The organism is Paenibacillus rhizoplanae (assembly GCF_042684125.1).
Classification (GTDB): Bacteria; Bacillota; Bacilli; order Paenibacillales; family Paenibacillaceae; genus Paenibacillus_AQ; species Paenibacillus_AQ rhizoplanae.
Window position 1 is genome coordinate 57672 of sequence record NZ_JBHUKY010000016.1, and the last position, 57671, is coordinate 115342.

Genomic DNA, 57671 nt, shown 5'->3' on the forward strand with positions numbered 1-57671 from the left:
CGCTCGGCGGAAGCACCGAAATGCATAACCAGAAATCCGATTTCTTCATCGGGGATCTGGTGCTCCAGCTGCATATCCTCTACCGCTGCACGGACGATGTTGAACAGATATTCATAATCCCTGCGGATGGGGCCAAGCAGCGGATTGCGGATGCGGGTGCCTTCACGAATCCGCTTCAGCGCCGGATCAATATGCTCCAGCAGCCCCTCGCGCAGAGTGCGGTCACTCTGGAAGGGAAGCCCTGTCCGCTTGACCACACTCTCCGTCAGCTTGTAGACAATCTCCATTAATTCAATATCGCCATAGGCATAGCCTGAGGAGGAGAAGGAATCCTGGACCCGGTCGAATAATCCTGCAATATACAGTATCTCTACCCGGGGTATCTTCAGCTCAAGCACCTCTGCGAGCTGCTGTACAAATCGCTCGGCTCCGGCAATATTCCGGTGGTCGGACACCCTGGAATAGCCTGCTTCCGCTCCGCTGTCGATGCTCCGGCTAAGCTCAATCCGCCGGGTAGTGACAGCAAGGGCCAGGAGCATCTCCATATAGACAATTTCGGGCAGCTCCGAGGTCCATTTCCATTCCATATCCCACAGAGTATTCTCTACTTCCATGAGTTTAGCTTGCCCGACTGTAGTCAACAGCACGCGAAAAGCCGGATTACTCTCCGTCAGAGAGCCATGTCCGACCAGATCGGACAGATCCAGATGCTCTGCGGCTAACCGGCCAATCGCCCGGCGCTTGTCGAGCTCGCTGCCAGTGATTTCTACGCCGTAGCCTCTTCTGCGGACCAGCTCCAGCCCGAACTTGCGGACCCATTGCTCCAGTTCATCCAGATCGTAGCTGATGGAGGCAACTGTAACCTTGAGAGAATGCGCAAGTGTGAACAGCTTCACCGGCTCCTCTGCCTCCAGCAGAATGCAGAGCTCGAATACCTTGCGGTCTTCGCCGGAATAATCCGCCGGCTTCTCTTCCCGCAGGAACAGGCGCAGCTCCGCAAGACCGGCCTCCGGGCCGCTCAACTGGATGCCTTTGCCTGATTTTTTGATCAGATCAAGACCAAAGCTCTCAAGCGCGGACTCTATATCCTCCATCTCCCGGTGTACGGTTCTTACGCTTACCCCGGTAGCCTCGGCAATTTTCACAGCGGTAATCTCACCGTTGGCTTCGAGCAAAAGCCACAGGATCTGGCGCTGTCTGGCGGTAATTTTCGTCATTTCCGCTAACCCTCCGCCTTGCATCAAGTGGAAACGGCTTTGCCGTCCTTTTATAAGGACGGTATTCGTTTCAGCGAGAAATATAAGGATAAGTTATCGTGTGCAACATATAAATTCTTATATTTCAAGCAAAAACGGATATGCCGTCCTATAAGGAACGGCATCCGTTTCAGCGAGAACTATACTTAGATTTTACACTTGTGCCACTTACTTCAAACGTTCTACAAGCTCATCATATTTCGGGCTCTTCAGGAAGTTGTCGATCGAGATATGCTCTGCCCTTGGATTGCTGGCAATCGCACGGTCTGTAAGAGTCTTCTGGGTGACCACGATATCCGCGTCTGCCGGAATTTCACTGACCGCAGAGTTCGTAACAGTGATGTTCACCCCTGCATTTTGCAGCTTCTTTCTCAGGACCGAAGCGCCCATTGCACTGGAGCCCATCCCTGCATCACAAGCGAAGACGATTTTGTTCACATTAGCTTTGCTGCGGATATTGGAAGCTACAGTTGCAGTAGCAGCGGTCTGAGCTGCTGTACCGGCCGACTTCATGTCCTTCATCTTAGCCGCTGCGTCTTCCAGATCGATCTCTTCATCATCATTCTTCTTGGAAGATCTCAAGAGTACTGCCGCGATCAGGAAGGACACGATTGTAGCAACGACTACACCGGCAATCATCGGAAGATATCCGCCCTTAGGTGTCATTGCGAAGTAAGCAAGAATACTTCCTGGAGAAGGAGAAGCTGTAAGTCCTGCACCCAGCATCTGGAAGGTGAATGTCCCGGACATCCCGCCGCCGATGACCGCCAGAATCAGACGCGGATTCATCAGGATGTAAGGGAAGTAGATCTCATGAATTCCGCCCAGGAAGTGAATGATGATGGCGCCTGGTGCGGAAGATTTCGCAGAGCCTTTACCGGCCAGCCAGTAAGCAAGCAGGATACCCAGACCGGGACCCGGATTCGATTCAAGCATGAACAGGATGGATTTGCCGATTCTTTGTGATTCTTCAAGCGCGATCGGACCCAGTACACCGTGGTTGATCGCATTGTTCAGGAACAATACTTTGGCCGGCTCAATGATGATGTTAATGAGCGGCAGCAGGTTATGGTTAACCAGAAACTCAACGCCATTTGACAAAATATTGGTCAAGCCCTGAACCAGAGGTCCAACCCCTTTAAGCGCCCCAAGGGTCAAGACCCCGCCGATAATACCAAGAGAGAAGTTATTAACGAGCATTTCAAAGCCGGCTCTGATTTTGCCATCCACCGCTTTGTCGAACTGCTTCAGAACCCAAGCTGCCAGCGGACCGACGATCATAGCACCGAGGAACATTGGAATGGTTGAGCCGACGATAACCCCCATGGTCACCAGAGCGCCAATGACAGCGCCGCGTTTGCCGTGAACCATCTGTCCACCGGTGTAACCGATCAGCAGCGGAAGCAGGTAAGTAATGATTGGGCCTACCAGAGCTGCGAGGCTTTCATTGGGATACCAGCCGGTTGGAATGAATAATGCTGTAATTAATCCCCAGGCGATAAAAGCGCCGATATTCGGCATAACCATACCGCTGAGCATACGACCAAATTGTTGAACCTTCACCCTTGCACCGCCGGATGAAGTTTGTGTAGTTGCCGTTGTGGCCATTTAAGATGCCCCCTTATTATAATGAACGGGAACCTTCCGCACTGCATTCTGAAAGGTATTCCCCTTTGAACACATCGTAAATCAAAGCGCTTTCTTTGTCACCAAATTGAAAACACGGTTTCGGCATGAACGTTGTTGACAACATTTAAGAGCTCTTGCCAAGGGGCTTAAGTCCGGTATTCCCACTGCTCCTGGCGGACTATATTAATCTTCATAGAATGCACCATTTTTCATAAAATATCATGAGTTCCCTAAGCGTGCGCAGCAAAAAAGCCGTCTCCACTGGGGAGACAGCCTCGCAGCCTTACACTATATCAGGGTCACATCCATATCAAATCATGTCCAGCGGAACCTTCCACGACGGCTGGGGAAAAGCATCGTCGAGCTGCCACAGCTCGTCGTCTGTAAGTACAAGCTTGGCAGCAGCGGCATTCTCGTACACATGCTCGCGGGTAGCGGCCTTGGGAATAGCGATGATATCCCCGTCACGGATGGTCCAGGCCAGCAGAACCTGCAGCGGAGTGACCTCATGATTCCGGGCAATCTGCTGCACGGCTTCATTCTCGGTCAGCCCTTTTCTCAGCGCCCCTGCCTGCGCCAGCGGAGAATAGGCCATGACAGGAATCTTATGTCCTCTCAGCCAAGGCAGCAGCTCAAGCTCAATTCCTCTCGAGCCCAGATGATAGAGCACTTGATTCACTGCGCAGTGATTGCCGCCGGGGATACGCAGCAGCTCCTGCATATCTGCCGTATCCAGATTGGATACGCCCCAGCGGGCGATTTTGCCGGAAGCAACCAGCGCCTCCATCCCCTCCACAGTCTCTTCCAGAGGAATGTTGCCGCGCCAATGCAGCAGGTACAGGTCCAGATGGTCCGTGCCGAGACGCTTCAGACTGGCTTCGCAGCTGCTTATAAGCTTAGTCCCACCCGCATTATGCGGATACACCTTGGAGACTAGGAATACGCTGTCGCGGATGCCCCGCAGCGCTTCACCAACTAACTCCTCGGAGCGGCCGTCTCCATACATCTCAGCTGTATCAATCAGATTCATGCCCAGCTCCACACCTTGGCGAAGTACAGCAATCTCTTCTGCCCGCTTCGCCGGCTGGTCACCAATCCGCCACGTTCCCTGCCCCAATCTCGGCAATATTGCTCCGTCCGGCAGACGGATGGGTTCAGTTACAGGTTTGCTCATATGTGATAAGTCTCCTTATAAGAATAATGTTCTCACTTACTATACTTACCATATTAACGCCTGTGAAACATCCGATAAGTGTCCAACTGTGTAAAGTTTCAGCAGCATCAGCCGATTAGCTTAAGGCCCGCTACAGCTCCCAGAATCACTACAATGCAGGCAATCCGCTTCACATCCCGTGCTTCGCCGTAGAACAACATGCCCATAATCGCTGCCCCGGACGCTCCAATCCCTGTCCAGATCGCATAAGCAATCCCCATCGGCAGACTCTCCATCGCCAGAGACAGCAGCAGGAAGCTTGCCCCGAAGCCTAGAATCAAAAGACAGAAGGACTGCCAGTTGCGGTTCTTGTACAGCTTGCCAATCATGGCGACCCCGAACATTTCACATATTCCGGCGGCAATCAGCATCACCCATGCCATATCAGTTCAGCCCCTTTGTCTGTTCAGATTCAGCCTGAGCCGGAGTAACGAGCTTCAAGCCGACGACTCCTGCCAGCAGCAGGCCAATCAGCAGCAGCTTCAACGGCCGCAGCGGTTCACCGAATAGAACTCCTCCCGCCAGAACGGTACCCGCGGTTCCAAGTCCGACAAATACAGCATAGACCGTCCCGACCGGCAGCCTGCCGCTGGCCCAGATGAGGGCGTAGAAGCTGATCAGGATAGCCGCTACCGTAACCGCCCATTCCCATGGAGCGGAGGCATGCTTCAGCCCGATGACCCATACCACTTCAAAGCAAGCAGCGCCTGCAATCATGATCCAGCTCTTAGTGCTCTTCTTCATTTCTCCTGCCTCCTGTTTCATAAAATAAGCCCGGAAGGTTATCGTCATTATTGACGATACCTCCCGGGCTTTTGTCCCTCCGTGTATACACGGATTGGCTTCATCCGTGTGTTCTCCCTCGGACCAGGCCAGCGGTGTGTACCTGCTGCGGAACCCTAGAGAACTATTAACTGCTTATGAACTTACATCGTATGTTAGCAAATTACGCTACGGAATGCAACCCCTGCATCTCTTACTCCTGTCCGGCCAGCCTGTTCAGCTCCTGCAGATCCGCTTCCAGATCCGCCTCGGTATACTTGCCCTGGCCGAAGCCGATCATGGCGCGCAGCGGCATGAACTTCATCATGGCCAGCAGCATCTCCGGATTGTCGCCGAGTGCATCCTCCAGCCCGAACACACTGCTGAAGCTCTTCGCCTTCTCCTCCGTCAGCGGATTGGCAAGCAGGTCACCGACGGTGGTGTTACGGTGGAACCAGCCAGGCAGCTTCACGGTGGATTCTACCTCAAGCTCCGTGCTCAGTCGGATATCGCGTGAGGAAGATCCGACAGAGATTTTGAACATCCCGCTCTCTACATGCCAGTCAGCCAGCTTCACATTGTAGTAGGCAAAGGAACGCTTATCCAAGGTGAAGGTTACGATGCGTTCTTCCCCCGGCTGCAGCTCAATCTTGCCGAAGCCCTTCAGCTCCTGCAGCGGACGGATCACGCTGCTCTCCACATCGCTGACATAGAGCTGTACGACTTCCTTGCCCGCTCTGCTGCCGGTATTCTTGACAGTGACCGATACCTGAACGGTATCTGTGTCCTGAATGCGGGTCTGATCCAGCAGCAGACGGCTGTATTCGAACTGTGTGTAGCTGAGGCCGAAGCCGAAGGGGAACAGCGGCTCTATTTCTTTTTTGTCATAATAACGGTAGCCTACGAACAAGCCTTCCTTGTACTCCACCGTATCGCCTTCGCCGGGGAAGTTCAGGAATGACGGATTGTCGCTCAGCTTCATAGGGAAGGTCTCCGCCAGCTTGCCGCTCGGGCTCACTTCGCCGAAGAGCAGGTCCGCAACCGCACCGCCAAAAGCCTGACCGCCCAGGTAGCCTTCAAGCACCGCCTTCGTCTGATGCAGCCAAGGCATCTCGACCGGCGCGCCGTTGCTCAGCACTACAATAATTTCGCTCTGAACCTCGGCCACCGCTTCGATCAGCGCCTTATGGCTCGCAGGCAGCAGCAGATGGCTGCGGTCATAGCCCTCCGATTCGTAGCGGTCAGGCAGACCAAGGAACAGCACAGCTGCATCCGCCTTAGCTGCTGTATCACAGGCTTCGCGCAGCAGATCAGCATTGATGTCATCGCTCTCCAGCTCATAGCCCTGTGCGTACAGGAAGCTGGCCGCATCCCCGGCAACGGCCTGCAATTCAACGAAGGCATCATCCATCCGGGATGGATTCACATGCGAGCTGCCCCCGCCCTGATAGCGCGGCTGCTTGGCGAATTCGCCGATCACGGCAATCCGCCCGCTCTTAGCGAGAGGCAGAATTCCGCCTTCGTTCTTCAGCAGCACCATACTCTCCCGGGCCACTTCGCGTGCAAGCTGATGATGCTTCTCCGGGTCGAAGACCGCTTGCGGGTTGCGGTTTTCTACACTTTTGAAGATAAAGGCCAGTATCCGCTCTACAGCGAGATCCAGCGTCTCCATAGCCAATTCGCCGCTCTTCACAGCCGCTACAATCTTGGCGTCTCCAATTCCAGCGCTTGACGGCATTTCCAGCTCCAGCCCTGCTGCCAGTGCCTTTACCCGCTCATTGACAGCTCCCCAGTCGGACACGACGAAGCCTTCGAAGCCCCATTCCTCGCGCAGCACCTTGGTCAGCAGCTCATAGCTCTCGGAAGCATACTCTCCGTTCAACTGATTATACGAGCACATTACACTCCACGGCTGGCTCTGCTTCACGGTGCCTTCGAAGCTGGCTAGATAAATCTCGCGGAGCGTCCGCTCATCAATAACCGCATCCACTGACATGCGGCGGTGTTCCTGGTTATTGGCGGCAAAATGCTTCAGCGACGTCCCCACTCCCTGGCTCTGCACACCCTTCACATGATTCGCAGCCATCTCTGAGGCCAGGAACGGGTCCTCCGAGAAATATTCAAAGTTCCGCCCATTCAGGGGAGAGCGCTTGATATTATTGCCCGGTCCGAGCAGAACGGCGACATTCTCCACCTGGCATTCCGTTCCCAACGCCTCGCCCACCCGGAAGATCAGATCACGGTCCCACGAGGAGGCCAGTCCGGCCGCTGACGGAAAACAGGTTGCCGGTACGCTGTTATTCAATCCAAGATGGTCTGCGTCACCCTGCTGCTTGCGGAGACCGTGGGGACCGTCTGTTACCATCACTGAGGGGATACCCAGACGCTCAATGCCTTTGGTATTCCAAAAATCCAGCCCGGAGCAGAGTCCGGCCTTCTCTTCCAGTGTCATTTGTGAAATGAGGTTTTGAAGCTCTGTTACGTCCTTTGCCATTATATAGCCTCCTATGAATACGGTTTCTTAGTTTCATTCTATACGACCCGCACGCTCAATTATGGTACTTTCATTCGATCTTTGGTATTCTAAGTAGATAAAAGAGGGGTGGCCTATGGCGAAGGGAATCGGGAATGACGAAGGTATACAATACATCTGCAAGCTGATCTACGAAGCTTACCGGGTCCCGGTCTTGTGGCTGGATGAAGCGGCTGCACCCCGTCTAGCCCTGAGACCGGCTGCACTAAACCGCCCTTCCGTTCAGGGAACGGGCGGCCTGCCGCTTGAGGTGATGGAGCTTGTCCAGGGACGCAGCGGGGCGGCGGGCGGCGGAGCGAGGGTGAACGGGGCGGATACTTCGGCGGGAGACACACTGGATGTGCCCTATCTGCATATGACCAGCTTCCTGGAGAATTTCATTATTCTCCAGCTTCCCGGCGCTGCCGGTGCCATCGTCATCGGCCCGGCGCTGAACGCACCTGTTACCGGTGATAACGCAACCAGCCTGCTGCGTGACCACAACATCCCGCCCGGGCAGCAGGCAAGCTGGCTGGAGTATTTCGGCAACCTGCCTATGATCAGCCGGAAGCGCTGGTATCATGCGGCGCTGCTGCTCTACACCCTTGTCACCGGGCAGGCGTTATCGGTAACGGTGCTGCTGCTGGCGGCGGGTAAGCTGGCGGAACCTTTACCGCGCGCGGACGATAGCCCGGATCTGGATCTGTCCTACCGCCGCGAGCATACGTGGCTGCACCACGACCCGATGCAGGAACGCGAAATGTTCCGCTATATTACGAATGGGGACAAGGCAGGGCTGCTGCAGACCCATGCTTCTTTTGGCGAGGAGAGCTACGGAAGATTGTCCCGCAAAAGCCAGCTGCGCAGCAAAAAAAATCTGGCCGTCTCCTCCATCACCCTGGCCACCCGCGCGGCGATTGAAGGCGGTCTGTTCTGGGAGATGGCCTATACCCTCAGTGACTTCCATATCCAGCATATTGAGGAGCTTCGCGATATTCCGGCGGTGGACAGCGCCATGCTGGCCGCGCTATGCGACTTCGCCGATCAGGTGGAGGGCAGCCGTAGCGCAAGACATTCCCGCATCTCCGACCGGTGCCGGAATTTTATTTACAATCATCTGTATGAGGAGCTTCCACTCGGTAGGCTGGCTGAATACGCCGGAATGAGTGCCAGTTACCTGTCCCAGCTGTTCAAAAAAGAAACCGGCACCGCCATCAGCGACTACATCCAGCAGCAGCGGGTCGAAGAAGCCAAGCGTCTGATCCAGCTGCCCGGTATCACGCTGTCGGATATCGCTACCCGTCTGCATTTTAACGACCAGAGCTATTTTACCAAGGTATTCAAGAAGTATACCGGCCTCACCCCGAAACAATTCAAGCAGCATTCCAAGTAGTTCCCAGAATTATGGTATGATTCTGCTATGAGGGCAATCCTACATTTGGTTAAAGGAGAGGTTCTGCATGATGGGAAGCTTACTATTCGCAGGAGCAGTTATCTTCGTTGCGGTGAAGTTGATTAATCGCAGTAATCGTAATGCGCGGTATAAAAATTACAGCAATAGAACCCGCTCTCACTCGGGAGATCATTATTTCATCACAGGTACCGGAGCCGATGCGGGCAGCTACAACGAAAACAGCCCGCACAAAATCCATCCGGGCACGGACGGGCACAGCGGCGCCAGCCATCATCAGGGTCATCACCACGGGAATCATTCACATGATCATCATCACGGCAGCCACGGAGGCTGGGACAGCGGAGGTCACAGCAGCCATGGAGGCGGCGATTTCGGAGGCGGTGGGGATTCTGGAGGCGGCGATTCCGGCGGTGGCGGCGGCGATTGATACAATTGACACTAGAGCCCCCAGGCTGCTGTAGTTCAGCAGCCTGGGGGCTCATCTCATGTAGTGATAATTTGTACCTCATTCGCTCGTCCCGCCGGTGCATCCCGGGTTAGGCTGTTACTGGGACGGGCTGATGAACTCCTGCTGTTCGGCACGGACTCTCCGGGCCGGGGAGAGTACAGACTGAAGGCTAAGGGCCAGCAGAAACGCCATGAAGAACAGCATAGTGGAGATGCCGAAGATCAGTCTGGCGCCACTGTACACATACAACCATCCGAAGAATAGATAAGACAGCATATTGGTCGCCAGCGGACCGCCTTCAAACACGGAACCGACGCGTCCGAGCAGGTTCTCAGGAACATAGGTCATTAACAGAGTCGACAGCGTAATGCTCAGCAGGGATATGCCAATCCCGATAATGACACGGCTGAGCAGCATGGACCAAGAGCCGAAGGAGAGCGTGAGCAGCAACAGCCCCAGAGTCATGACCGCTGCTCCCCAAATGTTGATTCGCACATAATTTTTGAATTTCGCCCCAAGCAGGTTCAGACCGAGCGCCCCCGCGAACAAACCGATGCCCCCGGCGGTGCTTGCCCAGGCTAAGTAATTCTGGTCTAAATGCAGCTCTTTCACCACGAAATATATATTTAACAGATTAATCGCCCCTGTGCACGCCCCCATTACCGCCAACATGATAAATAAGCGTTTGGTGAGCGCAGAAGCGAAGATATACCGGAAGCCTTCCAGGACATCCACCCAAAAGGAGGTTGCCGGACCGGAATCGGAGGATGCTGCCAGGGGGGCCGGGCTCACCTTAAGACTCAGAATGAACAGGCTGCCAGCGATGAAACAAAAGCCGTCCACAATTAAAGATGTTGACGCCCCCCACCACTCATAGACAAAGGCTCCGATTGCAGGCCCGGCAAGACTGATCAGCGTATCTACCGTCTTTACAGAGGAACTGGCGGTACCGTAATCCTCGTTGTCCACGGCTGTGACCGTTAATTTACTGATGGCAGGCTGAAAAAATTGCTGAACCGTACACGTGAAGGCCAGCATGACCAGCAAAAGCGGCACCTGCTCCATCCAGATCAATCCGGCCAGTACAAAAGACATCGCAGCCCGGATCACCAGTGTCGCCTGCAGCACCTTCTTTGGTTTCCTGCGGTCAACCCATGTTCCGGCAAGAGGAGCCATGATAAAGACCGGGAGCATCTGGGCAAACAAAAGAGCCGTCCGGTAAAAGACAGCTTGATCCGCTTCCGCAAATACCCAGAACAGGATGGCCCAGTTCCTGATCTCATCTCCTACAGAGGATAAGGTCTGCGTGCACCATAACCGGCGGAACACTCCGTTCTTCAGCATACTCCACAAGGAAAGGCCCCCTCTCTTTCGGTATTGTCACCCTAGGAAGTCAGCAATTCATGCGTATGGAAATGGTCGTACACCCGGCTGATCCATTCCTGCCGCTCCTGTTCGCTGGCAGCAAAAGGATTCTCTAACGCCAGGTTGTGTACAACCGTCCGGAAGTCGCTCCCGTCCTCCATCTGTTGAATAATAGCAATGCTTAAAGGGTCCATGCTCATCACCCGGACGTAGCGCCTGCGCCCTTCAAGAGCCGGTGCGCTCTCCAGCACCAGCAGAATCCAATCTTCATGCCCTTCCGCAAGCTCAAGCTCTACAGGAAGGGGACTGTGCAGCTTCAGCGCAGGGATCGAATAGTGCGGCTGCATCACTTTGACAGGCTTCATAGCAGTTGTGTCCTGCGGTGCTGTATCCTGCTGCATCAGTTCCATCACCGCACGCTCATAAGACAGGAAGTCCTTAAGGACCCGCCCGGTTTCCGGCACAAGACCCTGCACCAGCTCATCAAGAATGAGGGCCAGCTCCGCTCCCGGCGGCATTGCCTCATGCATATCCAGCCTGGCAGAGACATAATCGATTGTACGGGTGTATGGAACAGCCGCCAGATGATTGAGATAATACAAGGTGCGGAAGAACGAACGGGCCAGCGGGTAGTAGAGCTTTCTGATCCTGTGCAGAGTATGTGTATCCACAGACCGCAAGGAGTAATAGTTGCTGAAAATTTGCGGGTAGCTGGCAATCCAGTTCTTTTCAATGCCGGATAGCTGGAAATCACTGTTCATATCGTTCGTGCTCCAGAACTGCTCGTCCAGCACAAGGCTGCCCTTCGCTGCGTCAAACAATTGGGTTCCGGGAAAAAGGGACAGTTGATGCAGCTGCACATCCGCTATTCCTATGGAGAGCAGCCGGACAATCATATCCAGCGTCTGATTAAGGTCTTCGGTTGTCTCTTCGGGAAATCCGGTAATAAATGAAGCCGTACATGACAGACCCAGCCGATGAAGCTCGCGGAGCAGCTCATAAGCCTGGTTCAGATCGAGCTTTTTGCCAATGACCTGCTGGATGGGCTGGCTGCCGCTCTCAATCCCGAAGAAGACGCCATTACATCCAGCCTGCATCATCACCTCAAACAGTTCTATATTGACGTGGTCCGTCCGGGAGGAGCAGCTCCAGGTGAAGGGCTCGCTGCAATCCAGCAGCTCCCGGCAGAATTGTCTGACAAACTTCTGATTAACCGTGAAATTATCATGCGTTAAGCTGAAATGGGTGATTCCCCAACGATCCCTGACGTATCTCATCTCGGCGATGATCCGTGCAGGACTTTTAGTTCTGTATTTTCGTGAAAAGAAGGTCGAGGTGCTGCAAAAGCTGCAATTAAAGGGACAGCCGCGTCCCGCCTCAACCGGAAAAAACCGGCTCTCCGGAGTGCTAAAATAAGCTTCAATATCCTCGATTAGATGAAAGGCAGGGAAGGGCGTATCATCGAGATTCCTCAGAATCGGCCGCGGCGGATTGGTGCGGATTGTCCCCTCTTCACGGAAGCAGATTCCTTCTACCTCTGAGAGCGGATGGCCCGACTCCAGGGCCACAACCAGCTCCGGCAGCGTCAGTTCGCCTTCTCCGGCAACGATATAGTCTATCGCTGGGAAATGGGTTAAGGTTTCAGCCGCTACGAAGCTCGCATGGGGTCCGCCAAGAATAATGATTCTGTCCGGGTCCAGCCGTTTGCATTCCTCCGCAATTCTCAGTGCGATCGAATAATTGCCGCACATCGCGGTGAATCCGAGAACTCTGGATGGCTTGCCGATGATTAATCGGGCAATACCGGCAAGGGCTGCTGCATCGAAATGGCTGGTGCCTGAATAGAGTAATGCCAGATCGGTGAGACACACCCCGTACCCCGCTTCAAGAAGTGCAGCGCCGAGCACAAGCAGGTTAAGCGGGGGATCAACTGTATCCACAGCTGCATTATAGGGCGGACATATCAATTGGATCATTTCCCAATCACCTCACGTAAGAGAAGATTTAACTTAAGGCGGTGAATGAATCATTCAGCAGCTCCAGATGGCTGTCAAGGTCACGCTTCACATTTCCGCAGTAGGCGCCTAAGATCGAACCGGTGGTTCGGCCGGCTTGAACCGGACAATTCCCGGAGCATAGAAAAGCGATATTGCATCCTTTACACTCCGGCTGATTCAAGACATGACGTTCCTTCCAGAGCGCCAGCTTCTGTTCATCCAGCTCAAGCTGCGGGTAATACGTTCCGAGACTCCATTTTTGATCCCCTATAATACTGGTGCAAGGGTAGACCTGGTGGTCCGGCGAGAAGGTGAATGTTTTTCCTCCGGCCGCCTCGCAAAAGTAACAGTTAGGGAAATAGCTATCTTTAGCGAGACCTGTTCCCAGCACGTTCTCAAATGGCAGGGAGAGTCTGGTTAGATCACTGTTTAACGCGGCATTCAGCCTTTGTAGTTTATCGTTTGGCACATGCGCTTTGATGAATTCCGTGAGCTGATAACTGGGCAGCAGGCCCGGGGCGGAATTCCCTGCATAGTTCTCAACGGGAGACAGTGAAACCGAGAAGTTAGGGTAAGCATTCCATTGCCGTTCCTGGAAGAAATCCAGGAGTTCATTCAGATGCTCTATATTCTCACCATCCAGATTGACACGAATAGCGATGTCGAAATCATGCTCCAGGAAGGAGTCAATCTGAGCGGTTATTTTCATAAAGGTTCCCTCATTGGCCCGGGTGATCCGCCGCCGGTCATGAACCGCCTGGGGGCCGTCTATGGTTAACTGGATTCTGAGCATGTCCTTGTAAGGCTCTAGCAATTCCTGATAGTGTGACAGGAACACCCCATTTGATATGACCGTTCCTGTGACTCCCCTTGCTTTGGCCTGCTCAAGAATAAGCCCGACGATGGAGCGGTTCAGAGGCAGGAGCGGTTCTCCGCCAAAAATAACAAAATGATGCCGGGTGGACTGCTGCTGCTGCATGATTTGATCCATGGCCAGGAAGGCAGCCTGCACCTGATCTTCAGTCATCCGTTCATGGCTGGAGCGGATCTCTTGGGGCTCAAAGCAGTAGACACATTTCAAATTACAGGTCATGGAAGGACAGAACACAAAGGAAATGTCACCTGAGCCATGCTGATCCTGGTATTCTTGGTACCGGCGGATCAGGGCTTGCTCCTCCTCACGCTCCCTGTACAGATAACCTCTGCCGGCCAGAAACTGTTCTTCATCAGCGGTGAGAGTATAGGTAACAGGCTGTTGTTTCTGGAGGAACTGGCTGATATGCTCTTCCACAATATCCATTGCGCCTGACAGGGAATTGAAGATAAGATGACGGCCGTTTCTTAAGCGATACGTAAGAATATATTCTGAAATATACAATATCTATCCCCCCTGGTATGAACAGCGGGAAGGCATAAGGATGCGCTTCCCGCTATTTCCCAAATATAAGGATGCTGTTAGATGGCTTTTTTGGCAGGATTGTTGATTTGAATGGATGCTTTCTGGCAACATGCCATTGGAACCGTAATTTCTTCAAGGTCTTTGGCTGAGAGATTCGTCCAGAGATCCTTGTTCTTCGTCAGTGATTTCATGTACATTACCTCCTCTCCTCTAAGAATATTTATGGCAAGGTGAATACCTTGACATCAGGGTAATGGAGTTCACTGGCAATAGCTTTCGAGCAGACGGTCCCGGTGAAGATCGAGATAGGTCTTCAGATATTGCCTTGTATCGCTGCAGTTTGATTCGAAATCCCTTAATTCCCCGTCTCTGCTTCCTTTCAGTACGCAGCCGCCCCCACAGAGAGGCGCAAGATTACAGTGTCTGCATTTGTCATTCACCACGATATCCCGGTGCCATCTCTGCCACTTCTCTTCATCCAAATGCAGCCCTTGAAGGTAGCTTCCAATCGAATAATCCGGGAATCCGACGGTTTCAACACAAGGATACAGCCGCCCGTCTGCACCAAATACGAGATTATGACGCTTTGAAGCACTGCAGCCGGACAGATCAAAGTAATAGTGGTCATCGTCTGTGTCAAACATAGCTTTGCGGAGTATCCGCAGCTTCTTCTCCATGAAATACCCCAGGCTGACCTTATACCTGCGCCGGGTGGCTTCCCAATCCGGGAAGAGTAAATGAAGCTGCTTCAGAAGATCAGATTCAGGCTGGAAGCCGGCAACCTTCCCCGTATTGAAATTATCATTGATCGGGGCAATCTGGCAGGAGAAATCAGGTGAGCTTGTCCACTGCAGCCGCTCGAACCCGGCGAACATCTCCGGCAAATGCCGGACATTCTCCCGGCCTGTGTTGATTCGGACGGTTACGGGTATATGGTGCTCCAGGAGAAAAGTAATGTTCGAGCAGATAAGATCATAGCTGCCGCTGTTGTTCCTGTATTTACGCAGCTGGTCGTGGATCTCCTTCGGGCCGTCCAGTGTGATTTGCATATGGCGGAAATGCGCCGAATGCTTCTGCAGAAAAGGGAAATACGCACCGAGTTCGGTACCGTTCGTAATGGAGAGAATAGGCCAGCTCCGCTCAATAGCCTGCTGTAAAATATACTCCACCTGAGATTGATTACGGGCCAGGAAGGGCTCGCCCCCGAAAAGCTCGAACTGGACGGCCGCCTCAGGCTTCAGATGCACCATCTGATCCATCGCCTGAAATATCTCATTAATCTGTGCAAGGTCAAGCGTCGGCGAGTCCTGGTGAATGTCCGATTGGAAGCAATAAGGGCAGGCGAGGTTGCATTTGTAGGTGGGGCAGATTGTGAATTGTAAGGCCGGATGAGAGCGGTAGTAGGTTTCAAGTGATTCGCGGACATATTGTTCTTCGTTCATATCCGTGAGATACCCTCTGCTCTTAAGCAGGGTACGCGTTTCCGGTTCCAGATCGTTTAATGCAGCAGTATCGGAGCTTCTATTAAAAAGAACACGGGCCACCTTAGGCTCAACCAAGTCTACAGCGCCGGTTAATGTATTCATGATCAGCAGAACATCATCGCTCAATCTGTGTTTGTAGTTATACTTAGACAATCTCATACGCCCTCATCCTCCTCAGGACTGATAGAGTTGCATTTACTAACTTGTAAATAATGTAAAACTTTTCCTGGTGGACAACTATGATAAAAGTCATAAAATAGGAAATAATCTACTAAATTACAGGCTGATCTGCCCCTCTCCTCTGAACCCCACTGAACCACCCGAAATCTCCAATTACTCTTGCAATAAGTAGATAGAAGCGGTTAACCTCACCTGCCGCCCACTTCTCCCGAAATCAGGTGCATTTATGCTCCTCATTCACTCATTCCGCCGACTTTTCCCGAAATCAGGTGCACTTATGCTCCTCATTCACTCATTCCGCCGACTTTTTCCGAAATTAGGTGCACTTATGCTCCTCATTCACTCATTCCGCCGACTTTTCCCGAAATCAGGTGCACTTATGCTCCTCATTCACATTGTGCCGACCGTATCCTCACGCCAAAGACACCAGCCTCCGAAGATGCTGGTGTCTTTGCGCATGCGCCCGCACAATCCTATCTCAAACCCAGCCAGCTCTACTGCGCAGGAGAGAGAGTAAGCGTGAATGTCTTATCGAACGGAGTAACCAGGTTAGCTTGCACGGTTTTATAGCTCTTTGGCGGGCCGGGTTCCGGGGCGGTTCTGCCGAGATGCGCCATTTCGCCGCCCGTCAGATCGATCCAGTCTCCACCAGAAGTATAACGAATCTGCCCGTCGCGCCACAGGAAGTTGTCCTCGTCCACCATCTGCAGTTCTCCCGAAGTGTTGTCCTCATCCAACGTCTCCAGCTCTCCCGAAGTGAAGTTACCTTCCCAGCCGAATTTGAAGGATAGCTGAGCCAGGACCTGGGCAGGCTCCGCGCAGTGTAGCCGGATAGTCCAGCCCGTCTCTGTACGGTGTACCTCTGTCTCCACAGACAGTGTCTGTTCATGGGTCAATGGACGGCTCTGATGCGGCAAAAGATACCACGGACTGACAGCCGTACCCGCCTGCGGCGGGAGAAGCGCTCCCTCCACCGGACCGTAGTAGCCCTTCTTCTGCACGCCCTTCAACAGGTAGCCCTCCGGCAGCCGGGTCATCTCCTGCATCGGCACGAATCCGGGGTAGAAGCTCGTATTCAGCTGTACGGCCAGCAGCCTTACAGAACCGTGGCGCATCGCGAAGAACGATGGCGTCTCCGTGATCAGCGTCACGCTGGTCGCCCCGTCTCTAAGCCGGGCCACAGGCGCCCCGAAGTCGGTATGCAGCCGGCTGTGGTAGATCTTCCCCTGGTGACCCGCCGACTCCATCTTTTGCAGATAGCCGTCCCGCAGGAAATCACCGTTCAGGATTTGTTCATACTGCACAGGCAGCTCTGCTGTAGCCTCCGGCGGATGCTGCAGCTCCGGCTCCAGCAGCATCCGTACCAGGGCGTTCACCGAGCAGACGCCCGGATTGGACAAGGAGCGTCCAGCCCATTCGGCCATACCGGCCAGCACGGCATCCTTGTCCGAACGGGCAAGAATCGCATACGGCAGATAATAAGGAGACAGATCATGGAGCACCCCCAGATCCTGCCGGCCGGAATAATCGGTCACGACTTCACCGGACGGGTGGACAAGGTAGACCATCATGTGCAGGTTCCGGCGCACCGGGTCCAGCAGCTCCGGCTTATCCAGCAGCCGGGCGGCATGAATCAGCATAATATCACTTACCGCACTGTAGATGCCGTTGCTCCGCTCGGTCCATTCCCCGTCCGGTGTAATATCCATGCCTTCCGCCAGCCATTCATCCGCCCGCTGCCGGGCCTCTTCTCTGCCGAACAGCTCATAGAGGAACCCAAGCGCCGCGCACATCACCCAGCGGTGATTCGGGGTATGGACCCCGCCCGTAAGCATAACGGGTAGGGACTGCTCCAGGAACAGGAGCATGTTGTCCAGCACCGGCTGAAGCGGCGGCCACTCCTGCTTCGCCAGCAGCTGATATAACTGCGCATAGCCGACCACAACGAAGGCCGTATCCGGCGGTGAATGATAGTTCGTCCAGCCCGGGGAGATCGAGCCGTCCTGATGCTGGAAGCGCAGCACGAACTCCGTAGCCAGCTTCAACCGCTCCAGCAGCTCCTCATCCCGGTAATACTTCGAATCCGGGTTCACCAGCGCCGCACCCCAGTAACACATATCCGTCGGAGTGCCGGTGGTGTGATTCACCCAGGCAATCCCCGTATGGGGATCAAGGGTTCCTCCATAATACAGGTTAGTCTGATCCAGCACCTGCCGGGGAATTCCCTGCTCTACTGCTCTGTCATTACTATCCACCAGTTGCTTATACATTGCGCTTCCTCCTTGCGGCAATCTCGGAAATCTCGAAGCTCTCGCCAATCAGCCTTCTGCCCTATCCCCTGCGTGCCAGCTTAGCCGTAAGCAGACGGTGGCTCTCATGAATCTCTTCCGGGCGGCAGGCAGCCTTCAGCTCATACACCTTGACCTGCGCCCGTTCAATCATCGGCAGATAGGCATCGTAGAAATCCGGATCTCCGCTGTTCACATAGGGACACCAGTGGTCGGAGAGGCCGATCGTCTCATGAATATGGACGCCGACGATATCATCCATCAGCCCTTCCATTTCCCCTATACTGTCGTACAGGCCCAGACGGTCCATCATAATGGCGTGGCCGGTATCATACCAGATGCCGACTGGCGCTCCTTTTAAAGCATTGATTATCGTCCCCGCTTCCGCCAGCGTCGGAATCTGCTGCGGCTTGGAGCGGGTCTCGATGCCGAAGCGGACATTTAGCCCCTTGGACACCGCACGGTTACACACCTCGTCCAGACTCTCGATAATGGTCTGCACATAGCCTGCACTGTACGCTTCACGCCGTTCCATCAGCTCCGCCCACTTACTGCGGTAAGCTGCCGAATCCCTGCCCTGTCCCTCGTAGATCTGCTCCAGTTCCCCAGAGATATCATACGGGAATGGCACCTCGCCCGGATGCACCACTACAGCTTCCCCGCCGTAACGCTGAGCGTACTCTGCCGAGCGGACCAGCAGGTTTATCGCACGCTTCCGCTTCTCTTTGTCCTCGAAGCCCAGCAGAACGGAATCCGTGCCGTAGTCAGGGTCCGGGACATGGGGGAAAGTATTATGCACACTTGATATACCGATCTCCCCGCGTTCAATCATCGGCTCGATGGTAACTAGCATTTCCTCCGTCACATTATAATTCAGCTCTACCCTGCGGAACCCCAGCTCCCGGATCTCATTAAGCAATCCAACACCAGTAGAATGACGTCTCATATTCCAACAGGTGGAGAAGGAGAATTCTCCTTTATCCTCCATGACCATGTCTCCTCTCGCAACGCTTCAGTGTTATGAACTAGCCCTTCACAGCTCCCAGCATAACACCGCTGACGAAATATTTCTGCAGCCAAGGATAGACGACCAGAATCGGTACCGTGGCGAAGACGACAGTGGCGGCCTTGAGGCTCTCCGGCGGCAGCTTGGTGCGGGCTGCCCCCTCCAGGTTCGTCAGCTCAGTGATCATATTGTTCTGAACCATCTGGAAGAGCTTCAGCTGAAGCGGATACAGATCGGGATTATTGATATACATCAGGGAATCCTGGAATCCGTTCCAGCGTCCAACCGCATAGAAGAGCGCGAGTGTAGCCATAACCGGCATGGATAACGGCAGAACGATTTTCAGCAGGGTGCGGAAATGTGAGCTGCCGTCAATCTCGGCCGATTCCTCCAGACTCGGCGGAATGCTGCGGAAGAAGGAGATCAGGATAATCAGGTTGAACGGGCTGACCAGACCGGGCAGAATCAGCGACCACACGGAATCGATCATATGCAGATCACGGATCAGCAGGTATTCAGGAATAATACCGCCGCTGAAGAACATGGTGATGATGATCAGGTACATGAACATAGTACGGCCCTTCAGCTTGCTTTTAGTCAGCGGATAGGCGGCTGCAATAGTGAAGAGCATGCATAATACCGTCGTAGCCACCGTCAGGATAATGGTGAAGATCAGCGAGCGGATCATCGCATTGTCGGTGAAGACCTGCACATACGCCTTCCAGTTGATCTCAATCGGGAAAATCGTGACTTCCCCGGAGGTAATGGCCCGCGTGGAGCTGAGGGACACTGCAATAACGTGTATGAACGGAGCCAGGCAGAACAGCACGAACAGCGCAATTAAGGTAACGTTAACGATATCGAATATCCGGTTTGAGGTACGTTCACTCATCGTACTCCGCCTCCTTTCTGTATAATCATAGAATGCCGTCGCCGGTCACTTTTTTCGATATATAATTGGAGCCAAGGATGAATACCAGTCCAACTACTGCCTGGAACAATCCAACTACAGTCGCCAGCGTATACTGGCCCGATTCCAGACCAATCCGGTAGACGAAGGTACTGAGCACATCGGAGTATTCGCGCACTGCCGTATTCCCGATGATGTAAGGACGATCGAAGCCGATGCTGACCATTTTCCCCAGGTTGAGAATAAGCAGGGTAATAATGGTTGGTTTGATACTGGGCAGCGTAATGTAGCGGATCTTCTTCAATCGGGTAGCCCCATCCACTTCAGCAGCCTCGAACAGCTCGCGGTTGACACCCGTAAGCGCCGCCAGATACAGGATGGTCCCCCAGCCGGCACTTTGCCAGACACCAGTGAACAGGTAAGTAATCAGCCATGGATTTTTTTCGGTCAAAAATGGAATGGGGTTCAGCCCCATACTCTCCAGCACACCATTCACCATACCCGATTGGTTGCCGAACAACTGATAGACGATACCTCCGATAATCACCCAGGAAATAAAGTGGGGAATGTAGAGGAGGGTCTGCGATATTTTTTTGAACCATACGGACTTCACTTCATAGAGCATAATGGCCAGAAAGATCGGGGCCGGGAAAGAGACTACCAAATCGAGAAAATTCAACAAAAACGTATTGCGCAAACTGCTGTAAAACTCTTTCATGCCAAAAACCTCGCGGAAAGCATCGAAGCCGATCCACTCACTGCCGTTAATGCCCTGGAACAGGTTGAAATCCTTAAAGGCAATCTGCACCCCGTACATCGGGCCGTAGCGGAAAATCAGGAAATACATAATGGGCAGTGAAAGCAGCGCGTATAGTTGCCAGTACCTTCTAATGTAAGACGCTTTGCTCAAGTTCCTCTCCTCCTATGGAGAAAAAACCGGGCAGAGCAGCATGCCAGCTCCCCCCGGTTTTCACTTTTTTTAGTTTATTTGGCTGAAATCTCTGTAAGCGCCTGCTCCAGCTCCGCTTTCAGCTTGTCTCCGCCCAGAGACATGTAGTCCTTCATTTCCTGTTCGAAAATAGTATCGAATTGATCCGGCTTCGCCATCGCGGTCTTCACAATGATCACGTTAAGCTTGTCGCTGAGCGTTGTGCCGTATTTCGATTCCGTTTCAATCGGCTTGCCGAAGACGATCGGACCCACAGTATCTGTGTTGGCAATATCAATCGACTGCTTCAGCGCCTCCTGGTTGTTGGCAGGGAAGCCCAGAATCCAGGCTTTCTCATTGGTGGCCTGATCGCCGAGGTTCTTACCGTTGGAGATAATCGCGGTGTCCCCGGAAGTGAACAGACGGTCTTGGAATTCCTGAGAAACATCAGCCTTAACTACCGGAATACCATCCACCATATCGTAGTTCTCGCCTTCAACGCCGTTGTAGATGTCAATCAGATTGTTTCCAGTTGCCATCCAGTCAAGGTATTTCACAGCTTCCACCGCACGCTTGCTGCTCTTAGGAATCATGATGTACATGCCGTTCGAAGCATAGCGGGATTTGATATACTTATTGTCCACCTTGGCATTGGTGAGGATGTCCGCAGGCAGCACCTTGCTGCCCGGCACATTCTTGTAGAGATTATCCAGTGTGCCATCGGCATAGAACATACTATCCACATCCTCGGACCAGAAGCCGATGTTGCCGTTCTGAATGTCCTTGGATACCTGGGCTTTGTCTTCATCCAGACTGAAGTCCTTGCTGACCAGCCCTTCATTGTAGAGCTTGTTGAGGAACTGTGCCGCATCCTTGAAGCCCTCATGCAGCGGCAGCTCATAACGCTGGCTGTAAGTAAGGTCGCCGCTGATCGGCTTGATGAAGGAGTAGATCAGGGTCTCCAGCTGAGCCGAGCCGAGGGACATGCCCATCGGAATGGTTTTGCTGCCCAGACCGCCCGGGTCCTTCTCTTTAAACGCTTTCAAAGTAGTGTACAGCTCATCAGTGTTCTTCGGTACCGGCAGCCCCAGCTTATCCAGCCAGTCCTGGCGGATATATGAAGCGTAACGGCCTGTAATCGCCCGTTTACCCGGAATGGCGAATTGCTTGCCATCCAGCTGGCCGAAGGTCATCGTCTCGTCACCAATGAATTTCTTCAGCGTCTGGCCGTGCTCCTCCAGTAAGGAACCCACATCCGTCAGACCGCCCTGCTGGGCGTAACGGTAGAAGACACTGGAATCGTAAGTGAAGACAATATCCGGCACATCAGAATTACTCGCCATCAGTACATTTAGCTTCGTGACTTCCTCTGAGCGCTGCACCGGTACAAATTCAACATTAATGTTATTCGGATCACCGAAATTTTTCTGAATCATCTGGGACACGAAGTTATTGGTAATGGTGTATTGCTTCGGCGTTTTACCGCGGTCGAAGATCTCCACCTTCAAGGTTACGCGTTCAGCGCTCTTCCCGGGTGCATCTGTACCTCCGGCTGCCGAATTCGATTTACCGTCCGAGGAACAGCCTGCAAGCAGAGTAGCCCCCATTACTGCGGTCAAGCCGATGCCGATTGCCTTCTTCAGAACTCTTTGATTTACGTTCACTGTCATTGTTCCATCTCCCTCGCCTTTAGCAGGCTATAATGGTGACTGCATGATACCCCCGAGCTTCACTGTGCCCGTACTCTTAGTAATGTCCCGTTCAAGCCTGTATTCCCCCCTCAGCGTTCAAGGCTGCTTGTTGTTCCGGGATGACCACAGTATTTCATAACTTTTGGCGGTCTGACAATAAACCTGTTTCGGATGCGATAAAGGGCCTGAATTCGGACATCCGGTTTATCAGACCAACCATTTTCGTACAATAAACCGCTTTCATATCGGCAAAAATACAGGCCGCATCGCTATTCGCCCCCTTTTTTCAGAGGTTGGCGGAAAAGAGATGCGGCCTGGTGCTTACACGGTTGTAGCAGATGAATTCTATGGCTTCACCGGCTAACGGAATTCCTTCCATAGTGAAGCTTCCTCTAGTCCTGCGGCTCCAATCTGGAGGCTGCTTCGCGGCGTCTGGAAGAACGGTAATCGCCCGGCGTGATGCCGGCAATCCGCTTGAAGACTCTGCCGAACGAAATGGCATTCCCATACCCTACTTGAAGCGCGATATCCTGCAAGGAACAATCCGTATCCACCAGCAGCTGCTCGGCTTCCTTCATCCGCAGCTCGGTGAGGAAATCCACGAACTTCATTTTGAATTCGGTCTTGAACAGATAGCTCGCGTATTTGCCGGAGACCTGGAACCGGTCACTCAGATGCTTCAATGAAAGATCGGGGTTGGTGAAATTCTCTTCGATATAATCCTTCATCTCATTGACCATGGCCCGGTAGCTCTTCGTCTCGCTGGCAGAGACATAGGTCCGGAATAAATCTGTGACATATTCGAATAAAATCGTCTTCACTTCACGGAGCGCCTCGGCCTCCTCCAGCTGCTTCAGCCGGACCTGCGCATTCTCCGCCGACAGCTCGTCCTGCAGCTGCTCGGACATCACCGCCACTTCCCGGCTCAGCATCTGCAGCATAGCCTGAATTAAGGAACGGATATCCTCGTCCTTCAGGAAATCCTGTTCAAACGCCTCGAAAATCCGCTCCAGCTGCTCCCGCCACTGGCCGCTCGACATGCGGAAGTACTTCACGAATTCAGCGATCATCTGCAGGTATTTATACGTCTCAAGCAGTGGCTGGCGCGCTGCGCCGCTGCCTGCCAAGACGATATCCTCATGAATCAGCAGCTTGTGCTGCATCACATATTCGGCTGCCGCATAAGACTCCCGGATCATCACCGGCCCGGCGGCAGCGGAGCCGATGCCGAAGCTGAGCGAGATCCGCAGATTCTGCTCGACCCAGGAGCGGCAATCCTCCGCAAAAACCCGGATCTTGGCTTCCATCTCCTGATCGCTGCCGGTGGCCAGAAACAGGATCGCTGCACGTTCGGTTCCCACCCATTCTGCCCAGCCCTGCAGCTCCGCGTTCCGCGCCAATTCCTGGAACACATTCATCAGGGCAAACTTCAGCGTATTCTGGTCGCCCCGGGTATACCGGTCCTCGAATACCTGCTCGTAGCGGTTAATCTCCCCAAGCACAACGATGAAGCGTGAGGCAGCATTCGCACCGGTAAGCGGAGACAGCTCCTCCAGCCGCTGGGTCACCTGCTCCAGCCGCTCGCTGTGCAGCAGATCGGTGAACAGCTTGCTGCGCTGCAGCAGCAGGTTCTCCCTCGTTTTTTTATCATAATCGGTCATGTGGTTGATCAGATCCTCCAGCACGCCGTCAATCAGCATCATCTCGTCCGGCCTGTCGGTAGACTGATCCATCATCCGGATCTGATGGCCCTCAATCCGGTTCATAATCACCTGGATCGGCTTATAATTGCGCCGGGTTACATAGATCAGATACAATACCGCACAGACCACGGTTCCCACCGCAATCGCTACCCAGAGATAGGAAATTACAGAGACCCAGCTGAACAGATTCCCCGCCTTGATTCCACTCTCGAACGTCCAGCCGTTTCTCTCCAGCTTCAGCGTGTTCAGCAGCTTGCCGTCAGCCACACCTTCTGTATCGGAATGGGCCTGGTACACGGTGTTGCCATTGCCGTCCAGAATGGTCATGAACGAGAGCTGCTGGTTAACCATGCTGTCAATGAGCTGCTCCAGGGCACTCATTTTGATATTGATGACCAGCATCCCCCCGGAGCCGAAGGGAAGCGGCATTGCTTTATTGGTAGTCAGCACACGAATTTCTGTACGCTGGGACATATCGGTATGATATTCCCTGACCGGTTGCCAGCCTTCCGGTACTGCCGGAGTCGAAGTCATGGCCCTGATCCAGTCCTCGTCGGCGAATCCGTCCAGCTCCTTCAACCCCGTATCGGTTAGAACGCTTCCACGCTCACGGTCATACAAATACACGGACTGAATATTCGAAGATTCCTGGATCAGATTGCGCAGACTCTGGGCAACCGCATAGACAGTGCCTCTGTCCGGCTCCCCCTGATTATTGAAATAGAGCTTGTAGACATCGTTCCGCTCAACCGCCTCCAGCACCGACAGCTCGGCTTCTTTGATCGTCCGGTCCACACTATCCCTGAGATAGCTGGCGGAGATGCGGTCTGCCTTCTTCGTTTCCGTCCGGGAGATATCATTAATAAACACAAAGGAGGCAAAGATCAGAATCGTCACCGTCAGCAAAAATATAGGGAAATAAGACAGCAGCAACCGGCGATACCAGGAACGGAACATTCGACAACCTCCTCCACAACCATCAGGGTACAAGGCCGCCTCCGCCCGCTTCAAACACATATGGTTCGAAGCCGCTCTGCGGCGATCCTGAACATCAGGCCTATTTTTACTGTGCAACTGGCAGAACTGACCGCCGTTGAATTCCTGCCATTATAGCACATGCGCTTCCCCTCCAGCTAACCAGATAAAGTCATTCTACCCGCAGCCCGCTGTTCCCGCGCACCTGTGCCAATGCCCGCTCGGGAATAGCGGTCTGGGGGTGGGTAAATATGGGGATTAGCTGCCGGCTGTAGACTAACTTCTGTCTGGGACTGGCTAATTAGATGAACTGTGATGAGACAAACTCACCACTTCCAATTGAGCAGCATTGTTGCACTTTGGGCAGGAATTATCTAAATTAGTTACTGGCTATGGCGTATTGTTGCAGCATTTGCAGCAATTCTGGTGTATAGAGTAAGTTAGAGCCGGTATTGTTGCATTTCGTGCAGGATTTCCGCACAGGCCGCTCCTGTTGAGCAGCACTGTTGCAATTTGAGCAGGATTTCCGTACTTACCCTTATCTGCCGAATTCAGGTGCACTAATGCTCCTCATTTCCTTAATAAATTACCAGCCCGTACAATAACAAAATCACCCCGAAGGGTGAAATGTTCAAACAATATACTCTCCTATACATCAACTATCCCGAGGCGGCTCGCCTTATACTCGCAGGCTACAAACCGCTATTTTCCCGGATATACCGCCGCGCCTTGATCGCATATTCCAGCGGATCGGCAAGCGCCGGGTCCTGCTCTGCTTCGACAACGAACCATCCCGTATAGGGAGAGGCAGCCAGTTCGGCAAAAATCTCTCCGAACGCGATGCAGCCATCGCCCGGTACGGTGAAGGCTCCCGCTTTTACCGCCTGCAGGAAGCTAAGGCTCTCCGCCTTCACACGCTGGACCACCTCCGGCCGGATATCCTTCAGATGCACATGCTTAATCCGCGGCAGATGCTCACGCAGCACCTCCAGAGGATTCTCGCCGGAGAAGGCCAAATGTCCCGTATCGTATAAGAGCGACACTTCATTAGGATCAGTAAGCTCCATCAGCCGGGCAATCTCCGCTGCGGTCTGCACCCCGGTGCCCATGTGATGGTGATAGACCAGCGTCATGCCCTTCTCGGCCGCCAGCCGTCCCAGCCCGCTAAGACCTGCGGCAAGCGCAGCCCAATCCGCCTCGGTAAATACCGGCTTGTCAGCGAACAGCGGCGTATCGATCTGCCCCTGAATGCTCCGGCCCTGCTCGGATACGACAATGACCTTGGCGCCCATCTCATGCAGGAAATCCCGGTGCGCAAGGAAGGCTTCCGCCGTCTCCTCATACGGACGCTCCGTCAGGAAGGCGCTGAACCAGGCACTGGCGATACTCAGACCGCGCAGCCCCAGTGCCCTGTGCAAAAGCTCCGGGGAACGCGGATACTTGTTGCCCACCTCGCTGCCCTCATATCCGGCAAGCGCCATCTCGCTGATGCATTGCTCGAACGTATTGCCGCCCCCCAGCTCAGGCATATCATCATTCGTCCAGGCAATCGGAGCGATCGCCAGCCGGACGGCATTGTCTCTGAACATGCTCATGTTCTACCCCTTCCACAATCCCAAGTATGGCAGAATCCTTGATTCACTGTGCGCCGTCTGCCCTGCTTCGCGCACATTCAGCGCACATCCAGCGCCCGCTCAGTAGCTCCGGGCTGTCTCTAGTCCGCTGCGCTTCCGGTCATAAGCCTCCTGCATCGCTTCCTTGCCGGACACTTCCGCTACCCCGACATTCCACCAGGCCCCATAGCCGTGGGTCATCGTCTTCGGCAGCACTTTGATATCGATCAGCGTGGAGCGTTCCGACTGGCGGGCCGCCGCCAGAGCCGTACGAAGCTCCCCGACTGTGGATGCACGGAAGGTCTGTACTCCATAACCGGCCGCACTCGCCGCATAGTCGATCCGCATCAGCTCACCGCTGAGCTGCCCGTCCGTACCCCGGTGGCGGAATTCTGTGGCCATGCTGTCCATTCCCTGCTCCATCTGCAGGTTATTAATACAGCCGAAGCCTGCATTATCCAGCAGAAGGACGTTGATCTTCCGGTTCTCCTGCAAGCTGGTTACCAGCTCGGAATGCAGCATCTGGTAGCTGCCGTCCCCGACCAGCGCGTAGACTTCACGCCCCGGCTCTGCCAGCTTGATGCCCAGCGCCCCGGCAATCTCATAGCCCATACACGAGAAGCCATATTCCATATGATAGGTATCCGGCACCTCCGAGTTCCACATCCGCTGCATATCTCCCGGCAGACTGCCCGCCGCTCCGATGACAATCGCATCCTGCGGAATAGCTTCATTAATGATCCCCAGCACCTGCGTCTGGGTCAGCGAAGTGCCTAGCACCTCTGCATATTCCGGGAGCTTCTCATCGAGCTGTCCGGCTACTTCCGGGGTGAACACACCTGTGTTGCCGGTGTTCGCCGGATACTCCACACCAGCTAAGCGTTCTCTCTCCGCAGCCCACGATTTCTTCGCCTGGGCGATCTCATCCGTATACGCTGAGCGGTACCCCCGCTCCTCCAGCGCTGCGGCTAAGGCGTTCAAGCCTTCGGCTGCATCGCAAACTACCGCCAACGCGTCCAGCTTGGCCGCATGATAGGGCGAAGCGTTCAGCGTCAGGAATTCCACCTCAGAATGACTGAACAGACTCTTCGAGGCGGTGGTGAAGTCCGTGAAACGGGTACCGACGCCGATCACCAGATCGGCCTCCGGGGCCAGCGCATTCGCGCAGCCGTTGCCGGTGACGCCGATACCGCCGAGGTTGTACTCGAAGCTGCTGGCTACTGCACTTTTGCCGGCCTGGGTCTCCCCGAACGGAATAGCGAATTTCTCGGCAAAAGCGCGCAGCGCCGCTCCGGCATCCCCATACCGGACACCCCCGCCGCAGACCAGCAGCGGCCGCTGCTTGCTGGCGATCAGCTCAGCCGCAGCCGCAATCTCCTGCGGATGAGGCAGCCGGGCGATGACCCGGTGAATCCGCTTGCGGAAGAAATCAGCCGGATACTCCCAGGCTTCGCCCTGCACATCCTGCGGCAGCGCAATCGTAACCGCCCCCGTATCTCCCGGATCAGTCAGCACCCGCATCGCGTTCAGCATTGCCGACATCAGCTGCTCCGGCCGGGTGACCCGGTCCCAGTATTTGCTGACTGCCTTGAAGGCGTCATTAACCGTGATCGACAGATTATACGTATGCTCCATCTGCTGGAGCACCGGGTCAGGCTGGCGGGTAGCGAAGGTATCTCCCGGCAGCAGCAGCACAGGAATCTGATTCGCCGTTGCTGTTGCAGCAGCCGTCAGCATGTTAGCGGCCCCCGGCCCTACTGAAGCGGTACAGGCCATAATCTTACGTCTGCGGCTCTGCTTGGCGAATGCGGTTGCCGCGTGAACCATCCCTTGCTCATTGCGTCCCTGGTAGACCGTCAGTTCACCCGGCGCTTCCTGCAAGGCCTGCCCCAATCCAAGTACATTGCCATGCCCGAACACGGTGAATACCCCGTGCACGAAGCGTTCCGGCCCGCCGCCGTAATCCACATACTGCTGATTCAGAAATTTAACCAGCGCCTGCGCTGTCGTTAATCGGATACGTTCCACTTCATGTTCCTCCCTTCGCCTTGTCTACTGCCAGCGGGCAGTGACGACTTTTTTGCGCGTATAGAATTCTACCCCGTCGCTTCCGTTTGCATGAAGATCGCCATAGAACGAATCCTTCCAGCCCGAGAACGGGAAGAACGCCATCGGTGCAGGCACTCCAACATTTACTCCCAGCATGCCAGACTCGATATGTTCGCGGAAGTAACGGACTTTACCGCCATCATTCGTGAAAATACAAGCTCCGTTCGCAAACCGCGAGCGATTCGCAATCTCCACTGCCTGGGCCACATCCTTCACCCGGATCACCGACAGCACCGGCGCAAAAATCTCCTCCTGCCAGATCTTCATCTCCTCCGTCACCCCGTCGAACAGCGTAGGTCCGATGAAATAACCTTCTCCCTGCACTGCCGCATCCTCACGGCCATCCCTGAGCAGCTTCGCGCCTTCGGCGATGCCCTGTTCAATGTAGCTAACCGTCCGTTCTTTATGGCCTTGACGGATCACCGGCCCCAGGAACGTATCCTCCTCCAGACCATTCCCAATGGTCATGCTATTGCACTCCCGCAGCAGGATCGAGATCAGCTCATCGGCGACTTCCTCCTGTACCGTTACCACCGAGCAGGCCATGCAGCGTTCCCCGGCAGAGCCGAAGGCCGCATTCACAATCTGGGAGGCCGAGGCTTCCAGGTTCGCGTCCGCCAGCACGATGGAGTGGTTCTTCGCTCCGGCTAGCGCCTGAACGCGCTTGAGATGGTCCGTTCCTTTTTTGTATACATATTCCGCTACCGGCTGCGATCCGACAAAAGAAATCGCCTTCACATCCGGGTGCTCCAGCAGTCCGTTCACCACCTCATGCGCGCCGTTCACCACATTCAGCACACCCTTCGGCAGTCCGGCTTCCTCCAGCAGTTCCGCAAGGCGGGCTGCCAGGAGCGGTGTCCGCTCCGAGGGCTTCAGCACAAAAGTGTTGCCGCAGGCAATCGCCAGCGGGAACATCCAGCACGGCACCATCATTGGGAAATTGAACGGGGTAATCCCGCCGACTACTCCAATCGGATAGCGGTACATGCCCGACTCGATGCCAGTCGCAATATCCGGCAGTTGCCGGCCCATCATCAGCGTCGGTGCGCCTGCTGCAAATTCTACGCATTCAATGCCGCGCTGGACCTCGCCGTAGGCTTCTTTGAAGCTTTTGCCGTTCTCCAGCGTGATGATCTTCGCAAGCTTCTCCCAATTCTCGACCAGCAGCTGCTGATATTTGAACAGAATCCGTGCTCTGCGCGGCACCGGTGTTGCGGACCAGCCTGCAAAAGCTGCCTTAGCCGCCGCCACCGCCCGGTCCACATCGGCTCTGCCGGATAGAGGCGTTCTGCCCAGCAGCTCACCTGTGGCCGGATTCACTACCGGCTCCGTCTGCTCCGTATCGGCTGTTACCCATTGCCCGTCGATATAATTTTTCAATACTTGTGCCGTTTGCTCTGTCATTCTGTCCACTCCTTCTGTTCTATATAAAGTCTGCTGACTGCCCTTACTTATTGCGCTCCTGCCGTAACTTCCTCGTTGGTTCGCAGGAATTCCTCCAGCTCCTCCAGGGTTGGCATAGCATCGGAGCAGCTGTGGCGGGAGATGACAATGGATGCCGAAGCACTGCCGCGCCGCATCGCCTCACTGACACTGTGCCCGCTCATCAGACTGTGGATGAAAGCGGAAGCATAGGAATCGCCTGCGCCGAATGTCTTGAGTACCTTAGCCGGGAAAATCCCGCTCCGGTGGCTCTGCCCATCCGCTGTATAGCCGATCGAGCCGCTGCCGCCATGCTTGATGACCACCAGCTCTGCCTGATGCGAGAACCAGCGGGCTGCCGTGGCCTGATCATCTGCGCCAGCCAGATTATACAGATTCTCCATCATGTCGAATTCTTCGCGCGTGCCGATGATGCAGTGGCTTTTCTCGGCAGCGAGGTTATAGTAGACCGCCGTTTCAGCGGCTGATGTCCAGGTATAAGGGCGGTAATCGAGATCGAAGAACACGGTCACATTATGCTTGCGGGCGAATTCCAGCGCCAGGAACACCGCTTCGCGGGAAGGACTCTGCGCCAGCGCCGTACCGGAGATGAGCAACGCCTTGGAGCTGGCGATGTATGCCTCAGAGATCTCTTCCGTGTTCAGCAGCAGATCGGCCACATGGTCGCGGTACATTAGAATGCTGCATTCCTGCGGGCTCTTGATTTCTGTAAAAGCCAGCCCCGTCACCGCACCCGTCCGGTCCACGCAGACCTGGCTGTCGTCGATGCCATCCTTGCGCAGATAGCTGCGGATGAACCTGCCCATCTGGTCGTCGGCCAGCTTGCCGATGAAGCCGGTACGCATGCCGAGCCGCGCTGCACCGATGATAATATTGGCCGGAGAGCCGCCGACATATTTGGTGAAGGTCATCGTCTCTTCCATCGGCCGCCCGGTCTCATTGGCGTTCAAATCAATACACAACCGGCCAACAGCAACTACATCCAGCCGCCGGTCAGGGTCGAACTGTAAACCGTTCATAGTGATGCCTCCTTGATCAAGCTAGGGAAAAGGTAATTCATTCGGTACTACGGTAATACGAATGGCTGAAAATCGTTGTGAATTGGACAATGAAGTTGTAATTCGTACAGTGAAGTTGTAAATAAGCGCAATGATGCTATAAATCGCACAATCTTAAGGTTAGTTTGATACGCTGCATTAAGAGTCGGTTGGCGTGTAGATTGAGTATTTCAACGAGTATTTCAACGAGTATTTCAACGTTTACTCGTTTCCTTTGGAACAGAATGGTTCATTTCATCTCGGGGAAGGGTAAGCGCTTAACCTAATTTTCTACTTCAGTATAGTTTAGAAGCGCGCTTTTGGCAATCCTCAATTTGAAAGCGATATCAATAATCGGTTTTTCGCATCCCTCCGGCACACTCCCCCCACACATCTCGCCCTCCCCCCACTGCACGCAAAAAAGACCCGCTCCCAGCCGCTGCCGGAACAGGTCTTTAATAGATAGTGGTGTTATTAGTGCGGAACCGGACCCGTCGAATGGCGGATGACCAGCTCGGGCATCAGCATGATTTTGCGCTTGGGGCTGGTGGGGTTACTGATCGATTCATTCAGCAGAAGCATCGCCTGCTCGGTCATCTCGCGCAGAGGCTGGGCGATACTGGTCAGCGAGGGATGGCAGATTTCTGCCAGCATCGTATTGTCGAAGCCTACTACGGACAGATCGCGGGGAATGGACAGGCCGGCACTGCGCGCCTCCTTGAGCACCCCGATTGCCAATAGATCATTGCAGCCAAAGATGGCGGTCGGGCGTATGTCCTGTGCCTGATTCAGCATCTCTGCCGCTGCCGTGCGCCCGTTCTCCAGCGTAGCCGAGGTGTGGATCATATTCGCCGGATTGTCAAAAGAAATCCCCGCCGCCTTCAGCGCATCCAGGAACCCCTCCACACGCAGCCTGCTCCCCGGCAGATTGTCAGAGATAACTCCCAGCCTGCGGTGACCGAGGGACAGCAGATATTCCGTGGCCTGATAGCCGCCTTTGTAGTCATCGACGGTGACACTATTGCCCTCCAGCATACGGATATCGGCTGAGAACAGCACAAGCGGCACATGATCGGCCACCATTCCGCGAATCAGCTCAGGATTCCCCGTATGAGAGGCAATAATCAGGCCATCCACCCGTTTGCGCAGCAGCAGCGAGATGTATCGGGCCGCCTTCTCATCGCTGCGGTCCGTACTGCACACGATTAAGTCGCTGCCCTGCTCCTGGGCGTAATCCTCGATGCCGCGGGCCGTCTCCGCAAAAAAAGGATTGGCAATATCGGGGATCATCAGCCCGATGGTCCCCGTCCGGCGGCTGGTCAGGGCAGAAGCTACCAGACTGGGCTGGTAGTTCAGCTCCTCCATGACCCGCCCCACCTTTTCCCGCGTCTTGTCGCTGATCCGGCCGCTCTTATTCAATACCTTGGACACCGTAGCGATAGAGACGCCTGCTTCCCGTGCCACATCATAGATCGTAGGTTTCATCGTTATTAAGCCCGCCTTTGCGTTCACGCCTTCTTATCCTTCGATTATAAGGAAGTCCTCCCACGCTGTCTATCTATCGGGTATGTGTGTCTTCTACGAACCGGCTATTTAAATAACCCTTACGGGTGAATGAGATTACCTGCGTGCCATTTATCCACAACAGAAGAAAATCATAATTTCCTCTACAGTAAATAAGGCTCCCGCTGCGCGGAAGCCCCATTATAAACCATTCGCTTGTCTGCCAAGCTACATAACCTTCTACCCTCTTTGACTCAAATCACTCTGCCGCTGTCACAGTCCCGCTCTGTGCAGGCTTGAACAGCCACTCATGATCGGGATCATTGTGGAACACCCACGTGCGGACCGGTCCGGCCATGACGTTAAGATAATACGAATCATATCCCGGCGGCGCAGAGACAGGGTGATACCCCTCCGGCACCAGCACGATACTTTTATCCGGTACAGCAATAGTCTCGTCGAGGCTGCGGTCATCATTGTAGACCCGCTGCACCACGAAGCCCTTGGCGGGATTGACCCGGTGATAATACGTCTCCTCCAGATAGGATTCCGCCGGCAGGTTATCCTGGTCATGCTTGTGCGGCGGATAGCTGGACCAATTGCCGCCGCCCGTGCGCACCTCGACCACCAGCAGGCTCTCGGCTACGCTGTGTTCTGGCAGGATATTAACGACTTTGCGAGTCATACTGCCATAGCCGCGGTCCTCGATTGCCGCATCTGACGGGGTAATCAGCCGTGCCGGATATTTGCCGCTTCCCGGAGCAAGGCAGACCCCAAGCTCCAGCTCTGTCAGTGCGCTAACCTCATAATGCGCTCCTGCCGGAACATATACAGCGTAAGGAGCCATATCTTCAAAAACGGACATGCGTCCGCCAATATCGGCGAACCGCTCGCCATCCACCTCTATATCTGCTCTGCCCGCCAGCAGTACCAGACAGACTTCATTCTCTTCGCTATCACGCTCCAGGGTAGCTCCGGCCTGCAATTGGTACACCTCGAACCCGACATACTTCCATCCGGCACTCTCGGGGCTGACCGCAGCGATACAGCCATCCTTATCCGGCGCTCCGGCCTTAATCAGTAGATCAGACATCCTCGTTCATCCTCCTCTGTCTTCAGAATCTGTATCCGCTTACAAGGCCTGCAGTTCAGAAAATCCCGCTTCCGCAGCAGTTACAGACAGCTTGACGGGAAGTCCGCTCAGATACGATTCTCTGGCTGCTTCGGCAATGAGCTGTGCCGCCTCGCCGTCACGGCCACTGCAGATCACCGGTTCCTGTAGCCTTACTGAACGGGCAAACGCAACAATCTCCTCCATAAATGCCTGGTTATAGCGTTCCAGGAAGAAATGCTCCGGCTGATCGCGGGTGACCGAAGTCGCGGTGGATACCTCGACTGTTGTCGGACGGCAGTTGTCGGCCGTCGCCGAACCCAGCGTTCCGAACACCTCCACCCGTTGATCATAGCCGTATACAGCCTGCCGGCTGTTGTCGATCACGCAAATCGCCCCGTTCACGAACGTCAAGGTAATGACGGCGGTGTCCACATCCCCGCAACGGCCGAACATCGGATCAATCAGATTCGCCCCCCGGGTGTAGACCTCGGCCACTTCACTGCCCACCAGATAACGGGCCATATCGAAATCATGAATCGTCATATCCATGAACATCCCGCCCGAGGACCGTACATAAGCCTCACCGGGAGGCTGCGGGTCACGCGAGGTAATCTTCACAATATGCGGATTCCCCAGCTCTCCAGATTGAACCAGGCGCTTCAGCTTACGGAAGCTGGGGTCCATCCGGCGGTTGAAGCCCACTTGCAGCAGTACACCAGCGTTCTCTGCCGCCTGCAAGGCCCGCTGGGTCTCTTCCGAGGAGAGGCTGATCGGCTTCTCACAGAAGATATGTTTGCCCGCGTGCGCAGCCCGCTCAATCCATGACGCATGCGAATCAGTCGGCGTGCAGATGAACACCGCTTCAATCTCAGGATCATTCAATATATCTTCACCCGCAGCAAAAACAGAGCCAAGCCCCCTGCTCTCTGCCCAGGCCAGCAATTCCTCACTCATCATAGCTTCAGCTATGGACTTCAGCTTGAACGACGGCATCGCACGCAGATTGTCTGCGTGGAGACGGCCGATTCTTCCCGCTCCGATAATGCTAACTACAATCGGTTTAACCATGTTCGCTTATCCTCCTCAGAAGGTAAGCGCTTAACCTTCCCGAGAACAGTATACTTCATGCTTCGGTAAGCTTCAAGCAAATTTTTCATCAAAAAGATTAGATAGGCGTGAACCGAAATACATATTTGGATAAAGGCAGCCGATGAATGTGTTGGCTGTCTTTGTTTGTGTTCAATCAGGTCAGGACAACATGAAAGAGACTGTAGAAATAAAATAGGAAATGGATACCGTGAGATTTCTCTTTAACAATTAAATGAATCCTATATTATGCAAGTTAGAACAGGAAAAGAGGTGTCTCATGAGCAAAATTAATTTTACCGAAAGCCTTCTTCGAGTAATTATTTCTCTGATCGGACTTCCATTCACATGGATTCAAGCGGCTCTTTCCAGATACCTTCTGTATAAATATAAAGCTCCAGGAGAAAAGATTTCTGTTGGCTCACATCATCTCCATGCAATTGTTACCGGCAGCAGCACAAGTAATCTTCCGACGATTCTATTAGAAGCCGGAATGGGTGGTTGTGCTCTGGATTGGTCGCTGGTTCAGCCCGCATTAGCCAAACATACCAAGGTCCTCTCCTATGACCGAGCTGGTTTCGGTTGGAGTACTACGCCTATCAGTGAGCCGACTTGCGAAGGTTATGTTCGTGATTTGCGGGAATTATTAACGCAGCTTGAATTAGAACCCCCATACATTCTTGTAGGGCACTCCTATGGCGGAATGATCATGCGTTTGTTTGCTTCTAAGTATCCTGAAGAGGTCTCCGGGATTATTCTTGTGGACTCCACACATGAGCAAAGATTCATAGAATCCACTTTTAATCAAATCAGATATGAAGAACGGCTGCGGCACCTGAGACGACTAAGAATGGGTTATCTTTTATCCCCTATTGGGTTGCCCCGTCTATTAAAACAACCTATTGGTGCCAAACGGCTGCCTCCACCAGTTCAACGTACAGTGAATACACTCGGATATCGAAATAATGCGTATAAAGCGGCATATCTGGAATCTCTCTGCACTATAAAAAGTGCCCTTCAATTAATAGAGTCAGAGCCTTTAGTTTCGGAATTACCAATCATCGTATTATCTGCCGGAAGGCAGAATGAGGATTGGCAACAATTACAGAAGAAGCTCCTCCAGTTAACCGCAAAAACCCGGCAGATCATCGTCACGGATAGCTGGCATTCCATTCAACTCTATCAGCCGCAAGCGGTTATAGATTCAGTATTGAACCTATTAAGAGAACATTACCGCAACCAAACAGACAAGCAGGCGTCTATTTAGTAGGAATATATATCCATTAAGAAAGGTGAGCTAACATGATTGGGAGATTCATAAGAGTTCTGGATGGAAGCCCCAGACTCGTTATTAGTATTTTCATTAGCTCCAAAAACAGAAGGGTATCCCGTCGTCCTCCTCTCCCCTGGATTCGGTGTAGAACGCGATATGTATCTCGGAGTGATTTCCAAGTTAGTCTCCAAAAACTACGTGGTAATTACGATTAGCGCTCCGCATGAGTCTGTCTTCACCGTATTTCCAGACGGCAGCTATCTCAAGCAGGCACCGGAAATGGCGGAGCTGGCAAGCAGTGACTACACCAGTTGGCGCCGTCTGCTCCACAACCGGGTTCAATCTATACACGCAGTTATGGACCATCTTAAGATGCTTAACCGCTCCGATACCGGGCTTGCCGGGCTGTTCGATCTGGATAAGGTTGCTGTCCTGGGACATTCGCTCGGAGGTGCCGCCTCCCTGGAGGCCGCCAAGCAGGATCACCGGATCAAGGCTGCTGTCCTGCTCGATCCCAGTTTTCACCTTATACGCCGGGAAGACGTACAGTCTTCTGTTCCAGTTCTGCTGCTGCGGCAAGAAGCTTCGGCGTACCGGGAGATGGCAGCATCTATGAATGAGACCATTGCATACGATTATATCGATGGGCAGCGCTATGCCTTCAACGCTCTGAACAATGCCCATTTCTATCGGGTAAAAGGGGCTCAGCACATGTCTTTTTCCGACATTCCGCTCCATTACAATGATCATCACGCTGTTCCCGTTCATACGGTTACCGCAGAAGCTGCAACCGCATTCATGGAGGCGGTCTTTTGTAAGGGTGAGGCGGGCCGAAATTTCGCTTTACGGCCTGGAGAAACCGTCGTTCCCATCAACTCAGAGGGTGAACCTGTAGGAACTTAGCATGAAGACACCCTGCGTATGACGGACCCTCTTAGATTAGTTGCAGGAACAGTATTGCTTAATTTTAAATGTTCTTTACAGCTAAATACGGGTACTCAATGATACACTTAGGCTATCATAACGCTTGCTTGAAGGAGTGTTCCAAATGCAATTACAAATAGTGAAGGAGCCCGGCACAAACGATACATCTTATGTTACAAACAAAATGATTGAATTCAATCTCAAGCATTTCCCTGACGAATTGAAGGGCAGATATCAAGCCGTCAACCTTCTTTTGAAGGATAGCGATGGAAATATTTACGGCGGACTAACTGGTGAAATATGCTGGAACTGGTTAGAGGTACAATATCTATTCGTTGACGAGGACTACAGGAAATTCGGATATGGAAAGAAGCTGCTGCTCGAAGCCGAAAAAATGGCTAAAGTAAAAAAATGCGATTTCATTAAATTAGATACCCTAAGCTTTCAGGCATTGGACTTTTACTTAAAGCAAGGGTTTGAAGTGTTCGGAACGATACATAACGCCGGCAGCCATACTCATTATTATTTGAAAAAAGAGATCTCCAAGTAAAAGCTAACGCCCATTGATTAACATGATTTGATACCCAAACATCGATTGACCCGGGAGGGCATTTTGTATGAAGATCCGACTTAGCGACTATAATCCAGACTGGATCAGACTTTATCAGCAGGAGGCTGAATTTTTAACTACTATTTTCACAGATGAAATCGTACGTTTCGAGCACTTTGGAAGCACCTCAGTACCAGGCCTGAAAGCCAAACCCGTGATTGATATGATGTGTATTGTAAAAGACATAGGCAAAATCGACTCGTACAACGATAAGATGACACTGCTCGGATATGATGCAGGTGGAGAATGGGGAATTCCCGGCAGAAGGCTATTCCGCAAGGGCGGTGAGGCGAGGACGCATCACCTTCATTGTTATCAGGCAGACAACCCTCAAATTGAACGGCATCTCGTGTTCAGAGATTATTTAAGAGCCCATCCGGAAGAATCGGCAAGATACAGTCAGTTCAAACAAGAATTAGCGGATCGCTTCGAGGATACCAGCCAGTACGGCCCAGCCAAAAAAGCATTTGTGAGCACTATGGAACAACAGGCACTGTCTTGGTTCGCAGAAAAGAAGTGAGTTCACAGTGAATCTTACGGGGCAATTATCACTTATAAGCAACCGAAAAAGAGGAGCAACTCAAATGAAGACAATTATGCGCATGATGGACCATCTGTACTGGGCGGACGGAAGGATTTTGGATGCACTTGAAGCAAGTGACACGAAGGACACAGAGCTTCTGAAGCTGGTGCGGCATGTGGCGGTGGCGGAGCAAGTCTGGCTGTCGCGCTTGGAGGGTAGGGGCAACGTGCAATATTGGTTATGGGAGGAAGCGGAAGACCTGCCGGAGATCCGGCGAATGTTCGAAGCTAACGCTAAGGATTACCGCAACTATATCGGCAAGCTGGAAGAATCTGCGCTGGATCAGATGATCAGCTACAGCAGCCAGAATGGGCGTTCGTTCCAGACTTCTGTCCGGGACATCTTGCTGCAGGTGCTTTTACATGGGCAATATCACCGGGGACAGATCAACCGGGCCCTTCGGATGGAAGGAGCAGAGCCTGCTCCCGTTGATTACATCACATTCGCAAGGCTTTAACCTTGCAACTGCTAGGAACAAGGAGCGGATATAAGAAATGGAGATCAGAGCATTACATACGGGTGAACAAGCACCTACCGAATTGCTTTTATTGGCCGACCCTTCCCCGAAGCTGGTTGAGGACTATGTGGCAAGAGGGCAATGCTTCGTTGCTGAGGCGGATCAACAGGTGGTCGGTGTCTATGTGCTGCTGCCAACCCGGCCGGAGACCGCAGAGCTGGTGAATATCGCAGTGGATGAGGAGTTCCAGGGCCAGGGCATCGGTAAGCAGTTGGTGAATCATGCGATTCAGGAGGCTAAGCGGCTCGGATTCAAAACGCTGGAGATCGGCACAGGCAACTCTAGTATCGGCCAGCTTGCACTGTATCAGAAATGCGGCTTCCGGATCACAGGAATCGACAAGGACTTTTTCATTAGGCATTATAGTGAAGAAATCTATGAGAACGGGATGCAGGTGGTGGATATGATCCGCCTGTCACAGGATCTGTAAGTCAATCAGGGCTGCGGAACAGCTTCACAAACCTAACAATAGCTGCAGAAATTATCGCAGGAGGGAACGTATCTTATGGAAGCACAAATATTGCAGTTTCTCAATAACACTTATCCTGTTCTACTCTCCAGTGTGGAAGCGGTCACCAACGAAATGTACCGTTGTCACTCGGGGAAGGGAACGTTTTTCGCCCGAATTACGAATTATAAGACCTATGAAGAACAATTAGCTGAAGTGAACTGGACTACTTATCTGTTCAACTGGGGCGTACGGGTGCCGGAGGTTGTATCTACTGAACAGAATTCGCTTATCAGCACCCTGCTGCTGGATGAAGCAGAGAAGTTCGTGGTCTTGTTCCGGGCGGCAGCCGGAATCCACCTGCCCCGGGCCAAATGGGACAAAACCATATTTAGAACCCTCGGACAGCAGATAGGCAGAATGCATCAGGTGAGCAAAGAGTATCAGCAGTCTGAAGCTGCCCAACCGATTCCACATTGGTATGATAACGATGAATATGATTTTCTCAAGTATATTCCTGCCGAAGAGCGGGCCATCCGGGATATTGCGAAGGATGTGCTCCAGCAGATCCGAATGCTGCCCAAAGATGAGGCGAACTACGGCTTAATCCACGGCGACCTGTGGCTGAACAACACCTTGGTAGAGGGCGACTCTGCGCTGACGATGATTGATTTTCAGGATTGCGAGCGGCATTATTATGCCTACGATTTAGCTGTGCCCATCTATTCTGCACTGGAGTACTCGTTCACGGGCGGACAGAACCTCATGGACTATAAGCGCGCGATTACTAAGGCAATCACGGACGGGTATAAGGAAGAGCATCCCCTCTCCGCTGAGATGTCTAGACAACTGCCACTGTTTATGAGACTGAAGGAGCTGTTTGAGTACAACCTGATGCACATGTATTGGAACTTCGAGGAGCTTAGCGAGGAGCAGGTGCGGATTCTGAATCTGTACAGAAGCAAGATTGAGTTCATGCATACGTGAGGTGAGTGAGATGTATGACTACATTAGCATCCATTCTGTGGACTACGCCAAGACCGTAAGGACAGAGGTACTGGAGCGGTTTATCGTGCAGACCTTGGGATTTGAGCAGACTGGACCGCTTCAATTCTCCAAAGGGCTTCATGGCACGCATGTTGGACTGAAGGGAATCTCCGCAAATTCGGATGGCAGTTACGCTTACTATACGCTGGAGGCTCGAACATACCATAACCGCTCTGGCGATGGCCATTGCTGACGAATTCGGCTGGTGCATTGATGAGGACCACGGTTTGGATACTTAGTGTGATCGGTTTTTCGACTACATTCGGTCCATGCGCCTTGTGTCAGTCCAATGTGATCGGTTTTTCGATTACATTCGGTCCATACGCCTTGCCTCAGTCCAATGTGATCGGTTTTTCGACTACATTTGGTCCATGCGCCTTGTGTCAGTCCAATGTGGTCGGTTTTTCGATTACATTTGGTCCCCGTCACCTGCGCGTTCCCCCAACAATACACAAGCGGCAGCCGAAGACAGATCCCTGTCCTGGCTGCCGCTTATTCAATTCAGACACCTGCCGCCTCAGCAGTAATGCAGCGCTTCGCCCAGCGCGACCAGCGCCATCGCCTGGCCGTAGGCCATCGGGGCAATGATGATCCCTTTGTAGTCTTCCTTGGCTGCGCCGATGGGAGTACCGCCAGACACGCCGAGCACTGTGCCTTCACCGTCAATTCTGTCCAGGATGGCGCGGATTGCCCGCAGAGCCGGTTCGCTATAGCCCTCCGGGAGCAGCCCCCGGCGCACACTGTTCAGAATACCCGCGGCAATCGCAGCCGAACCGGAGGTTTCGGTATAGCTGCCAGAGTCATCCAGCAGGGTATGCCATAGTCCGTCCCCGCTCTGACAAGCGAGCAGGGCTTCGGCCTGGGCCTGCAATGTCTGCTGGAGATAGCTGAAGACTCCGTCTGCCAGATAGGGCCGCATCAGCTCCAGATATTCCGGCAGGCCGAGGGCGAACCAGCCGTTGCCGCGGCACCAGAAGGCTTCGCTGAAGTTATGGCGCTCTGCAAAATGCCAGCCGTGGAAGAAGAAGCCGGTTTTTTTGTCATACAGATATTTAATATGCAGCAGCAGCTGATGCAGCGAGGTCTCGCGCCACTGCGGGTTGTCGTACTTCACACCCATTTTGGCAGTGAACAGAATCGCCATGAACAGCGTATCAATCCAGATCTCGTTCTCATGGAGCGAGACCTCATGCTTCTGAGTCCCCGTAGTCACATGCTGATAGCCTTGCTCCAGCGTCCGGGGCAGGCCGTGCATTAGCCAATCCATCCATTCCAGACTCAGCTCTCCCGCCTCTTCCAGCTCCATCAGCGACAGCAGCGGCGCAGTCGTATTAATATTCCGGCTGGGAAGTCCCTTCGTAAGCTGCCGGGCCATCCACGGCTTGGTATATTCCGCATAACGGCCGTCACCGAAATGCCGGTCAAGCTTTTGCAGGCCATACAGCCCCACTCCCTGCGGCCAATCCCACTCTTCCATCCCGAAGTCCCTGGCAAAATACCCCCGGCGCTCCGCATCCTCCCCCAGGTTCTGCAATTCCGCTTCATTATCCGGCCGGCCCAGCTTCAGCAGCTTATTCGTGACCAGGTCCAGCTTCTGCATAACCTCTTCCTTGCTCACACAGCTAACCGGCACCGCTTGCTTCTCTCCTGCTCCCATCCTAGCCTCTCTCCTCTCAGCTCTGCGCCCCGCGCAGCTTGATTCTGAACGTTCTGATCTCATACGGCTTCACCTGGAAGCTCAGCCCCTCTTCTTCCTGCCAGTCTCCCAGCGGCTCCTCCATCAGGTTGCATTCCTGCCAGGAGGCTATAGAGTATGCGCTGTCTACAGTAATCTGCGTCCGGGAACCGGCGTACTCATGCAGCCGCAGCACCACATCCTTACCGTCCTCAGAGCGCTTGACCGCATCCACCGTCACATGTGCGCCATCAATATAGAGCAGCGGGTCTCCTTCAAGCTCACCTGCCACACTGCGTAGCGGATTATTCAGCTCCCACGCCTCCTGGACCACCTTGCCCTCTACAAAATCACCCGTATGCGGATAAAGTGCATACGTAAAAGCATGATGCCCCTGATCCTGCTGCGGATCGGGATGAACCGCCGACTTCAGCAGCGTCAGCCGGAGCACGCTGTCCTTGATGTCATAGCCGTATTTGCAGTCATTGAGCAGCGCTATGCCATAGCCCTTCTCGCTGATATCCGCCCACTGATGGCCCACCGTTTCGAAGCGGGCGTAATCCCAGCTCGTATTCCAGTGCGTAGGGCGCTTCACATTGCCGAACTGAATGTCATAAGTAGCCTCCAGCGCATGAATATCCACCGGGAAGGCCACCTTCAGCAGTTGGTTATGCCCGTGCCAGTCCATTTCTGTGCGGAAGTCAATCCGCGCGGTATCGCGGTAGAAGATGATGTCCTGAGTTACCGCTGTGTAGTGATAGGTCCAGGTCATGCGCAGCACCGCCCGCAGCGGGCCGTTCTCGGTCAGCTCACATCCGGTCAGCTGAGTGATCTCGGTCATCTTTTCCTGGTAGAAAATATCGATATCCCATGCTTCAAAATCCAGCGGCTTATCCTCGAACACCTGTAGCACATTCCCGCGCTGCCCTGGCGCCAGCAGCTCGCGGCCTCTCTGCCGGTCGATCATTGAAGTGAAGTGGCCCTGTTCATTCCACACTACTTCCACAAGCGGTGTGCTCAGCATGTTGCCGGATACGGCTGCAAGCGGCTGAATCTGCGCCTCCAGGGAGGCCTCGGCTGCTTGCCCGTGAACTACCTTCAGCACCGCCGTGCCCAGTGCAGGCACAGACGGAACATAGACCAGCACTTCCCCGTCTGCCGTCCGCTGCTGCCACAGCCGGTTCCCGTCTGCGTCATGAACACTTGCGGAATCTGCGGCACCCATAGGAAGCAGCGCATAGCGCGGACGGTTCCAGTTCGAGCTGTTCATCAGAGTAAACCTGCTGTCAGCCTCTTCTTCCTCAGCCACTCCGTTAATCAGAGCTAGTGAGCGCGCCTCGCCTTCCGCATATTCAGCATCACTGTCCTCGTAGACCTCAGCGATCGACGAACCGGGGATAATGTCATGGAACTGGTTGCGCAGCAGGATCTCCCAGATCCCGGTCAGTTCAGCCGCAGGATATGCGGTTTCAAGATTCCCCTGTCTAACACCCATCAGTGTATGCAGCCACTCGGCATCCCTCAGCAGCAGCTCCAGGCGGCGGTTATATTTCTTGTTGCGGGCTTGCGAGGTGTACGTGCCCCGGTGGCATTCGAAATACAGCTCACCGTTCCAGGTGTGTACGAACGCCTCCGCCTTCCCGATCCGTTCATGCAGCCCGGTAAAATACTCCCCGGCACTGCCCATCTCAATCTTCGGAATGCCCGGAAGCTTGTCGAAGCGCCGGCGAAGCTCCAGCATCTCCCGCGTCGGCCCGCCGCCTCCGTCACCCCAGCCGTATGCAAACATCAGGTGATCGTTGATCTCCTTATCCTGATAGGAATTCCAGATCCCGCGCAGCAGCCCCGCCGTCATCCGTCCGTTATACGTGTACTCCGCCCCATCCTTCTCAGAGGTCGTGATGAAATGGGTCAGCACCTCCGAACCGTCCATTCCCCGCCACCAGAAGGTGTCATGCGGCATCCGGTTGAACTGATTCCAGCTGATTTTGGTCGTCATGAACGTATCGATGCCCGATTTGCGCAGAATCTGCGGCAACGCCCAGCTGTATCCGAAGACATCCGGCAGCCACAGGTACTTGCTCTCTACGCCGAATTGTTCACGGAGATAGCGTTTGCCCAGCATAATCTGGCGGACCAGCGACTCGCCGGACGGGATATTACAATCCGATTCCAGCCACATCGCCCCTTCCGCTTCCCAGCGGCCTTCCTTCACCTTCTCGGTGATCCGCCCGAACAGCTCCGGATAATCCTGCTCCAGATAAGCGTACAATTGAGGCTGCGTCTGCAGGAACTGGTACTCCGGGAACTCCTCCATCAGCCGCAGTACGGTGGAGAAGGAACGGGCTGTCTTTTCACGGGTATGCTTCAGCCGCCACAGCCAGGCAACATCAATATGGGTATGGCCCACAGCGGTAAGCGTTACGTCAAAAGTCTGCGGCATCGCCTCTATCGCCTGATTCAGACTGGCGCCTGCCTGATACAGCGAAGCAGTATGCTCCGGTGAACCCGGCTCCGACCAGTCGATCAGACGGAAGGCCTCATTCAGCGCTCTAAGCAGCCACTGCTTCTCCGGCTGGTCTCTGCCAAGGTAACGGAAGGTGTCGAGCGCCGCCTTCGACATGTAGAACAGATCATCAATGCCCTCGTCCAGATAGCCGATGAACGCTTCGCTGAGCCGGTGCTCCTGAATTCTGGGCTGCCCGCCGCCCTCAAGTCCCGACCACAGCCGGAAAGCCAGCTCTACCGTCTGTCCGCCCCATTTATCGCCGAAGATTACCTCTCTATGGTTGTTATCTACGCCCTGATAAGGCGATCCGTTCACGAACAGCAGCGATTCGAAGCCGGAGTTATTGAAGTCCCCTGTTTTGCCAAAATCAAATCTGCCGGCAATTTTGAAGCCTGCCTGACCAGGCGGCAGCACGATCTCTGTGCGCAGCCAGATGTAACGGTCCCGCCCGCGCCAATGCTCCTGAAGCCTGATGACGCCATCAAAGGACACCGACTCCGGGTATACACCATTAGCCCCTTCCTCATCCTCAGCGAACGCGAACTCTGTAAGCTCCTGGACCTTAAGATATCTATACTTTTCTACTTCAGCCTGGCGTTTGATCAGCTTTTCTTCTGTGAATAACATCTCTATCACTCCCTGTATCCGCTTTCATATGGTCACTATAGCAAACCTTCCACTCCAAAAACTACCCTACTCTTGCTGTATTCCGCCCTATTCATTGCATATTTTGCTTTTTTGAGCCTATAATATACAGGATAACGGCAATAGTGAGGAGAGAGGCTATGCTTGAAAGCGACCTGCTGTACGAGCAAGGATACAGCATACGTATCAATACTCCGGCTGATCCGCTCTTTTACTATTTTGACTACGATCAGCGCTCTCACGACATCAATATGGAGTTCCAGCACGATCATGACTTTTATGAGATTCATATTCTGCTGGATTCCAGCGCTACTCATATTATTGAAGGTAATGTACATGCCCTCCAGCAATATGACATTGTTCTGCTTGCTCCGTACCGGCTGCATATGACCCAATATCCCGCAGGCCCGCCGCATAAGCGGCTGATTATCAACTTCAACCTGCCCAGGAATACACCCGGACTTGAGACCGCTTACAATGCAATGCTGCAGCCGTTCGCCGAGGAGGTTCCGATCTACCGGTTCACCGGAGGGCCGCGCAGCGCCGTGTTCGAGCCGCTCAATGCTATTTTCAACTGCTCCCGCAGCGCATCACCGCTGAATCCGGTGCTGATTCACAGTCTGTTCCAGCAGTTCCTGTGCAGTCTGTCCCAGCAGAATGACAAGAATGCTTACGTGCTGGAGGAGATCGGCAATGCCATGATGCAAAAAATCTATTCAATCACCGCCCACATTCACAGCCATTACGGCAGCGAGCTGTCCCTGGATTCCATCTCCAAGGAATTCTATATCAGCCCTTATTATTTATCGCACCAGTTCAGAACCGTCACGGGCTTCACCTTGACCGAATACATCCAAATGACCCGCGTCCGCAAAGCACAGCAGCTTCTGCTCCATACCCGGCACAAGATCTCCGACATCGCCGGACAATGCGGCTTCAACAGCTTCTCCCAGTTCAACCGCATCTTCAATAAGCAGAGCGGCATGTCCCCTTCCGCGTTCCGCAAGGCGCAGGGGTCGTCTGGCGGAGCTTCGTCTACGCTGTCGTATTGAGTGGAGCGCAAAAAAGAAGGCTATTCCAAAAAGCCGTGAAAGCGGCTGGTTGGGATAGCCTTTGTTTTGGGGCAGGATCGAAGTGAGCTTGGGTGGACGCTGCGCCGAAGAGCTGTTGTTTCAATAAAAGATAATCTTTCAATTTTACAATTTTGTTATCACTATTCCAGTTGTTCCTCCTCTTCATCTTCAACTAATTTAGTAAAAAAATCAAAAAATGTTTTCCATATATCTGGTGGTGAAATGAAAGACATTGTACCTATTCTTTCGACATCCGTTGCATCACACCATATAACACATGGATTATTTTGGGTATCCATAATAATAATACTGTTTGGCGGCTCTGCTAACACAACAAAATTTGTTGGTAATTTGATTGCGTTTCTAAGCCTAAGCGTTTCATCTACAATGTTAGGGGTGATACCTTTGTATGCAAACGCAAAACAACTTATTCCACCCAATAATCCACCACTGTAAAATTTAGCTATATCCCGAAAATCGCTGGGAAGTTCTAACTTAAGAATTTCCTCTATTTTTCTTAAGCCATTCTCGTCGACTCCACCTTCAGGATACAACTGAATATATCTCTCACGTATTTCCTCTATACTTGACATAGATAAAACCTCCTTTATTGATTTGTTACACGCCATTTCCAATATTCACGAGTATCTACACCAAATTTGTTACGGTCAATAGGAAATTCAGGATTAGGCTTACTTCTACCATATTGACTATGCAATATATCTTGTCCGTATTTACCAACACCATGATATCTTGTGCTTGCCTCTACTAAAGGTCCCCTTGAATCTTGTCCTAGATGATGCAGGGTAGAAAAGCTACCATCATTTAATTGAGGTGCAAGTCCTTTTTTTGCAGCATCAGCATTTGTTTTACCGATAAAGTTAGCATCTCCAGCGTTACGAACATAATCCCAGTCAATATCGTTTCGCTGATATACAGCATAAGTTTGTTTAGTTCCTTTAGGTCTGATTGCTGTCCAGGGTACTTGTTCATGAGAGAATACGTTACCCTTCCCCCCAGCCCCACTCTCCCTTTTCTCCAGATACTGTTCAACCGCTCTGATCACAGGCACTAAAGCATCGAGATCTGACTTCGCTAAATCGTCTACCGGTGTTGCTCCGATCGTGGTAACGAATCCATTTAATTGATTGATCAGATCGCCAACGTTAACTCCAGAATCATCTTTCTTATTTTCGGGTTTTCCATTTTTATCCTTCTTTAATTTCTCTATCCGCTTCTCAAATCCCTTTATTATGACGGATAAAGGTTGTGGGTACTCACTAGCCATCACCACCACAGGCCCGCCGCCGCGCTTCTCAACCCAGAGCTGGTGGCTTTCTTTGCCGATTTTGAAGTTGACCAGCAAGCCGGCAATGGCGTTCTTTAGCTTCCCGGCACCCGCGACTACGAGATTCACTCCTGATTTCAAAAGCTTCTTGCCGAAGGCTAACAAGCGCGTATGCACACCGCCCTTGACGGTGCCGATGAAATCACCGGAACTTTCTTTTTTGGCAGTGCCCGCTTTTCCGCTGGCCTTGGGCTCTTCTTTTTTGCCTGAGCTGTTTTTCCCTGAGCTGTCTTTGCCAGAGCTGTCTTTACTGCCTCCACCCGATATTCCGGACAGATTGGCCAGCAGCTTCGTGCCGTTGCCGAAGACCTGATTGGTCTGCGACTGGGCTTCATCCACCAGTCCCGTTGCTCCTTCTGTGGCTTCGTCGATCAATCCGCCTACCTTGTCCACAGGCCCCTGAAGCGGCTGCAGCAGGCCCTGGACCGGGCTGGACGCTGCAATTTTGTTAATCAGCTTGTCTGCGAACGGAATATGCTGGCGGATCAGGTCAACCAGTGATTGGCCCGCCACGGCTTCAATCCCTTTGAATACGGCCTTAATCAGTGCTGACGGCGGATGGGTGATGATAAAATTCAGTACCATATCGACGGCTTTGTTAGCCAAGACTGACATAAGCTGGGCCGGTTTCCCTAGCAGCTGAACCTTTGCTTTAATACCGCCTGCGGCTTCGGTTACCTTCTCACGAATTCCCTTGAACAAGCCTCCAGCCGCTTCCTTCAGCTTGCCTGCCCCCTCACTCAGAGCCTCGGCAGGGTTCTTCAATACCTCCAGACCCTGAACCATACCGGCATACACCATGCTGAACGGGTTGAACCACGACTTGCCCGAGATGTTGATCACCGGTAGAGCCTTGTTAATCGCGCCAGCCACCTTGCCGACTGTCTTTTGCAGAATTTCGAACACGCCCTGAAGAAGCTGCAGCACCTTCATCAGCCCTTTTTCCTGGCTTCCGCCTTTCGGAGCCTTGCCCCCATCCTTGTCCTTCTCTTTGTCATCTCCCTGGCCCGTCTGTAATGGCTTCAGCTCACCGAACAGCCCCTTGACCAGAAACCCGCCCAAGCCCGCCGGATTCAGGAACTGCTTCAGATTCTGCACCTTGAAATTCCGCAGGGTGCCCACCACAGTCATGACTGTGTTGGCCTGACGCAGAAGCTTAGGGAGGGTCGAGGTCAGCCAAGTGACGATTTGCACCAGAACACTGCCTCCGCCCGTGGCAAAAGCGGCCGCAACCTCCGCAGCAATCTGGGCAACCTCCAGAGCCTTGCCGAAATTTATTTTGAACTCACCGCTTAGGAATTTCCCGATTCCCGTGAATATGCCGTTATACATGGACTGGACACCGGCGAACAGCTTATCCGCCGTTTTGCCCAAGAAATCCAGGGCGGCGCTGACCCCCTTCTTCAGGAAAGCAGCAGCCGTATTCACAGCTTGAACTGCCTTATTCACAGCACGGTCGATCCAGCTGTTAATCTTCTTGGCAATACCCGGGAAGCGGGCAAATATGGTATTAGCAATCCCCTTCAGCACGTTCCCGAAGACTTTAATGGCGCTGACAATCAGCTTCCGGCCGGCTTCAATCAGCCCAACAACCGCTTGCTTGGCTTTATCGAAAATAGCTTTGACAGCCTTCCGCAGCTGGGTGAAGAGGAAGTTCATGCCTTTTTGGATAGCCTCGCCGAGTTGCTTGCCCTTTTCCTTGATCCATTCCCAGGGGTTTTTAGCTTTTTTCTTGGGTTCGCCTTCGGCCTCACCTTGCTTTTGCTTCTCCTCAGCCTGGGTCTTCGTGTTCTTGTATTCCTGCCGGGATTCGGCTTCGGCAGCGGACAGCTTGCGCTTGACCTCGCCTTCCTTCTCATCCCTAATCCCGGTAATTTCCTTATTCTTCTCTGCTGCGGCTGCCCCTGCTTCACGGTCGTACTCCCCGCTGGTGGCCTTGATCTCTTCCTTCCACTGGGTCCGGTACCCCGAGACCTCCGCCTTGGCGGCAGTCTGCTCGTTTCGCTGCTTCTCGGACGCTTCGGCTTTCAGCCGTTCCACCTCTGCCTTTGTATCGCTTTGGGCAGTGGTGAGTCCGCTGTCAAACGGTTCTTTGCCTTTCTGGTATTCTGCCTGACGATTCACCATGTAGGCCTGAAGCGGACCCTCCAGATGAGGATTGAGGTAAGCGGCCACATCGGGCGGGATTACACCGGTGGGTTTCAGTTGAAAAGCTGGCGGCGCCACGGCGCGGATACCCTGCGCCGAGCGGAGAATGCCAGGGTCCGGCTTTGGCTGAATCCGCTCCTCCCCGAAATCCTGCCGGGTCTGCTCCAGCTCAGAAGCCTGTACAGTCTGCATATGCTGCTTGCCCTCTGCCCGAAAGCTCTCCACCTGGGATGGATCAGCTTCACCTGTCAGGCCCATCTCCGGCGGATTCGCTGCATACCTGCTTGCTTCCTCCATCATTCGATCCGGATCAGCATCCTCTGAGACTTGGGGAAAGCTGTTCATCCCTGCTGACGCCTTGACGCCTTGCTTGGCGCTCTGAAAAGCAGGCAGCTCGAAAGCGGGCACCGGATCTGCCGCTATCCGCTTCGCAGGATCGGCTTTGCCGGGCGCGATGCCGGTTGGAGTCGGAATGGCAGGCAGCGCCTTCTCAGCCTGCTGTCTTTGCTGCCCTAGCGCCTCACCGGAGACACCCACCGCCTGGGTATACGCCTTAGTGATTTCTGCGGGAGCAATGCTGCCGAGCTGCTGGATCACGCTGCCCGGATTATCGCCTTTAATATGTACAACCGGAGCTTTGGCTGTTGCCTTTCTGGCTTGCAGAGGCAAGGCAGAGGTCCGTGGACCTGCTGCTGCAGACTTCTGCCCTGGCGTAGCTGACTTGTCTGCAGACTTTTGCCCTCGCTCAACTGGTGTGACAGAGACCTTCCCTTCCTTATCAGCTTCCGGTTTGCTTTCCGGCTTCGTACTGAAGCTCACTTTCGCGGGAGGCTTGAGTCCACCTTCTCCTTCTAACCGGACAGATATAGCCCTCTCCTCTTTTCCACCCTTCTTTGCTTGTGCTTTGACTACAGCAGCCTTGACCTCTGTCGTCCCTCCCCGCATGTCTCCTGTTTGGGAGGTTTTCCTGAAGGCATGGATGGCCCGGGCCGCAGCTGGTTTTGCTGTGATTGGCGGAGACTTGATTCCAGCTGTTTTTTTAGAGCCTGATTCATTTACAATGGGTTTGTCTGCTTTCGCGCGGGTCTGTTCAGCCTTCTCAGGCTTGGTTCGCTTGCCTTGGTCCAGCAGCATAAGCGCACTCCGCAGGCCAATTACACCGCTGAGCAGATTGAACTCTCTAGAGCTTACAGTCTCCGGGGCAGTTCGAAGGCGGTGAGCCAGCTGGTTGAGCTCAAGCGGTGTTCGCAGCGGCGGCTTCAATGCCGCCTTGTCTGCGAGCGGGACTTGCGCCGGTCTTTTCTGGGTCACGCTCTGCGGCTCTGCCGGTTTATGCACTGCAATCTTGCTTGGCATAGAAGGTCACTCCCTGATTATTCCGTATACAAGTAATGGTATTTTCAGAGACTGATTCACAGCCAGTTCAACAAAAAAGCTTCCGAACCGCCCAAAGGGCAATCCAGAAGCTTTGTCCTATTCCATATCCGTAGTCCCGCAACGCAAGAACACCTACACCGTAAACTGCACCCGGCTGAGCAGAACCTCACCCTGCAAGACAAGATACACATCTGTGGTTCCGGCGTCTATATCCGCTATAGCGGACTGGCCATGCCACTGCTGAACGCTGCCGGATGGAACTACAAGTGTAGCCGCCAGCTTGCCGGACGGGCTGCCGGTCCGGACTTCAACCACGCCTCCCTGGACGGAGGATACCAGCATCTCGACGCCCGCTGCACCCTCTGCAAACCGGACATTATGGAAGGCGATCCATGCCCCTTCTTTCACCGGATGAACCGCAGCGCCGCCAGCCTTGCATTCATCGAGGAAGACGCTATCGTAATCATCGTAATTCTCAGCCTTAACTGGCGCATACAGATCACGCGGCGGAACGGTCTCGCCATGCACTCTGATGGTGGCGGACAGCCGGATATCTCCCGAGGAACGGCCTACCGTTAGCTGGTATTCCCCATCCTCCACACAGTACTGTTCGCGGCTGACGTCCCAGAAGGCGAGTTCAGCGGCGGGTAAGGTGAATGTGACCGTCTGCTTCTGCCCGGCGGCCAGCCGGATTTTGTCAAACCTCTTCAATTGCTTAAGCGGACGCCTGATCCGGGTGGACAAGCACTGGACATACAGCTGGACGACCTCGTCACCGTCAACGCTGCCACTGTTCTCAAGTTCCACGGTCAGACTGATATTACCGTCCTGCTGTACTTCCTCCGCTACCAGTGACATCTTGTTATAATTCACCTGCGCGTAGCTCAGACCGTGACCGAACGGATAGAGTGGTTCACCGTCGAAGTACATGTAGGTTCTCTTGCCTTTGATAATATCGTAGTCCATGAATTCAGGCAGCTGGCTGACGCTGCGGTACCAGGTCATATTCAGCTTGCCGGACGGGCTGTAATCGCCGAACAGGACATCTGCGACGGCATGGCCCAGCTCCTGTCCGCTATGCGAAGTGTACAGCACGGCCGGAATATGCTCGTCGATCCAGGTGGAGGAAATCGGATAGCTGCCGACGATCACCACGACGGTGTTCGGGTTGGCGGCATAAACGGCCTTAACCAGATTCTCCTGCTCTGCGGGCAGTACAATATCCGGCCGGTCAATCTCCTCCTTGCCGTTCAAGAGCGGATGGTTACCGACGAATACGACGGCAACCTCAGCGGCCCGGGCCGCTTCCACCGCTGCTTCTACGCCATTCACTACCAGTTGCTTATGGAAGATGCGTGCTTCGGAAGAGGACTCCTCTTCAGAGACGCAGAGGGTTCCGTCCTCAGCACTGATAACAAGCGGCTGATCATTCCAGGTACGCAGGCTGACGGTGCCTTCCCCCTCCTGAACCAGGTTCAGCGATTCCTTCACATACCAGCCATAGATTTCATCGGCGGAAGCGGTCAGTGTTCCGGCATCTGTCAGGGTAACATATTGCCCCCGGCTGGCGGATTCAAGGGTATGAGCAGTCCAGCCCCAAGCCGTATGGCGGAACATCTCCCCGCGCTCCGGCTGATCATGCAGCACTGCGAGCCGTCCGTCCTCACCTGTAAAACCCACGGCTTGTCCGCTGGCAGCGGAGGTCAGAATGATCCGGTCATCCCCGCTCTCGAAGGTGACCTGCTTGCCTGCCAGCTTCTTGATGATTCCCTGCAAAGGGGTCACCGCATATGGCAGCGTACCGGAATACCAGTCTCTGAACGCTTCGTCCCCCAGCGGGCCGATCACAGCGACCTTGGACAACGAGGCTGCATTCAGCGGAAGGGCTGCGTTGTCGTTCTTCAGCAGCACGATGGATTCCTTCGCGGCTTCGAGCGACAGCTCGCCATGCGCTTTGCTGAGAATGGCTGAGTCGTCTATCTTCGTATACGGATTGCCTTCCTCCGGGTCGAACTCACCGAGCCGGAAGCGGATGCGGAAGGTGTTCGCCAGCGCGCGGTCCAGATCCGCCTCGGTCAGCAGACCTTCACGGAGCGCCTCGTGAATCACCTTAATGGTCTCCTCTGTCTCTTCGGTCACACTGTCTATGCCGTTCTTGATGGATTCCGCCATGGACTGGGCGAAGGAATCATAATACTTATGGTCCTTCACAATGCCGAACAGGTCTCCGGCATCACTGACAATGAAGCCGTCCATCTCCCATTCGCCCTTCACAATCTCCATTACCGCCGGATGGAGGATAACCGGCACGCCGTTCACGGAGTTGTAGGCGGTCATCATGGATTGTGCACCGCCTTCCTTGAAGGCAGGCTTGAAGGCTTCCAGATAATATTCGCGCATATTGCGCGGGTCAATGCTGGACGAAGCCACGCCCCGGTCAATCTCATTATTGTTCCCGAGGAAATGCTTCAGGGTCGCTACCGCTTTCAGATACACCGGGTGATCGCCCTGAATTCCCTGGACAAGCGCTGTACTCAGCCGGCCTGTCAGCTCAGGGTCCTCCCCGTAGGCTTCCTCTGTTCTCCCCCAGCGCGGGTCCCGTTCCATATCCACAGTCGGTGCCCACAGAGTCAAGCCGTTAACCGTGGGATTCTTGCGGTAAAAGGCTCTGGCCTCATCCCCGATCGCCGAGCCGATTCTCTGCAGCAGCGCCGGGTTCCAGGTACAGGCGAGGCCGCTTGGCTGCGGGTACGAGGTGGCTTTGCCCAGCCAGGAGATCCCGTGTGCGCCCTCCGTCCCATGCTTGTAACCGCCTACACCCAGCCGTTCAATTTCAGCCTGATATTGCGGCATCAGACTGACCTTCTCCGCCAGCGTCAGCCGGGAGAGCAGATCCTGAACACGTTCATTTAATGGCAATTCAATTTGTCTAAAAGGATACGTAGCAGCGTCCATATGTAATCTCTCCTTCATTTTTCATGATAACGGTTTCATCTCCAGCCAAGCCCAGCGTCCTGTTGCCTCCGCACAGCCCGGCTGTCCTATCCTCCTCCATCTTAGAAGATCTTCCCTGACAATAACACCAGAACAATTGGCCCAAAAACCAGTTCATTATTAGGGATTCCGTATGGTATAGATGCTAATCAGACACATCATATGCTATTGACGTTATACTATAATTAAATCAAAGAGAAGACTACAAGCGATGCTGAAAGGAAGTCCACACACTCTATGCTCAAAAGAACCTATGCTCTGCTCCTCATTCCAAGCTATCCTATATTCCTGCTCTGCATGCTGTTCCAGGGAATGGCCATCTCTATCAGCGCCCCGTTCCTGGCGGTCTACTTCACAGAAGAACTCGGCGTCACCGCAGGAACCTTCGGTATTTTCACAGCGGTGACCCTCCTTAGCGGGGTAGCCTTAAGCATGTTCATTGCCAAGCGCTCCGACGCCGGGTTGAACCGCCGCAGGCTGATGGTGATCTGCATGATGTTCAACGCGGTTGCTTTTGCCGGATACATATTCATTCATGACTTCTACGTGCTGCTGGCCTATATGACAATATTCACCGCAGCCGGCGCCCCGGCGATGCCGCAATTATTCGCCAGTGCCAGAGAAGCTGTGAGCGCCAGCAGTTCTCCTGATCATGCCTTGGCCAACTCAGCCCTGCGCTCGATGTTCTCCCTTGGCTTCATCAGCGGCCCGCTGGTTGGAGCCGCGCTCCTGAGCCGCTTCGGATTTCAGGGGATTTTCTCAGCGACGACACTGATCTTCCTGATTAATGCTCTTCTGGTGTTTAGTTTCGTACGCCCTTCAGCTGCTAAGCAGCCTCAACAGCGTGTCCAGCAATTAGCCGGACTGCAGCGGAACGCTAGGGTGATGATTCCTTTTCTCATCCTGACTCTGCTCTATACCGGACACTGGGCTAATAGTCTAAATATCTCCTTGTTCATTGTCAATACACTGGGAGGTACAACACAGAATGTAGCTTCGGTGGCCAGTATCTGCGCGTTAATGGAGATTCCGTTCATGCTGGTGCTGGGGCTGCTGTCAGCCAAATACGACAGCAAGGTGCTGCTGGGCTGGGGAATGGTAATGGGAGGCATCTATTATGCGCTGGTGATCGGAGTGGGTGAGCTGTGGCAGCTCATCGCCGGACAGGTGCTGCTGGCTTTTTTTGTCGCTGTAATCTCTGCGATTGGCATCAGCTATATTCAGGATCTGCTGCCGGATCATCCCGGCTATGCCTCCACGCTGTACACCAATGCTACAACCATCGGCAGACTGGCCGGAAGCCTGGCGGGAGGAGCCGCAGCCCAGTGGTTAGGATACCGCCATTCCTACCTGCTCTGCGTAGTTCTGGTAGTCTGCTCACTGGGACTACTGCTCTGGCCCCGCCGCTCTCCGGACGAGAAAATCACAACTCCACTCGCCTCATGACAGGTGAAGTGCTGTGCATAGTAGTAGGGCATCAGATATAAATTTATGGATTGGATCAGTAAGAGGAAACCACCTACAATTTTTATTCGGTTTTTCACATACATTAGGCCCGACACCTTCGCGCAAGTACATTGTATTCGGTTTTTCACATACAATTTGTCCCAATGACTTCACTCTTTTAAAACTTCAGGTCTCATCATGCCCAACCACAATTTAAAGACTGATGCTGTTCTAGCTAGATATCCATATCCTCACCCGTGTAATCCACGAATCTAAAGTGGCCGGATGGCTCGGCTTTCTGCCCGATCAGGTCCAGAATGCCTTCGGCACTGGTGCGTGGGGGAAGCGGTGCCTTAGCTCCGCCCATATCGGTAGGCATCCAGCCGGGATGGACGCTGAGCACATGGATGCCGCGATCCTTCAGTGTGACATGGAGCTTCTGCGTGAACATATTGAGCGCAGTCTTGGAGATCGTATACGGATAGCTGCCGGGGTAAGCATTGGTGATACTGCCTGCCTCTGATGAGATATTGATGATCGAAGCATCCGGCCCGGTCAGCAGCGGCAGAAGGTGCTTGATGACCCGCATCGGCCCGTACAGATTGATATCCATGGCACGCTGCATCTCTTCTATATCCAGCGCTTCAAGTGCGGTGTCCGTGGCATTCAGCACTGCGGCATTATTGATGATGACGCCGAGCGTCCGGGCCTGCTCTGTCAGGCTGGCAGCAAGCGCTGCTATTCCGGCCTCGTCCGTCACATCAAGTGTCACGAGAGTCAGCTTGTCCCCATGTACTGCCGCCAGATCAGCTAATGCTGCCTGCCCGCGCGTCAGATCCCGCACCCCGGCAATAACAGCATGTCCACGCTCCAGCGCAGCCGCCGTCAGCTCAAGGCCCAATCCGCGTCCGGCCCCCGTAATTAGAATATTCATTGTATAATTCCTCCTGTCGTAATTCTATTATTGTTCGTTATCGTTGTCATTCTCCAGCAATTCCAGCACTACCTTCAATTCCTTGAACGTATCCAAGTAGGCATACCGTCCGCCGATATATTCGCCCTTCTGCTGGAGCGGGAATCCCTTGCCTTCGAGCAGCATGATCTTGTCCTGCATTCCTTCCACCACAAACGCAATATGGTGAGGCCCTTCCCCGTGCTCATTCAGATAATCGCGCCAGGTGCTCGGCTGATGGTCCGGTTCAATCAATTCCAGCTGTAATGAACCCATGTCGAAAAAAGCAAGCTTCGCCCGTGCCTCACTCGCCTCACCATTATAGTGAGTCTGCGCAATGTCTGCCGCATCGGTTATGCTGATCTGCGGCTTGTCCAGTCCGAAGAAGTCCGCATACGCCTGACTCACCTTCTCGATATCGTGGACCAGAATCCCAATCTGTGTCATGAAGTGATTTCCAAGTAATCCTGACATTCGGTTCTGCCTCCTTTATCTGCTGACCAGACAACCATACCCAACCCATGAAAGGGCTGTCAAGTTCTCCGCCAAGACGCTGCCCAAAAATAAAGAGAATGTCTTCACGACATTCTCCCGCCGCTATGCCCCATTCACTTAGCCCCTCAGTGCGCGATATAAGCCTCGACTTTATAACCTGACCCGCTGCTGGTTAATGTGGCGTTATAATACCCCATGTTCTCGCCCTGCTTGCATTTGTAGTCCCCGGAGCAGCCGGTGACGAAGAATTTCGTCCTGGTGTATCCCGGATAGATGTTGATCAGCTTCCGGTAGAATTTATGACCATGATGCGTGAAGATCGCCAGCACCTTCTCTCTGGCTTTTGCCGGAATGGCCGTGAAGAACTTGGAGGTCTCGGCCGCGCTGAGCACATGGCTGAAATCCACCGTAATGCCCTGCACCCGGAGCGGCCAGTGGAAATCAATAATATAGAAATACCTGTCATCCAGATTCCGCAGCAGATTGAGGCTTGCCGGTGTGAACTGGCCCAGTGCGCAATCCAGCCATACATATCTCACCTT

44 protein-coding genes and 1 riboswitch (2 of these 45 cut by a window edge) are annotated in these 57671 nt (G+C 53.6%); of the genes, 12 read left to right on the plus strand and 32 right to left on the minus strand.

Annotation, left to right across the window (positions count from 1 at the left end; genetic code table 11):
* From ACFSX3_RS06405 to ACFSX3_RS06430, 6 genes are all read right to left on the minus strand, one after another.
* Nucleotides 1–1217, minus strand: partial view of a BglG family transcription antiterminator gene (locus ACFSX3_RS06405; RefSeq protein ID WP_209993817.1) — the 5' portion only. Its footprint begins 850 nt before the window's first position; the window shows 1217 of its 2067 coding nt (coding positions 1–1217); its start codon is at nucleotides 1215–1217; its stop codon lies off the left edge, out of view.
* A gap of 207 nt (nucleotides 1218–1424) precedes the next feature.
* On the minus strand, nucleotides 1425–2864 hold the full coding sequence (locus ACFSX3_RS06410; RefSeq protein WP_209993818.1) for a PTS mannitol transporter subunit IICB: 1440 nt from the start codon (nucleotides 2862–2864) through the stop codon (nucleotides 1425–1427).
* A 331-nt stretch (nucleotides 2865–3195) separates the two neighbouring features.
* Nucleotides 3196–4059, minus strand: coding sequence for an aldo/keto reductase (locus ACFSX3_RS06415; RefSeq protein WP_209993819.1), 864 nt, complete (start codon nucleotides 4057–4059; stop codon nucleotides 3196–3198).
* Nucleotides 4060–4166: 107 nt separating this feature from the next.
* Entirely contained in the window at nucleotides 4167–4481 is a 315-nt protein-coding gene (locus ACFSX3_RS06420) for a DMT family transporter (RefSeq protein ID WP_209993820.1), read from the minus strand.
* A 1-nt stretch (nucleotide 4482) separates the two neighbouring features.
* Complete coding sequence (locus ACFSX3_RS06425) at nucleotides 4483–4842, minus strand: DMT family transporter (protein ID WP_209993821.1); 360 nt, start codon at nucleotides 4840–4842, stop codon at nucleotides 4483–4485.
* Between the two features lie 58 nt (nucleotides 4843–4900).
* Nucleotides 4901–5012, minus strand: a riboswitch (guanidine-I (ykkC/yxkD leader).
* 62 nt (nucleotides 5013–5074) lie between these two features.
* Nucleotides 5075–7354 (minus strand): glycoside hydrolase family 3 C-terminal domain-containing protein, encoded by a 2280-nt coding sequence (locus ACFSX3_RS06430; protein WP_209993822.1) that lies wholly within the window; start codon nucleotides 7352–7354, stop codon nucleotides 5075–5077.
* A gap of 115 nt (nucleotides 7355–7469) precedes the next feature.
* Here ACFSX3_RS06430 and ACFSX3_RS06435 point away from each other — a divergent pair, with 115 nt between their 5' ends.
* A complete protein-coding gene (locus ACFSX3_RS06435) occupies nucleotides 7470–8765 on the plus strand; it encodes a helix-turn-helix domain-containing protein (RefSeq protein ID WP_209993823.1) in 1296 nt (431 codons plus the stop codon).
* Between the two features lie 140 nt (nucleotides 8766–8905).
* Complete coding sequence (locus ACFSX3_RS06440; RefSeq protein ID WP_209993824.1) at nucleotides 8906–9247, plus strand: hypothetical protein; 342 nt, start codon at nucleotides 8906–8908, stop codon at nucleotides 9245–9247.
* 83 nt (nucleotides 9248–9330) lie between these two features.
* Here ACFSX3_RS06440 and ACFSX3_RS06445 read toward each other — a convergent pair whose 3' ends face one another.
* The 18 genes from ACFSX3_RS06445 to iolG form a co-directional block, all read right to left on the minus strand.
* A complete protein-coding gene (locus tag ACFSX3_RS06445; protein WP_379312742.1) occupies nucleotides 9331–10578 on the minus strand; it encodes an MFS transporter in 1248 nt (415 codons plus the stop codon).
* A 41-nt stretch (nucleotides 10579–10619) separates the two neighbouring features.
* Complete coding sequence (locus ACFSX3_RS06450) at nucleotides 10620–12575, minus strand: B12-binding domain-containing radical SAM protein (protein WP_209993826.1); 1956 nt, start codon at nucleotides 12573–12575, stop codon at nucleotides 10620–10622.
* 28 nt (nucleotides 12576–12603) lie between these two features.
* Nucleotides 12604–13974: a radical SAM/SPASM domain-containing protein gene (locus tag ACFSX3_RS06455; protein ID WP_209993827.1), complete on the minus strand. Its 1371-nt coding sequence runs from the start codon at nucleotides 13972–13974 to the stop codon at nucleotides 12604–12606.
* Between the two features lie 77 nt (nucleotides 13975–14051).
* On the minus strand, nucleotides 14052–14186 hold the full coding sequence (locus ACFSX3_RS06460; RefSeq protein WP_339223142.1) for a hypothetical protein: 135 nt from the start codon (nucleotides 14184–14186) through the stop codon (nucleotides 14052–14054).
* Nucleotides 14187–14255: 69 nt separating this feature from the next.
* Nucleotides 14256–15638 (minus strand): radical SAM/SPASM domain-containing protein, encoded by a 1383-nt coding sequence (locus ACFSX3_RS06465; protein ID WP_209993828.1) that lies wholly within the window; start codon nucleotides 15636–15638, stop codon nucleotides 14256–14258.
* A gap of 515 nt (nucleotides 15639–16153) precedes the next feature.
* Entirely contained in the window at nucleotides 16154–17929 is a 1776-nt protein-coding gene (locus ACFSX3_RS06470; RefSeq protein WP_209993829.1) for a hypothetical protein, read from the minus strand.
* A 61-nt stretch (nucleotides 17930–17990) separates the two neighbouring features.
* The gene (locus tag ACFSX3_RS06475) at nucleotides 17991–18941 is read right to left on the minus strand and encodes a sugar phosphate isomerase/epimerase family protein (RefSeq protein ID WP_209993830.1); all 951 of its coding nucleotides are present in this window, start codon (nucleotides 18939–18941) and stop codon (nucleotides 17991–17993) included.
* 31 nt (nucleotides 18942–18972) lie between these two features.
* A complete protein-coding gene (locus tag ACFSX3_RS06480) occupies nucleotides 18973–19845 on the minus strand; it encodes a carbohydrate ABC transporter permease (RefSeq protein ID WP_209993831.1) in 873 nt (290 codons plus the stop codon).
* A gap of 25 nt (nucleotides 19846–19870) precedes the next feature.
* The gene (locus ACFSX3_RS06485; protein ID WP_339225348.1) at nucleotides 19871–20710 is read right to left on the minus strand and encodes an ABC transporter permease; all 840 of its coding nucleotides are present in this window, start codon (nucleotides 20708–20710) and stop codon (nucleotides 19871–19873) included.
* Between the two features lie 137 nt (nucleotides 20711–20847).
* A complete protein-coding gene (locus ACFSX3_RS06490; protein ID WP_209993833.1) occupies nucleotides 20848–22461 on the minus strand; it encodes an extracellular solute-binding protein in 1614 nt (537 codons plus the stop codon).
* Between the two features lie 413 nt (nucleotides 22462–22874).
* Entirely contained in the window at nucleotides 22875–25142 is a 2268-nt protein-coding gene (locus ACFSX3_RS06495) for a helix-turn-helix domain-containing protein (RefSeq protein ID WP_209993834.1), read from the minus strand.
* Between the two features lie 710 nt (nucleotides 25143–25852).
* Nucleotides 25853–26749 carry a myo-inosose-2 dehydratase gene (gene iolE, locus ACFSX3_RS06500; protein ID WP_209993866.1) on the minus strand — a complete coding sequence of 299 codons (897 nt, stop codon included), beginning with the start codon at nucleotides 26747–26749 and terminating at the stop codon, nucleotides 25853–25855.
* A gap of 105 nt (nucleotides 26750–26854) precedes the next feature.
* A complete protein-coding gene (iolD, locus tag ACFSX3_RS06505; RefSeq protein ID WP_209993835.1) occupies nucleotides 26855–28801 on the minus strand; it encodes a 3D-(3,5/4)-trihydroxycyclohexane-1,2-dione acylhydrolase (decyclizing) in 1947 nt (648 codons plus the stop codon).
* Nucleotides 28802–28825: 24 nt separating this feature from the next.
* On the minus strand, nucleotides 28826–30286 hold the full coding sequence (locus tag ACFSX3_RS06510; protein ID WP_209993836.1) for a CoA-acylating methylmalonate-semialdehyde dehydrogenase: 1461 nt from the start codon (nucleotides 30284–30286) through the stop codon (nucleotides 28826–28828).
* Between the two features lie 47 nt (nucleotides 30287–30333).
* Entirely contained in the window at nucleotides 30334–31344 is a 1011-nt protein-coding gene (gene iolC, locus ACFSX3_RS06515; protein WP_209993837.1) for a 5-dehydro-2-deoxygluconokinase, read from the minus strand.
* Nucleotides 31345–31836: 492 nt separating this feature from the next.
* A complete protein-coding gene (locus tag ACFSX3_RS06520; RefSeq protein WP_209993867.1) occupies nucleotides 31837–32847 on the minus strand; it encodes a LacI family DNA-binding transcriptional regulator in 1011 nt (336 codons plus the stop codon).
* A gap of 277 nt (nucleotides 32848–33124) precedes the next feature.
* Nucleotides 33125–33958 (minus strand): 5-deoxy-glucuronate isomerase, encoded by an 834-nt coding sequence (gene iolB / locus ACFSX3_RS06525; RefSeq protein WP_209993838.1) that lies wholly within the window; start codon nucleotides 33956–33958, stop codon nucleotides 33125–33127.
* Nucleotides 33959–33997: 39 nt separating this feature from the next.
* Entirely contained in the window at nucleotides 33998–35047 is a 1050-nt protein-coding gene (iolG, locus tag ACFSX3_RS06530) for an inositol 2-dehydrogenase (RefSeq protein ID WP_209993839.1), read from the minus strand.
* Between the two features lie 298 nt (nucleotides 35048–35345).
* Here iolG and ACFSX3_RS06535 point away from each other — a divergent pair, with 298 nt between their 5' ends.
* The 8 genes from ACFSX3_RS06535 (at nucleotide 35346) to ACFSX3_RS06570 (ending at nucleotide 40660) form a co-directional block, all read left to right on the plus strand.
* The gene (locus tag ACFSX3_RS06535; RefSeq protein ID WP_209993840.1) at nucleotides 35346–36332 is read left to right on the plus strand and encodes an alpha/beta hydrolase; all 987 of its coding nucleotides are present in this window, start codon (nucleotides 35346–35348) and stop codon (nucleotides 36330–36332) included.
* A 63-nt stretch (nucleotides 36333–36395) separates the two neighbouring features.
* Entirely contained in the window at nucleotides 36396–37241 is an 846-nt protein-coding gene (locus ACFSX3_RS06540; RefSeq protein ID WP_209993841.1) for an alpha/beta hydrolase family protein, read from the plus strand.
* 145 nt (nucleotides 37242–37386) lie between these two features.
* A complete protein-coding gene (locus tag ACFSX3_RS06545) occupies nucleotides 37387–37812 on the plus strand; it encodes a GNAT family N-acetyltransferase (RefSeq protein ID WP_209993842.1) in 426 nt (141 codons plus the stop codon).
* Nucleotides 37813–37879: 67 nt separating this feature from the next.
* Nucleotides 37880–38392 (plus strand): GrpB family protein, encoded by a 513-nt coding sequence (locus ACFSX3_RS06550; protein WP_209993843.1) that lies wholly within the window; start codon nucleotides 37880–37882, stop codon nucleotides 38390–38392.
* 64 nt (nucleotides 38393–38456) lie between these two features.
* Nucleotides 38457–38912, plus strand: coding sequence for a DinB family protein (locus ACFSX3_RS06555; protein ID WP_209993844.1), 456 nt, complete (start codon nucleotides 38457–38459; stop codon nucleotides 38910–38912).
* Nucleotides 38913–38949: 37 nt separating this feature from the next.
* Nucleotides 38950–39402 (plus strand): GNAT family N-acetyltransferase, encoded by a 453-nt coding sequence (locus ACFSX3_RS06560; protein WP_209993845.1) that lies wholly within the window; start codon nucleotides 38950–38952, stop codon nucleotides 39400–39402.
* Between the two features lie 75 nt (nucleotides 39403–39477).
* Nucleotides 39478–40407, plus strand: a complete 930-nt coding sequence (locus tag ACFSX3_RS06565; protein ID WP_209993846.1) for a phosphotransferase enzyme family protein — start codon at nucleotides 39478–39480, stop codon at nucleotides 40405–40407.
* 10 nt (nucleotides 40408–40417) lie between these two features.
* Entirely contained in the window at nucleotides 40418–40660 is a 243-nt protein-coding gene (locus ACFSX3_RS06570; RefSeq protein WP_209993847.1) for a hypothetical protein, read from the plus strand.
* Nucleotides 40661–40984: 324 nt separating this feature from the next.
* On the opposite strand, the gene ACFSX3_RS06575 is transcribed toward ACFSX3_RS06570, so the two are convergent.
* Both ACFSX3_RS06575 and ACFSX3_RS06580 read right to left on the minus strand, forming a co-directional pair.
* Complete coding sequence (locus ACFSX3_RS06575) at nucleotides 40985–42124, minus strand: glycoside hydrolase family 88/105 protein (RefSeq protein ID WP_209993848.1); 1140 nt, start codon at nucleotides 42122–42124, stop codon at nucleotides 40985–40987.
* A gap of 16 nt (nucleotides 42125–42140) precedes the next feature.
* Nucleotides 42141–45278: an alpha-mannosidase gene (locus ACFSX3_RS06580; RefSeq protein WP_209993849.1), complete on the minus strand. Its 3138-nt coding sequence runs from the start codon at nucleotides 45276–45278 to the stop codon at nucleotides 42141–42143.
* A 158-nt stretch (nucleotides 45279–45436) separates the two neighbouring features.
* Here ACFSX3_RS06580 and ACFSX3_RS06585 point away from each other — a divergent pair, with 158 nt between their 5' ends.
* Entirely contained in the window at nucleotides 45437–46348 is a 912-nt protein-coding gene (locus tag ACFSX3_RS06585) for a helix-turn-helix transcriptional regulator (protein WP_209993850.1), read from the plus strand.
* 161 nt (nucleotides 46349–46509) lie between these two features.
* Here ACFSX3_RS06585 and ACFSX3_RS06590 read toward each other — a convergent pair whose 3' ends face one another.
* The 3 genes from ACFSX3_RS06590 to ACFSX3_RS06600 all read right to left on the minus strand — a co-directional run bounded on the left by ACFSX3_RS06590 (nucleotide 46510) and on the right by ACFSX3_RS06600 (nucleotide 54197).
* Nucleotides 46510–46962, minus strand: a complete 453-nt coding sequence (locus ACFSX3_RS06590; RefSeq protein ID WP_379257308.1) for an SMI1/KNR4 family protein — start codon at nucleotides 46960–46962, stop codon at nucleotides 46510–46512.
* Nucleotides 46963–46976: 14 nt separating this feature from the next.
* The gene (locus tag ACFSX3_RS06595) at nucleotides 46977–51221 is read right to left on the minus strand and encodes an HNH/ENDO VII family nuclease (RefSeq protein WP_209993851.1); all 4245 of its coding nucleotides are present in this window, start codon (nucleotides 51219–51221) and stop codon (nucleotides 46977–46979) included.
* Between the two features lie 153 nt (nucleotides 51222–51374).
* The gene (locus ACFSX3_RS06600; protein ID WP_209993869.1) at nucleotides 51375–54197 is read right to left on the minus strand and encodes a glycoside hydrolase family 3 C-terminal domain-containing protein; all 2823 of its coding nucleotides are present in this window, start codon (nucleotides 54195–54197) and stop codon (nucleotides 51375–51377) included.
* Between the two features lie 276 nt (nucleotides 54198–54473).
* Between ACFSX3_RS06600 and ACFSX3_RS06605 the strand changes: the two genes are divergently transcribed.
* On the plus strand, nucleotides 54474–55682 hold the full coding sequence (locus ACFSX3_RS06605) for a sugar efflux transporter (RefSeq protein ID WP_209993852.1): 1209 nt from the start codon (nucleotides 54474–54476) through the stop codon (nucleotides 55680–55682).
* Nucleotides 55683–55917: 235 nt separating this feature from the next.
* Here the strand turns inward: ACFSX3_RS06605 and ACFSX3_RS06610 are convergent, their stop codons facing one another.
* The 3 genes from ACFSX3_RS06610 to ACFSX3_RS06620 all read right to left on the minus strand — a co-directional run.
* Complete coding sequence (locus ACFSX3_RS06610; RefSeq protein ID WP_209993853.1) at nucleotides 55918–56616, minus strand: SDR family oxidoreductase; 699 nt, start codon at nucleotides 56614–56616, stop codon at nucleotides 55918–55920.
* Nucleotides 56617–56643: 27 nt separating this feature from the next.
* A complete protein-coding gene (locus ACFSX3_RS06615; RefSeq protein ID WP_209993854.1) occupies nucleotides 56644–57108 on the minus strand; it encodes a VOC family protein in 465 nt (154 codons plus the stop codon).
* Between the two features lie 146 nt (nucleotides 57109–57254).
* Nucleotides 57255–57671: the final stretch of a metallophosphoesterase family protein gene (locus ACFSX3_RS06620; RefSeq protein WP_379312738.1), read on the minus strand. 453 nt of this gene lie beyond the right edge of the window; the window shows 417 of its 870 coding nt (coding positions 454–870); its start codon lies beyond the right edge, outside the window; the stop codon is at nucleotides 57255–57257.

Bases quoted from the DNA above. Each gene is read 5' to 3' on its own strand.
- ACFSX3_RS06465 (WP_209993828.1), bottom strand. From the start codon at position 15,638: ATGAGATTGTCTAAGTATAACTACAAACACAGATTGAGCGATGATGTT.
- ACFSX3_RS06440 (WP_209993824.1), top strand. From the start codon at position 8,906: ATGCGCGGTATAAAAATTACAGCAATAGAACCCGCTCTCACTCGGGAG.
- iolC (WP_209993837.1), bottom strand. From the start codon at position 31,344: ATGAACGGTTTACAGTTCGACCCTGACCGGCGGCTGGATGTAGTTGCT.
- ACFSX3_RS06510 (WP_209993836.1), bottom strand. From the start codon at position 30,286: ATGACAGAGCAAACGGCACAAGTATTGAAAAATTATATCGACGGGCAA.
- ACFSX3_RS06485 (WP_339225348.1), bottom strand. From the start codon at position 20,710: ATGTATTTCCTGATTTTCCGCTACGGCCCGATGTACGGGGTGCAGATT.
- ACFSX3_RS06490 (WP_209993833.1), bottom strand. From the start codon at position 22,461: ATGACAGTGAACGTAAATCAAAGAGTTCTGAAGAAGGCAATCGGCATC.
- ACFSX3_RS06540 (WP_209993841.1), top strand. From the start codon at position 36,396: ATGGAAGCCCCAGACTCGTTATTAGTATTTTCATTAGCTCCAAAAACA.
- ACFSX3_RS06610 (WP_209993853.1), bottom strand. From the start codon at position 56,616: ATGAATATTCTAATTACGGGGGCCGGACGCGGATTGGGCCTTGAGCTG.
- ACFSX3_RS06420 (WP_209993820.1), bottom strand. From the start codon at position 4,481: ATGGCATGGGTGATGCTGATTGCCGCCGGAATATGTGAAATGTTCGGG.
- ACFSX3_RS06580 (WP_209993849.1), bottom strand. From the start codon at position 45,278: ATGTTATTCACAGAAGAAAAGCTGATCAAACGCCAGGCTGAAGTAGAA.
- ACFSX3_RS06615 (WP_209993854.1), bottom strand. From the start codon at position 57,108: ATGTCAGGATTACTTGGAAATCACTTCATGACACAGATTGGGATTCTG.
- ACFSX3_RS06600 (WP_209993869.1), bottom strand. From the start codon at position 54,197: ATGGACGCTGCTACGTATCCTTTTAGACAAATTGAATTGCCATTAAAT.
- ACFSX3_RS06590 (WP_379257308.1), bottom strand. From the start codon at position 46,962: ATGTCAAGTATAGAGGAAATACGTGAGAGATATATTCAGTTGTATCCT.
- ACFSX3_RS06575 (WP_209993848.1), bottom strand. From the start codon at position 42,124: ATGGGAGCAGGAGAGAAGCAAGCGGTGCCGGTTAGCTGTGTGAGCAAG.
- ACFSX3_RS06445 (WP_379312742.1), bottom strand. From the start codon at position 10,578: ATGCTGAAGAACGGAGTGTTCCGCCGGTTATGGTGCACGCAGACCTTA.
- ACFSX3_RS06595 (WP_209993851.1), bottom strand. From the start codon at position 51,221: ATGCCAAGCAAGATTGCAGTGCATAAACCGGCAGAGCCGCAGAGCGTG.
- ACFSX3_RS06545 (WP_209993842.1), top strand. From the start codon at position 37,387: ATGCAATTACAAATAGTGAAGGAGCCCGGCACAAACGATACATCTTAT.
- ACFSX3_RS06605 (WP_209993852.1), top strand. From the start codon at position 54,474: ATGCTCAAAAGAACCTATGCTCTGCTCCTCATTCCAAGCTATCCTATA.
- ACFSX3_RS06585 (WP_209993850.1), top strand. From the start codon at position 45,437: ATGCTTGAAAGCGACCTGCTGTACGAGCAAGGATACAGCATACGTATC.
- iolG (WP_209993839.1), bottom strand. From the start codon at position 35,047: ATGGTTAAACCGATTGTAGTTAGCATTATCGGAGCGGGAAGAATCGGC.
- ACFSX3_RS06425 (WP_209993821.1), bottom strand. From the start codon at position 4,842: ATGAAGAAGAGCACTAAGAGCTGGATCATGATTGCAGGCGCTGCTTGC.
- ACFSX3_RS06475 (WP_209993830.1), bottom strand. From the start codon at position 18,941: ATGGTCATGGAGGATAAAGGAGAATTCTCCTTCTCCACCTGTTGGAAT.
- ACFSX3_RS06550 (WP_209993843.1), top strand. From the start codon at position 37,880: ATGAAGATCCGACTTAGCGACTATAATCCAGACTGGATCAGACTTTAT.
- ACFSX3_RS06560 (WP_209993845.1), top strand. From the start codon at position 38,950: ATGGAGATCAGAGCATTACATACGGGTGAACAAGCACCTACCGAATTG.
- ACFSX3_RS06565 (WP_209993846.1), top strand. From the start codon at position 39,478: ATGGAAGCACAAATATTGCAGTTTCTCAATAACACTTATCCTGTTCTA.
- ACFSX3_RS06460 (WP_339223142.1), bottom strand. From the start codon at position 14,186: ATGAAATCACTGACGAAGAACAAGGATCTCTGGACGAATCTCTCAGCC.
- ACFSX3_RS06430 (WP_209993822.1), bottom strand. From the start codon at position 7,354: ATGGCAAAGGACGTAACAGAGCTTCAAAACCTCATTTCACAAATGACA.
- iolB (WP_209993838.1), bottom strand. From the start codon at position 33,958: ATGTCTGATCTACTGATTAAGGCCGGAGCGCCGGATAAGGATGGCTGT.
- ACFSX3_RS06470 (WP_209993829.1), bottom strand. From the start codon at position 17,929: ATGTATAAGCAACTGGTGGATAGTAATGACAGAGCAGTAGAGCAGGGA.
- ACFSX3_RS06410 (WP_209993818.1), bottom strand. From the start codon at position 2,864: ATGGCCACAACGGCAACTACACAAACTTCATCCGGCGGTGCAAGGGTG.
- ACFSX3_RS06495 (WP_209993834.1), bottom strand. From the start codon at position 25,142: ATGTTCCGTTCCTGGTATCGCCGGTTGCTGCTGTCTTATTTCCCTATA.
- ACFSX3_RS06570 (WP_209993847.1), top strand. From the start codon at position 40,418: ATGTATGACTACATTAGCATCCATTCTGTGGACTACGCCAAGACCGTA.
- ACFSX3_RS06450 (WP_209993826.1), bottom strand. From the start codon at position 12,575: ATGATCCAATTGATATGTCCGCCCTATAATGCAGCTGTGGATACAGTT.
- ACFSX3_RS06520 (WP_209993867.1), bottom strand. From the start codon at position 32,847: ATGAAACCTACGATCTATGATGTGGCACGGGAAGCAGGCGTCTCTATC.
- ACFSX3_RS06435 (WP_209993823.1), top strand. From the start codon at position 7,470: ATGGCGAAGGGAATCGGGAATGACGAAGGTATACAATACATCTGCAAG.
- iolE (WP_209993866.1), bottom strand. From the start codon at position 26,749: ATGTTCAGAGACAATGCCGTCCGGCTGGCGATCGCTCCGATTGCCTGG.
- ACFSX3_RS06415 (WP_209993819.1), bottom strand. From the start codon at position 4,059: ATGAGCAAACCTGTAACTGAACCCATCCGTCTGCCGGACGGAGCAATA.
- ACFSX3_RS06480 (WP_209993831.1), bottom strand. From the start codon at position 19,845: ATGAGTGAACGTACCTCAAACCGGATATTCGATATCGTTAACGTTACC.
- ACFSX3_RS06555 (WP_209993844.1), top strand. From the start codon at position 38,457: ATGAAGACAATTATGCGCATGATGGACCATCTGTACTGGGCGGACGGA.
- ACFSX3_RS06535 (WP_209993840.1), top strand. From the start codon at position 35,346: ATGAGCAAAATTAATTTTACCGAAAGCCTTCTTCGAGTAATTATTTCT.